Origin of the sequence: Trichocoleus sp. AS-A1 (assembly GCF_039962015.1) — a bacterium.
Lineage (GTDB): Bacteria > Cyanobacteriota > Cyanobacteriia > Cyanobacteriales > FACHB-T130 > FACHB-T130.
The window spans coordinates 1-57671 of the sequence record NZ_JAMPKG010000023.1 but is presented as its reverse complement, the minus strand read 5'-3'; the positions used below and the strand labels follow the sequence as shown (position 1 = coordinate 57671).

Here is a 57671-nt window from a genome sequence, read left to right as displayed (position 1 = left end):
CCTCCATATTTAGTGTTAAAAAGTCAAGAGGGATTAAATTTAGTTAACAAAACGCAACGATTAGCTCATTTAAAATCCGTGTCTTCTGGGTTGCCAGAGCCTGAAATTCACGGCATTGCGAGGGTGTAGTTGATGCTTTTGGGCTATAGTTCCCTATGGACAGGTCTTGATTTTTGATGTTGGTCGCGGAAGGAGTAGGAGTGCGTGTTGGGCATGAATCGCCGGTGGAACCCTCTAAGAACGATAGTTTCGTTACTGATGGCAACTGTTTTGGTAGGAAGTTTAGTCAGTTGTGGCGATCGCGCCCTGACGACCCCATCAGGTACCTCCAAACCCTCATCTTCTCTAAGCTCTGGGCAAATCTCAGAGGTATCTCCCCCCGAGGTCATTCAACAGCTGCGCCCAGCGTTGGAGAGTTATCAGCCTCAAGTCACCATCCTCAGTCCCCAAGCTGATGAAGTTCTTCAAGACACAACAGTGGCAGTGCGGCTCCAAGTTCGGGATCTACCCATCTTCAAAGACCCCCAACTCGGTCTTGGCCCCCATTTACATGTCATCCTGGACAACCAGCCTTACAAAGCCGTTTATGACTTAGAACAGCCTTTAGTCTTTGAAGATTTAGCTCCCGGAACTCACACCCTGCGAGTTTTTGCCTCCCGCCCCTGGCATGAGAGCTTCAAAAACGAAGGTGCTTACGCCCAAACAACCTTTCACCTTTTCACCAAGACAACGGACAACAACCCCGATCCAGGGCAGCCTCTGTTGACCTACAGCCGCCCCACGGGCAGTTATGGAGCCGAGCCAATTATGCTTGACTTCTACCTGACTAACGCCCCCCTGCACTTGGTCGCCCAGTCCAATCCCGACGACGAAATTGCCGACTGGCGAGTTCGCGTTACCGTAAACGGTCAAAGCTTTGTCATGGACAGATGGCAACCCCTTTATCTCAAAGGCTTTAACTCAGGGAAGAACTGGGTACAACTGGAATTTTTAGATGAACAGGGAAATCCAGTCACAAACGTCTTCAACAACACCGTGCGGCTGATTACCTACGAACCGAAAGGCAAAGATTCCCTTGCCAAATTGGTACGCGGGGAACTCTCGGCGACTGCTGCTCGCGGGATTGTAAACCCCAACTACAGTGGTAAGACGCCAGTGCCGACAGCAACCCCTGAGCCATCTTTCACGCCGACGCCGACGCCGACACCGGAACCGTTAGCGCCTCCTGCCGTTGAAGAAACACCAGCGCCGCAGCTGAGTAAAGAAGAACCGACGTCCTCTGAAGTTGAGCCAGCAAAGCCAGCCGAGGCACCCCCAGCGACAAAACAGTTAGAAAAACCCCAAGGCGGATTCTTTAATCGTTTTCGGCGTTCAGAGGCTCCAGTTAGCCCACCACCTGCACTGCCAGTGCCTGAGGCAATTGAGGAGCCTTCTTCCTTAGCCATACCCCCAGAGAAGATTCCTCAACCAGGGACTTTACCAGAGATAACGCCAAGTCCAGAAGCAAGTCCTGAAGTAGAAACGGTTCCATCTACGCCCCCAGCGTCCCCAGCGCCAAAGCAGGTAGAGAAACCCAAAGGCGGATTCTTCAATCGCTTCCGGCGTCCAGATGCAGGTGTTGATACTCCTACGCGCAATTTACCGCCAGCCTTACCGGAAATAGTCCCATCGCCAGCGCCAGAAGAGCTGCTTCAGGTAGTACCTGCTCAACCAGATTTGCTACAACCACCGTCCTCGCCTCAGCCAACAGATTCTGTACAGCAGAAGACTGAAGAGACAACCCAATCAGCTCAATCATCTCCAACCTTCGCTCAAGCAAAACCAAAAGCCGATATCAAGGACGTATTGATTCCTAAACCTGCTGCGGCTCCACCGTTGCGGATTATTCAAGCTCCATCTGAGCCAGATATCCCCAGCCGTTTCTTCCAAAAATCAAAACCAGCAACACCGGAACTAGAAGTCCCAACAGCGGAAAATCCAGAGGATGCTCAGCTAGGGGAAGCTGCAACGCCTTAGAGATTGCTCAGGAATCCATAAATCGGTCTCAACAACAGATGTAGGGGCACGGGCTTTGTCCTTGCCCCTAGGAGCATAGATGGATATTGATTCTCTGAAAGCCCCAGGCTTACCGTGCTGCTTCGCGAATGCGTCTCTAAATATCTAAAATTCCCACCGATTCATCTTTAACCGAACAGTATCGGCTTTACAACATCCTTCTTGAGGAGCGCTCTGTTCCCATCGCGGTTAGTGAAAAAGGAGACATGATGACGCCCCGTGTTAGAGCGCCAGAATTTCCCCAAAACCAAACCTGGTTCAATACAGATCGTCCCCTTTCCTTACGTGAATTAAAAGGGAGAGTGGTAATTCTTGACTTTTGGACGTATTGCTGCATCAACTGTCTGCACGTCCTGCCAAAGTTGAAGTACCTGGAGCAGAAATACAAAGACAGCCTCACGGTGATTGGCGTCCACTCCGCCAAATTTGACAACGAAAAAGAAGTTGAAAACATTCGTCAGGCAGTTCTGCGCTACGACATTGAGCATCCAGTCGTCGTCGATAGCAATTTTGCTATTTGGAGTCAGTATGCTGTCCGTGCATGGCCCACTTTGACGATGATTGACCCCCAAGGTTACGTCATCGGCTATGTATCTGGGGAAGGAAATCAGGATGTCGTAGAGAAGTTGATTTTGCAGCTGATTCAACAACACAAAGAAAGAGGAACGATTAATTTTCAAGAACTCAGCCTTACTTTAGAAAAACAGCGGCAACCGTTGGTAACACCCCTGGCTTTTCCCGGTAAAGTGTTAGCGGATGAAACACGCGATCGCCTGTTCATCGCCGACTCCGGACATCACCGGATTGCGATCGCTACCCTTGCCGGTAAACTGCTACAGATCGTTGGTACTGGCAAACAAGGTTTAACCGATGGTTCCTTTACAGATGCTCAATTTTTCGCTCCCCAAGGTATGGCACTCGACGCAGAAAATGACATTCTCTATGTTGCCGATACCGAAAATCATGCCCTGCGACAGATCAATCTAAAGAATCAAAAGGTTGAAACAATTGCCGGTACTGGCGAACAAAGCCATCACCTTCGCTCCTACACGGGTACGGCACGAGAAACTCCGCTCAATTCTCCTTGGGATTTAGAAAAAGTAGGAAATCGCTTATTTATTGCGATGGCAGGAGTCCACCAAATCTGGGAAATGCAGATGGAAAACGGCATCATTGATACCTACGCAGGAATTGGAGCCGAATCATGCGTTGATGGAAATTTAGACGAATCTGCCTTTTCTCAACCCAGCGGGATTACCACCGACGGACAAGAGTTATACGTTGCCGACAGCGAAATTAGCTCAATCCGTGGCATTGGATTGGGTGAAAAGGCTCAGGTGCGAACAATTTGTGGCAGTGGTGAGCTATTTGGGTTTGGGGATATTGATGGTAAAGGCTTTGAGGTTCGACTCCAGCATTGTTTAAGCGTTGAATACGCTCAGAATTACCTCTGGGTCGCTGATAGCTACAACCACAAAATTAAGCGAGTTGACCCGAAGACCGGCATTTGTAACACGGTTTTGGGGGATGGGACGGCAGGAAACCAAGATGGTCAAGGCACCAGCACCCAATTTTTTGAGCCTTCAGGAGTGAGTGCGATTGGCTCTCATTTATACATTGCCGATACTAATAACCATGCTATCCGTCGTGTCGATCTCGCCACGATGGAAGTGACAACCTTGAAGTTTCCGGGGTTGTGTGCGCCAGAGGTCTGTATTCCTACGGCTGATTAAAATAAGAGGCGAGACATGGAGAGTTTAGATTTTGGATTGTAGAAGACTTATAGCGATCGCATTTTGTTAGTAGCCGCTTCCAGCAATATATTTGTAGCGACCTTCAGGTGAAATAGTATTACACGGCACTCGTGTGCCTCTACTCAGTAATCTACAGCCCCAAGTACCTGCAAGACTCTCTCAATATTGTCTAAATCTCCCACAATCCGTCGCACAGGTTCAGGCCAAACTCTAACAAGGGTGGGTGTAGCAGAGATATGATTTGACTCCGCCTGTTCTGGATGTTTGAAGATGTCAATCACTTTCAAAGTGTAAGGATGACCCAGAGATTGCTCTAACAACTGATGCAGGCTTTGGAGAGTGTGTTCGGTCGAGCCATTATGACCGGAAACAAACAGGCGCAGAACATACCCAGGCGTCGAAACTGGGCGGAATGAAGGCTGGAAACCTGTGCGTTCTAAGCGCACAATCAAATCGTGATTTTCCCAAAGTTGGGGAAATTGGTGACGATAAGTTTCTAATACGATGGGATCCCCTAATTCTGAAGGCCAAGGAGCAACTTGCCAATTTTGCAAGTTGCTATTCTGGAAAATCCCATTCAGTAATGCCTGATGCCGTCGCACCGGCAAATAAACCTCAGCCGCAATTCGCAACTGCTGGGTGTAAGGATCGAGCCACCGATCGATCGTAGCGGTATACGCTGGCACTAAAAAATGGGGAGGTTCGGGTAATCCCAGCATTTCTTGAAGTCCAGCACACAGATGTAGGTGCCAGTGGCTCTGCTTATTGGGGTCGATGCAATAAATTAAGTCTCCCCCTGGCGTAAACAGAGCAATACCTTTAAAGAGCTGGGGAAGAGAGAGTGGATCTTGAGTCAAGAAAAAGCGCCAAAATAATAAAAATGAAAGAAGAAACCCTTCTTCCATTTTTAATTTTTAATTTTACATTTTTAATTGTTACACCCGACCTCGGAGGAACTGAGCCATCTCGTTTGGAGTGGGCGACATTTCCAGAGCAGTCTCTTCGGTGATTCGACCCTCATGGTAGAGGTCGAGGAGGGCTTTGTTCATTGTCATCATGCCGTCAAAGCTGGAGCCTAGCATGATTCCGGTAATATCTTCGTATTTACCCTCCTTAATGTAGTCCTTGATTGCTTCGGTATTAATCAGGATGTCGTGGAAAGCCGCACGCTTGCCATCGGTCGTTTTGCACAATCCTTGGGAAATGATCGCCACCAGAGATTCAGCGATCGCTATCTTCATCGAATGCTGTTCTTCTGCTGAGTAGAGGTTGAGAATCCGCTCAATCGTTTTCACAGCGCTATTGGTGTGCAGCGTCCCCATCACCAAGTGACCCGTTTGCGCCGCTTTGAGAGCAGTGTTAACCGTTTCTTTATCTCGCATTTCCCCAACCAGAATCAGATCGGGATCTTCCCGCAAAGCGGCTTTCAGCGCGTTGTCAAACTTCAAGGTGTTCAACCCTACTTCCCGGTGCTTAATCAGCGACTTGCGACTCGTATGAACAAACTCAATCGGGTCTTCAATCGTGATGATGTGCTTTGCCATCTCCTTATTGATGTAGTCAATCATGGCAGCCATCGTGGTGGATTTACCCGAACCCGTTGGGCCTGTGACCAAAATCAATCCCTTATGGTAATGGGAAATATCCTTAAACACCTCTGGCAACCGCAGTTGCTCCAAAGTCAGAATATTGTTTGGAATCAATCGCATCACCATCGCTGGACCGCGCATCGAACCAAACACGTTAATCCGGGCGCGAGAGAATTCATACTGGGTAACGCCGTCAAAGTCTAAGCGCTCTTCAAATTCCCGAATCTGAGCATCAGTCATCACCTCTCGCAACCAGCTCATAAATGTCGCTTCATCCGTCTGCGGATAATCGGTCATCTCCATATCGCCCCGTTTGCGGTAGCGAGGAATTTCACCGACACCTGCATGAATGTCGGAAATTCCGTTTTCATGAGCTTTGACGACGATTTCCTTTAAGGTGGGCTGTCCGGGACTAGGGCCTGGACCCCTTGCAGCCGTTCGAGCCACCACCGTTGCTGCTGTTGCTGATGCTGCTGAGGCAGCTGTGGCAGGGGATCGAACTCCTGCCCCCGCTGCTGGAGGAGCCGCTTTCGGTGGAGGAGATACAGAAGCTGCCCCTGCACTTGCCGCTGCATGGGGAGAGGGCGGCGCAGTCATCTGCATCGTTTGCATGGGCTGCTGCTGAGTGGAAACGGTGGCAGCTGTATCCCTAGCCGGAGGTCGCATTCCTGGCGGGGGTGGTGGGGGAACGCGGGGTGGAGGCGGTGGTGACATGGGCGGACGCTGCGGTTCTGTCATCTTTCAACTACCACTGATTGAAAATTTGTAGGAATCGTTACAAAAAAAGCTAAGGATAGCCCGCGAATACGTTCTTTTAAGACGTAAAGCGATTCGGTGGAACACGCCACAGCTTTTATTTGAGGAGCCTTAAAAACTCCTATTCCTAGTTTTCCCAAAACTTTTGGTTCGCTAACATTCAACGCCAAAAATTCTCTTACCAGCTCAAAACAGCAGCAGTGGCAACTTAGCCGTCTAGCGGCGGTTTACCCGTTAGCCCTAGATGAGCTGGTTTATGAGAATACCCGTTAAAAGTTATAAGATATGTTAAGCATAGTGAAAGCGGCTTTGGTCGTTTCCCTATGCCACTGCTTGGGCTACAAAATTGCTCGATTGGTGGAAAAGACTGAAACCTAGAACCTCCTCAAATTTCTATCTTTTGGATGATGGTCGTTTTATAAGGCAGTCTAATATAGAGCATTTGGAAAAGTTTCGCATCCATAAATCTTCTGGATTGACTGTAAATTTTGGTTAAGAACGGCTCATCTAAAGAAAAGGATTAACTATACTGATTTTCACTTAGTCGATACTAGGGGATCGATTAAAAGTCATTTTCCGCATATAAATTTGTTCTTTGACTATCAGGAGAAAAAATCGTGCAATTAAGTCACAATCAAGGTTTGGCAAAAGTGTATTCATTGTCTATGGTCAAGAGCTTTTTGATCTGGACTTTTACTTTAGGGGTTTGCTTGCTGGTGGTGGGTTTCCCCTTAGTTGTTTTGATGGTTACGGTTGGCGCTTTGTTAGCGATCGCTTTACAATCTGTACTGCCAGTTAGCGCAGTTTTGTTGGTCGCTGGAGCTTTAATTGGCGGGAATATTTTGGCAGTTGTCGCTGGTGCGGCATTGCTAACCCTAAAGGGTGTTAATCCTCAAGAAGTTCGTTGGTTGCACTGGCTGCATGGTGAAGCCAATCCGCTACATACCTCTGTCTATGCAGCATGCCCACTAACCTGCGATCTAGATTCTTGAATGGCCTGTGAACGCTTTTAAAAAGTTAGTCTATTGTCTGCAAGAGTTCTGCGACCCGGCACCTGCCGGGTCTTTTCGTAGGAAAATGGCAAGCGTAGGATGGGAAGAGAAGCGCGATCGCGCTTCTCTCCCGATTATTCCCAATTAAGCTAAATTTCCATGCCGCCATCTCCTATCAAAGTTTGCATCACACTGGGAACCCGTCCGGAAGCCATTAAGCTAGCACCCGTTATCCAACAGTTTCAGGAATCGCTAACTTTTCAAACTCACGTAATATTGACGGGTCAACATCGAGAGATGGTCGAGCAAGTCATGCAGCTATTTGGGCTGAATGCCGACCAAAATTTAGAAATTATGCAACATCAACAAACTCTGACAGATATTACTTGTCGTAGTTTGCGAGGATTGGAAACTGTATTTAAACAGTTACAGCCTCATTTGGTAGTAGTTCAAGGAGATACAACCACAGCCTTTGCAGCAGCTTTAGCAGCGTTTTATCAAAAAATTCCGGTCGGTCATGTAGAAGCAGGATTACGCACCGACGAGCTTTTTAATCCTTACCCAGAAGAAGCCAATCGGCGATTAATTTCTCAGCTAACTCAGCTGCATTTTGCCCCCACAACCCTAGCGGTAGAAAATCTGCAACGTTCTGGCGTCACTGGCGAAGTTCACCACACTGGGAATACCGTCATCGACGCTTTACTGACCGTGGCGAAAAGCCAGCCGGATTGCCCGATTCCCGGTTTGGACTGGAGTGGATATCGCACGCTACTGGCAACAGTCCACCGACGCGAGAACTGGGGAGAACCCCTGCGGGGAATTGCGGAGGGATTTCTCCAAATATTAGATAAATTTTCGGATACTGCATTACTGTTGCCGCTCCATCGCAACCCGACTGTGAGAGAACCGCTACAAGAACTTCTCGGTAATCATCCCAGAATCTTCTTAACAGAACCGTTAGATTACGCCGAACTGGTGGGGGCGATTCAACGCTGTTATTTGGTATTGACTGATTCTGGAGGATTGCAGGAGGAAGCACCGAGTTTGGGGAAGCCGGTACTGGTATTGAGGGAAACCACCGAACGACCAGAGGCGGTAGCCGCGGGAACTGCAAAATTAGTAGGAACAGAACCCAATCAAATTCTTGCAGCGGCAACAGAACTCCTCAGCGATCGCAGTGCTTATCAAGCAATGGCAACGGCAATTAATCCCTTTGGCGATGGTCGTTCTGCTGAGAGAATATTGCAAGTTGTTGAGAAACATTTCCAAAGCTGTTAACAAGTCGCGAATTCTTAAGGAAACAGAGCATCGCCCGTGGTGGGGTCAAAGACAAATAACTGGTTGAGGTCGAGCTGTACAGAAATGCGATCGCCGGAATGACCCCGCCAATCTGAAGCTGCCTGGATATTGATCGGTACCCCAGACGCCGGTAAATTCGCCCGAATCAGTGTCTCCCGTCCCAGCGGTTCTACAACCTTCACCTCAACCATCAGCAGTGAGTGCTGTAGAGGCAAGACCCCGTCCCGACCAAAGGCTTCGGGTTCTTGTTCGTTTTTAATCTTTAATTTTTCATTTTTACTTGTTATATGCTCTGGGCGAATCCCTAACTCTATGCCCTGTCCCTGTCTGAGTTGCAACTTGTCCTGAAGCGCTGGAGGACAAGATAAAGCCTGATCCCCCACCTGAAAAACTTCACCCGTATAAGTCGCGTGGAGAATATTCATCGGTGGATTGCCTAAGAATGTAGCAACCATCAAATTTGCCGGTCGCGCATAAATTGTTTGCGGGTCGCCAATTTGTTGAATCCGACCGCGATTGAGTACCACAATTCGATCTGCTAGGGTCATCGCCTCTACCTGATCGTGGGTGACGTAGATCGTGGTAATTCCCACTTGTTGGTGTAATTGCTTAAGTTCTGCTCTGGTATCGTCTCGCAGCTGGGCATCCAGGTTAGAGAGGGGTTCATCTAGTAAGAATACTTGGGGTTGACGAGCGATCGCTCTCCCTAATGCCACCCGTTGCTGTTGCCCCCCCGATAGCTGCTTGGGTTTGCGGTCGAGGAGATGGGCGATATCGAGCGATCGCGCGACCGTCTCTACTCGTTCCTGCATCGTTTTCGCGTCAGTTCCACGCATCCGTAGACCAAAAGCTAAATTTTTAGCAACGGTCATGTGCGGGTAGAGGGCGTAATTTTGGAACACCATCGCCACATCTCTTGCCCTAGCAGGAATCTCATTCATCAGGACATTCCCAATGTAGAGATTGCCGCTACTTTGCGTGTCCAAACCCGCAATTGTCCGCAAAATCGTGGATTTGCCACAACCGGAAGGTCCCACCATCACCCAGAACTGCCCATCCGGCACCTCGAAGGAAATATCCTCAATCGCAGTAGCATTATTAAATTTTCGGGTAATTCCTTCTAAGCGAACGTTTGCCATTGTTGTTAGAGATGAGTCAATTAGTCATTAGTTTATAGTTCAAAGCCCTAGTTTCTACTGCCCACGTTCCTCTAGCAATCTTCGTTCGCGTGGGGTACACCAAAACTCTTACTCATTAAGCATTTCAGCTTGTTATTTAGCAATTCTCATTTATTTATAAACTTCTTTCATTTTTCTTCCTTGGCGCTCTCTCCGCCAACGCGGTTCATCATAGAATGACCCAAAACCACTAATTATCACAAAGTAGGCGATCGCTTTCTCGGACTTTGGGATTGTTTTCTAAATAGTCCTGCACCCAACTACAACTGCGTGCCAGGAGATTATCGAGATCCAGATTCCACAACATCACGGTTTTGTCCTTACTGGCAGAAGCAAGAATCTTGCCATCTGGACTGAAACTCACACTGGTAACGCGATCGCTATGACCTGGGAGCGTTTTAATTAACGTGTCATCCAGTCGCCACAATTGCACCGTGTTTTCCCAGGTCGTCGTGGCTAGAATTTGACCATCTGGGCTAAAACTAACGTGAGCAACGCTATCCGTATGCCCTTTCAAAGTTCGATATAAAGAACCATCGCGCCGCCAAAGTTTAACCGTATTGTCATAACTCGCGGATGCGATTAGCTGACTATCCGGGCTAAAAGCGACATCCAAAACCCAACCACTATGTCCCGGTAAGGTTTGCAGATATTTTCCCTCGGCAGTCCAGACTTTGACCGTATGATCGTCGCTAGCAGTCGCCAGTAATTCCCCGTCGGGGCTAAAAGCCACTGCATTAACGCGATCGCGATGCCCAGTTAAAGTTTTAATCAAATTGCCCGAAGTATCCCAAAGTTTTACCGTCTTATCACGAGAAGCAGAAGCAATCATTTTGGCATTGGGACTAAACGCCACATCCAAAACCCAATCGCTATGCTTATTTGGCTCATTCAGGGGGTTGAGAAGCGTACCCGATCGATTCCAGAGTTTCAGCGTCTTGTCACGAGAAGCAGAAGCAATTAACTGAGAGTCTGGGCTAAAACTCACGCTATTTACCCGATCTTTATGACCGTTCAACGTAGCAATCAAAGAAGCACTTGTGTCCCATAATTTCACTGAATTATCTTGACTTGCAGAGGCAACCATCTGACCATCGGGACTGAAACTCACATCATATATCTGATCCGTATGCCCTCTTAAAACAGTGCGCGACATATCATTAAGTCGCCAGAATTTGACAGTTTTATCGTAACTACTAGAAGCAATCGTCTGACCATCGGAGCTAAAACTAACACTTGTCACCCCATCACTATGTCCCCGCAGGATTTTCAGCAGCTTCCCGTTGCGATGCCAGAGTCTCATTGTATTGTCATTACTGGCAGAGGCAATCATCTGGCTATTCGGACTAAAACTCGCTCCAAACACCCAGTCACTGTGTCCCTGAAGAACTCGGATCGTTTGTCCAGTTTGGTAGTTCCAAAGCCTGACTGTTTTGTCATCGCTTGCTGAAGCTAACAACTGCTTATCGGGACTGAAATTGAGGTTGGTTACTTTGCCAGTATGTCCCTTGAGGATTTTGTAGGGTTGCTCGACTGTCATGGAAGCCATGTTCCAGATTGTCACTGTTTTGTCGTCACTCGCCGATGCTAAAAATCGACCATCCGGGCTAAAAGTGGCGCTGGTAACTTTTCCGTTGTGTTTCAATGTTTTCAGCAACTTGCCGGTGCGATAGTTCCAAAGCTTTACCGTTTTGTCATCGCTTGCCGAAACTAATATTTGACCGTTTGGGCTAAAGCTGACGTGATTAACCAAACTACCGTGTGCTTTTTCAATCGTTCTTAGTAAAGTACCGTCTGTTTGCCAAAGTTTTATTGTCTTGTCAGAACCAGTCGAAGCTAAGAGGCGACCGTTAGGGCTAAAACTGACGCTGGTGACGCTCTCACGATGACCTGACAAGGTTTTCAGGATCTTGCCATCGCGCCGCCAAAGTTTTACCGTTTTATCGACGCTGGCAGAGGCAATTGTCTGACCATCGGGGCTAAAGCTGACGCTCCAAACGACATCACGATGTCCTTCCAAGCGATTGCGTTCTTGTACTCCGTAGATTGCCTGCTGCATCGCCGTAACGACGCGCATTTGGGTATCGGGTTCTACTCCAACTGCACTTTCGAGGCTTTTCCCTGCCCTCAAGGCTTCAATTAAGGCATCAAATTCTTTGTAGGAGACAAAGAGCGTTTCGGAAGAAGCACTTAGGGCGGTGAGTTGAGCATTGGTTTGCGCGATCGCTGCCAGCTTTCTTTGAGCTTCGGCTCGCAGCGCAAATCCTCCGGCAGAAACTGCCAGGATTGTCATCATAATGCCGACGCCGATCGTTCGCAATTGTTGTTTCCGTGCCTGATACAGCTTTTCCTCACTTTGTGCTAATTGGGCTTTCAAGTTCAGATCGGATTTTTGACGAATCCGATCGACTAGATAATCATGAACCAATTGGTAACGGGCTTCTGACCCTTCCCAAATCACGAAAACCAAACCAGATCCTACAAGAATTTCTAAAATTAAGTCTAGTAGAGGCATTTCGCCGCCCACTGCTCTTTCCGCCTCAAGCTGCAATACGGTTGCCAGCTCTTGCTTCGTCTTCAGGGGTCGCGTTCCTTTCTCGTTCGTCAATAAAAATAAAACGTTCCAAGCCAAAGCTTCATTTTCGATACCACAATCAGCAATGACTTTTTTCAGAAATCGCTCAACCAGTTCGGCTTTCGGATTCGCTCCCAATTGCTGATACTGTTGCATCGTGGTGATTTTGTCTTCTTCTTCCTGCAATTGGGCACCCACTAATTGCAATTCAATGGGGCGCACCTCTCCCAGTTCTTCAGCCAAATCTTCCACTAACCGATTAATTAACTGCGGCTCTAAATAAAAAAATGGAGAGCGTTCGGTTAAGCTTTTAACAATCTGCCGCGCATCCGGCTTAGAAAAATTCCCCAAATAGTAGCGAATATCTTGGTTTAAAATGTCGTTATTTATGACATCTAAATACTGGAGTCGTTCGCACTCTAGTAAATAATGCAGATAGTCTTCTCGCAGAGACAAAATAACTTTTACAAAGGGAATGTTGAGGCAGTCGCGCAAAAATTCATAAAACTGCCGCCGCATCGCTGGATTAGTACAGACGAAAAAGAATTCTTCAAACTGGTCAAAAATCAGAACGGTTAACAGATTGCGATCGCTATTGTGTCGCAACTGTTCTAGGAGGTTGGCAGCAAGTAGTGTCGGCGGAACCGCAGACATTGGCATTTCTTCAGCGCGATCGCTTTCTTCTAAGATTTCCTGTAAAGATAAAGTTTCTCCGCCCGTTCTCACTTCGCTGCTATCTTCTGACTCCTGTCCGGACGCGATCGGGACGGGAAGGTGTTGGGCGTCTTCCTCCTCTAAAGGGAGTTCTGATTCCTGGTTTCTGACTCTGAGTTCCTTCGATAATTGTCTTGCCAGCGTCCCTACCCAATCTTTATAAACTTCGATAACGACAGGTAAAACATCGCGTGCGCCGATGCTTTTGAGCTGGAGTGCTGGAACTAACCCAGCAGTGATAATTGAGCTTTTCCCAACTCCAGAAGGACCGTGAATCACAATCAATTTGTAGTCATTGCGGCCGATCCGGTCAATGAGGCGAGTGACATCCTGCTGCCGACCAGAAGCAGCAATTTCCTGGGGAATCGACCCTCCCAAGCGCATATCTCCTCCAGATGTGACGCCTGGGTTCAGAGCCTGCCGGTAAGGCTGTAGGCGTCCGGCACCTGTAAAAGAACGGAACCCGTATTGATGCTCCAGGGAACGCTGCTCTTGCTTCAGTTGAAAGGCTTGCAGATAATCACCCTGCTGAAAGTAGAGCGATCGCAGTGCCTTGAGAATCCGCAAACATAAATGGGGATCGTACTGATGGTTACACTTGTTGAGCGCCTGTTCCAAGTTTTGAATCGCGGCGGCAGCTTGCCGCTGTCCCAAATGTTTCTGAGACTGTGCCAGCAGCAACAAATATAAACTTTCATACTGAGATTGCGGGATTGAGGCAGAAGTTGTCTGGAACGTTTCTTCCGCCAGCGTTGAAAGTGCCAGAGTCGCTTGCTGATACGCTTCTATCCAATTGGACTGGTTAAGCGCCACCTCCGCCAGAAAGCCAAAATCTTGAGCCTGCTGGAGGTTTGCATCATAAGTTTGATGCAGGATCAAAGCTTTTTCTGCCAGCTCCTGCAAATCCGCCCACGCTTCCAAACGCCGCAGCACTTCACAAAGGAATGAAATAAACTTAGCAACCAGTTCTGGACGTTGAGCTTCCTCAAAAACTTCAATGCACTGCTGAAAATAATCTCTCGCTTGCTTCCAGTGCTGGCGGCTCATTTCCGGTCGCAAGTTAGCCAAACGGGTATAGCATTGCCCCAAATGAAACAGCAGCAAACCCACTTTTAGGACTGAGTGCTGAGGACTAACGACACACAAAGAATCGGAAATCGTGGTGCTTGCCTCTTGACCCTCATTTCTGATGTTTTCCCCAGTCCGTACTTCGTGGCGCTTTGCTAACAGTTCTGAGTCTTCAGTCCTAAAATAAGCCAGACTTCGTTGATAATGGGCGATGCTTGACTGGATTTGATCGGTGGCGTAGTCATTGCGCCCCCGCACAAATTCGAGACTTGCCTGTAGTTGAGGCTCCAATTGTTGCCCGCGACGCCGCAAATCTGTTAAGGCCGACTCCAGTTCTAGGCGATGCTGGGAACCAACAACTAAATCGAGAGCGGAATGGTGCAACAACTCAAAATTGCTAGAATCTAGCTCTCTGGCAAATAGAGAGTCCGCTTTCTGCCGCAATAATTCGATTAACTCATCCCCTGACATCACAAATCGGATCGAAGAAGCTGCCCAGCTTTTGAAATCTGGCGCAAACCGAATCAGCTTTTGTAGCACCGCATCGGAGAGCCACAACACGAGGGGGAAAGGAAACTGAGCGCGAAACTCATCGCGTACTTGATTGGTTGAGGTTAGCAGCTGATCGAGAGCAACTACCGACTCCAGCCCTAAGATCATCGCGGCGGACAATATTTCTGTTTGTCGAGACGTATTCCCTGGCTCTTCCAGCGCTTCCAAGATGGGGTTGTAAAGCGTCTTGACCGAATCTGCTAATATCACCTCGCGCACGGGAAACGGATTTTGTTCCCGTACCTGCTGCACCATCCGCTGTTGCAACAAGCTATAGTTGCAGCGCACCAAAATTAGCGAGAATTGCCCCTGAGAAAGGGCGATCGCTCTCAAGAGCGTCTTTAATGAGCGTTGGTTGTATGCATCTGCCTCTTCTGGTCGGCTCAGATCGGTCATTGCTTCTACGTTTGGCCTGCGCGTTCGATAGACAATATTCCTCTGCCAATGCTTTAGCAGTAGCGGTATTTTAAAAACGAATAGGCACAAATACTATTTTTAATCAGATGAACCGGCTTCGGAGCTGCTTAGGTTTTGCATTTGCAATTGACTGATAATTCGCCTGAATTATCGTCAGGCAGCTTTGTTATACGTGAGTTTTATAATTCCCAGAAATCGTTGATTAAAATGAGTTCCTCCACTCATTTCTGCCAAGATGTCTCTTTTCCTAGTGGCTTAAGCCAAGAGTCTTATAAAGAATCCAGATAGGGAACCATCTGGAACTGCCTACCCAGCAGGAATTTTCGGTATTGCTCCCAGCATTGGCATCCAGGAATGGTTTGCGAACCAACCAGGTTCGCAACTCCCCCTTTAGCAGAGGTTCTTGACGGCTGTTTCGGCAACTCACATCTTATTATGTAGTTATCAGAGAATAAACGATTTTTCTGATAAAAGAAAATAGTATCTGTCGTGAGCAAGAACTGAACTCTAACCGCTCCTGATACAATCGAGTTCCTCTAATCCGAGGTAGGCATCAGCTCATCCGGAGACTTTTGCGAATGTTTAGGACAAAGTTGTACTCAAGGGGATTCCTTGCCTACTCCGGGAAGGGAACCTCTAATCTCACGCTTCTATAGCTATGCCAGTCTTTGGCTACACAGGGCAAGTAGGAAGCCAGGGAATAACAGCGATTGGGTAGATTTCCTGGAAAGTCGTTTGGAATACCTTACTAAAAAAAGCTCCGAGCCAGACTCAGTAGACTGGAGACTCGGAGAAAATAAGCGCGAATAGAAAAGAAGAACAGATGATAAAAAGCGCGATCGCCGAGCGAGGAAAATTGATGCTTCTCTCTACTTCCCGCATCAGCAAGCTGAAAAATTCCCTTACCTCGATTAAAGCTTAGCTTCCAGAGACTTGAGAAACTCTGTGTTAACACCCGACTCGCGGGTAAGGGCAATTTTGCCGGTGCGAGCAATTTCACGCAAACCAAATTTATTCAGCACTTGAACAATCGCCACCAATTTGCCTGGATCTCCCACCACTTCTAAAGTGAGCGCATCCTCCGCAATGTCTACTACCCTAGCGCGGAAAACCTGAGCCAGTTCAATCACTTCCGAGCGATTGGAGCTGGTAGCATTCACCTTCAGCAACATCAGCTCTCGTTCTACACACGGAGTATCCGTTATATCCTGGACTTTTAGTACATTCACCAGCTTGTAGAGCTGCTTGGTGAGTTGCTCGATCACCCGGTCATCTCCCGGCACGACCATCGTAATCCGGGAGATTCCGAGCTGTTCAGCTGGTCCAACAGCAAGGCTTTCAATATTAAATCCCCGACGGGCAAACAAACCGGCAATCCGAGTCAGGACTCCAGCTTCATCTTCAACCAAAACTGAAAGGGTATGTTTCATTTTATACAAAACAGGCGGAGGCGCGATGTTGCTTTCAACACGCTAAGCAATATTTTGCTTCCCTACAAGAAGCTACGTGGGTTGTAAGCAGTACGTTAGCAAAGACTTACTACCTACACGGTATGCGAAGGCAATGTTAACAGAAATTACGTTAACGAAGCTACATCTTAATGTTACTGTATAGCACCCCTTGGCTACAAAAAACGGCTATCTCTGTATATTTAGGGATTTTTAGCCCCCGGAAAACCTTAAATCTTTTCATTGATAGATGTCTTGATTTAGCAATTTCATAATAATGGTGTAGTTCAGCTTAATTTGGAGCAAAAATACCTATGGGTTGGTTAAAAAGACTTTTTGGCATGGAAAAGCCGCAAAATGCACAAACTAATGCGGTACCAGCACCGACAGCTCAAGCTCCTGCCTCAACCGGCACTGCAAGTAGCAGCGAGACGATTCCGCCAGAGCGAGTGGGATTAACTGGAGAATATGACCAAAGCGGACTTGCCAAGCGGGTTGCTCTAGCTTTCGATCAAGATCCGGATCTGGATGATATTAATACGCTCTATGTAGCCCAAACCGGCGGCACAGTTGTGCTAAAAGGACAAGTTCCCAGCCAGCAAATTCTCAATCAAATGGTCTCGGTCGCCCGGAGTGTGGAGGGTGCCACGGGTGTCCAAACCGATCAAGTCACCATTGGCTAGAAGTTAGAGGCCTAGAAATTCGAGGCTAGAAGAAAAAATCGATAGGGTGGGAAGTGCCCACCCTACTTGGCGAAAAGCTAATCACTCACTGCTAACTGTTTTTGGGGTGTAGCAGAGCTATCTACCTGGTCTTCAGGCATCGTTTCAAGCCAGTTGAGGATAATCTGGTTAACTTCATCTGGACATTCGTCATGGGGACAGTGACCTGCATCCAGCTCAACCAACTGAAGCTTAGGGTTGATATCCCTAAATCGAGCCAGTACGCTAAAAGGAATCATTTTATCTTGCCGACCCCAAATCAAGAGCATGGGCGTGTTCAAGGTTGGCAGTAAGGTTTTGACACTGGGGCTAAATTTAGCACTGGTCATCGCTTTAAGGATGGCACCGAATGCTGCTGCCGAACCCCGATCTTGAGCGGGACCTGCCAGAATATCTACCAGTTCGTCGGTGACAGCATTTGGGTTAGCGTAAGCGATCGCTGCCCACTTGCGGACGAAGGAGGGACGCCTGACTAGATAAAAGACATTCTGGAGAATCACGGGTGAAGCCACAACACCTTTGACCCCTGCCACAACGGGTCGCAACCAGGCGGGAATTGCCTCTTCCTCCACGGAGGGATCGGGCAAACTCATCATCACAAAACCTTTCACCATTTCTGGATGCGCGGCTGCCACTGCCAGACACACCAGCGATCCTATGGAATTTCCGACTAAGACTACTGGCTGCTGAATAAAAGTCCGCCAGAAATCATAAACTTGCTCTACCCAAAGATCGACTTTGTAGTCTGCCTGCGCCTTTCGGGATGCCCCAAATCCCAGCATATCCAGCGCATAAACCGTGTGAGACTGACCGAGTACCGCTAGATTGTGTCGCCAGTGTCCAATGGAAGTCCCAAATCCATGCAGCAGCAATAAGGGGGTCGTCTTTTGTGTCGGTTGAGACGCCCGGATGTATGTATAGCGAGTCTGCCAACCCCGCCAAACCCAGTCTCTTTGACTGCCAATTCGATGCTGCCAATGCTGGGTCACGATCGCTTTTGCCTCAAATTAATAAGTTTTATAAACTTTATCTTTGTCTGTTGATTTCCATTTTAGTGGTTTGCTGCTAGAGCGTGTCTCATCAGGGTTTCTGAGAACTTAAGTTAACAAACCTAGACAAAACCCATGCTGTATGGCTGCACAGAAAAAGTCCCTACCTCGAACACCAGACTTACATCGTCTGCGTAAATTGCCAATCAACAGTCGTTGAGGGGGAGATGGGAGCGATCGCTTTTTGGAAGTTACGTGAACAACTATAGACAGAAACTCTCCCATACTCAGTAGAATGGCAGATACAAGGAAAGAAAAACTTGGTTTCTTTGGGAATGAAATTGAGAACGCCAGGAAGCAGCCTGTAGCCCTAGTGCGATCGCTCAAACATTCAACAACCCACTGCTATCAAAATTAACCTTATCAACTAACCGAGCAAACATAACCCTAATGCCTGTGATTGAGAAAAGACGCACTCGCGATCTACCCCAAATTAACGAACGTATTCGTTTTCCCCAAATTCGCGTCATTGACACCGATGGCACGCAGCTGGGAATTATGACGCCAAACGAGGCTATCCGCATCGCTGAAGAAAAAGAGCTGGATCTTGTCCTGCTCAGCGATAAGGCAGAACCCCCCGTTTGCCGGATTATGAACTATGGCAAATATAAATTTGAACAAGAGAAAAAAGCGCGGGAAGCTCGGAAAAATCAGCATACCGCTGATGTCAAGGAAGTGAAGATGCGCTACAAGATTGAAGAGCATGACTATCAGGTGCGAGTTAATCAAGCCGAGCGCTTTCTGAAAGCGGGAGATAAGGTCAAAGCCACGATTACGTTCCGAGGTCGCGAAATTCAACACAGCGATTTAGCCGAGGACTTGCTCAAGCGGATGGCGACGGATTTACAGGAACTAGCGGAAGTGCAGCAAGCTCCCAAAAAAGAAGGTCGCAACATGATGATGCTGCTGTCTCCGAAAAAATAGCTCAGTAGTCGGCGGTCAGTAGTCAGTGGTCAGTGGTGTGGGGAAGACCAGGCGTCGCCCGAACAGTGGTCAGTGGCAAAAAAGAAACACTGACCACTGACTACTGACAACGGACAAAATACCAATGAAACTGAACAATCGCGCTTGGTCTTGGTCCGATTGGGGTCGGGGATTACTCCAGTGGGTCAATCTTCGTCCAGAAGAAGGAGAGCGAACACTATTCATGTTCGCTTTCTATACCACAACTTCCATCGGCATCATCTGGGCAGAAGCTAGTACTGTAGCCCTTTTTCTGAAAGAGTATGGCGCAGAGCAATTGCCCCTGTTCTATATCCTCTCAGCGGGTATCGGTTCGAGCCTGGGCTTTGTCTACTCTTGGATGCAAAAGATTTTGCCTTTGCGCTGGGTAGTTGTCCTAGTAGCCTCCCTTGCAGTCATCCCCCTTGTCCTATTCCGCCTGGGATTAGATATTGTCTATTTGGCTGGCGTCACAGTCTTTCTGATGCGGCTGTGGGTGGAAGCGATTAACGTCCTCAATGACCTCAACACTTCCATTACTGCTAATCAACTCTTCAATATCCGGGAAATTAAGCGCACCTACCCCCTCATTAGTAGTGGCATCCTCGTTGCAGATGTTGTCAGTGGTTTTTCCCTCCCCCTAATCCTCGCCACCGTTGGACTGAATAACGTTTCCCTGGTTGCTGTCGTGATGATGGGGTTGGGAGCTTGTAGCCTTTTTTATCTCACCCAGCAGTACAAGCAAGCCTTTCCGGATTCTCCCGTCAGAGCCAACTTAAATCAAGAAAGCGACTTCACATCCAGGCGTCTGAGAGGCCCCTTACAGCGCTACGTCATCCCCTTATTTGGCTTCTTCATCGTCGGGCAGATTCTGTTTTTGTTAATTGATTTTCAGTATCTGAGTCAATTAGAGCTGAACTTTGACAGCAAGGAAATTGCCAGTTTCCTCGGTTTGTTTAGCGGCATCGTGGGTTTATGCGAACTAGCAACCCAGTGGTTTATCTCCAGTCGAGCCATCGAACGGCTGGGAGTATTTGTTGCCGCTATGTTGTTGCCTGTGGCAATTATTATTCTTAGCTTGGTTGCTCTCACCGGGGTTACAGGCTTTTTTCTAGGTCTGATCTTCCTCAAATTTATAGATGAACTGCTACGCTATACCCTCATGGCTGCCCTTGGGCCGGTTCTATTCCAACCGCTCCCCGATAACATTCGCAGCTCAATCATGGCTCAGGTGCGGGGCATCGCCGAATCCCTCTCAACAGGATTTACTGGAGCGGGGATTTTAGGCATCATCAGCTTGTTAGCCTTTACCTTTCACAACCTGTCGGAGAACTCGCTGCGATCGCTCCAAAGTTGGGTGTTTGTCGCCGTTATTATTATTTTTGCCCTCCTCTGGCTGTTAATTGTTTTCCTGCTTCGGTCGAGCTATGTCGGCTTGCTGGTTCAGAGCGCTCAAGGAGAACGGCTAAGCGTTTCAGATGTCGATCTGCGAGTCCTCAAGCGTGCTGTTGTCGAAACACTGGAGAAACCAGGTACGGAAGCAGATAAACGCTCTTGCATCGAACTCCTGTGCCAAATCGACTTGGAGGATGTGGGCGAAATCCTTGCTCCGCTGCTCACTCATCTCACTCCAGCCTTGCAGCGCCAGAGCCTAGAAGCAATGCTGCTGACGCCGAATCCCACTTATTTAGACCAAGTTCAGGGGCTGATTGCTCAAAAACTCAATCCAGAAGTTCTTGCTGTCGCTCTACGCTATATCTGGCTAACTCAGGAAACCCCTGATATTAGCCAGTTACAGCCCTACCTCCGCCCAAACGTAGACCCGGTGGTGCGGGGAACCGCCGCCGCTTTAATATTGCGCCGGGGCACCCCGACGGAGAAAGCCGAAGCGACCAATACCTTGCGCCGGATGCTGACTCATCAACGGGAACGGGAACGAGTCATGGGTTGTCGAGCGCTGGGAGAGGCAGATTATTTGCAGGCACTGCGACTTTATATTCCTAGTTTGTTACAAGATGAGTCTTTGCGCGTGCGCTGCGCCTTGCTAGAGGTAATTTCCTCAACCCGTTTACACGAATACTATCCGGCTCTGGTGCGAGGGCTTTACTACAAATCTACCCGCGAAGCGGCTCTCGGTGCGATTGTGCGTTTAGGAGATGAAGCGATTCCGATGCTGGTCGAGTTAGCACAAGATATCCACAAACCAGATTTGGTAAGGCTACAGGCTTGGAGTGCGATGGGTCAAATTGGCACGCCGGAAGCCCTCAATCAGTTGGTGGCTCATCTAAAAACCGGCTGGGGGACTACGCGACGCAACATCCTGCGGATTCTGCTCAAAATGTCCCACGAAACCGGAATCGAGGGGGTTCTCGACCGCTTAGGTCGCAGCGGCGTTGAAATGTTGATTGAGCAGGAAATGCTGTTTGTCGGACACTTGTATGCGGCTTTAGTAGATTTGTCGGCGGATGAGCCAATTGAGTCTTTTTTCGCCTCAACACGAGAAGCGAACCAGTCAGCGCTTTCATTGCTACAACGGGCACTTCTGGAAGAGCAGTCGGATGTGATTGAGCGGTGTTTTTTGCTGATGAAGTTTCTTTATCCGGCTAGCTCGATTCAAGCAGCAGCGTTTAATCTCCAATCTGATTCGCCATCGAATATCGCGCTGGGGTTGGAAATTTTGGATAATACTCTAGATATCGCTAAGAAGCGATCGCTCGTGGGAATTCTCGACCGGCGACCGGAGAAAGAAAAACTGCAAAACTTAGCAGAGATGTTTCCTTATCAACCGATGATTCAGAGCGATCGCCTGCGTCGGTTGCTGGATTTACGTCATTTTCTGTCAGACTGGCCTTTAGCATGTTGTTTTCATGCAGCACGTCAGGCGAAATGGAGTTTGACGCCGGAACAGACGCTGGTGTGTCTGCGCCATCCCACCGGCTTTGTGCGGGAAGCGGTTTTGGCTTATTTGAGAGCCGCTGCACCCCGCGCTTTGCAGGAAATGTTGCCCGTCCTGAAAAATGACCGCGATCGCCTTGTCGCCGCCCAAGTTCAGCAGATGATGGCAGAACTGGGACAATAGAGGGACTAGAGACTCTGGACTCTGGATGATTACCCTAATGACGATGGGCTGTTCTCAAGTCTAAAGTCTAAAGTCCAAGGTCTAAAAGTCTAAAGTCTAAAAGTCCAAAGTCTAGAGTCTAGATTCCGATGTTAACCAGCGTTGAGCGCCTATTATTTGTCAGAGGCGTCCCGATTTTCCAGGAACTGCGGGATGATTTTCTGGTGCGGCTGGCTTCTGTGATGGATGAGCTATCCTTTCCAGCGCATCATACGATTTTTACTGAAGGACAAGAAGGGCGATCGCTCTACATTGTCGTTTCCGGCAGGGTACGGGTTCATTTTGGCGGTCGAGATTTGGCGCACTTAGAGCAGGGAGCCACCTTTGGGGAGATGTCGTTGTTTGATGCTGAGCCGCGTTCGGCTTCGATTACGACTTTGGAATCTTGCGAGTGTCTGATGCTGACGCAGTTGCAACTGTATGATGCGATTGATGAGACGCCAGGAATTGCGGTGAACATCATTCGTTTGCTGTCCCGTCGCATCCGCGAACTGAACAACAAGATCAACGTTTATAAGGCGGAAAGTCAGGAAGCAGATTTAAGTAAGGCGGGGAATTTGGGAGGATGAACTGCGAAGCAAGGAGAAAAAGCCAGGAAGAGACGCGATCGCATCCATTAGCCAAATTCTTTAATAGCTTAGTTAATTATCTGTACTGGCTTCCAACTATCCAACGATTTCCGAATCAAAGTTAATTCATCCATATATTCATTCAGTTGAGCTTTCCGTTCCTTTAAACTTGTCACAATTCGAGGGGGTATTACTTCCTTTTTTCGGGGTTCGGTTGCCAAATGCTCTAGCTCGTTCCCTAATGATTGAATTAGCTTATTAGTTAGCGTCTCTGTATTTTGCGAAACTGCCTTTTCTTGAATATTTTCAGTTTCTACTTCCCCGCTTACAAGACGGGTATTCAGGGAATCTTCTATTGCTTTAGCAGCTTTATTGAGTTCTGCCAAAACTCCACTCAGAAGATTCCAACCTAAATTTTCAATAATTGTTTGAAGCACTATTTCTTGAATAACAGGAATTCCGCTATCTCTTAGAACTTTTGGCGCAATTTCTATAGGCTGGGGAACTCTAAATTCACCTTCCTCAGTTTCTTCTATATAGTTCCCTAAAAATACTTGGACGAACTCTTTTGTATGACTGCTAGTTGCTGTGCTGTTTTGAATCAGTTTTGCTAAAAGTCCTTTTCTAGAATTTGCCGAATAGATAATCGGACTTGAAAAACCTAAGCCGATTAACGTTTGTTTGCAGATTTCAATAACTTCAGAAACGTCTATATGTGTGTTTTTCGGCTCAACCTCATTAATAATAAAGAAAACCTTACCTTGATTGATTGCTAAAATTTGGCGATATTTCTCTATTATTTTTTTTAAAAAAACGGATACAGAATCATTTTTAAAATTATTCTCATTTAAAATAAATAAGATTACATCGGTATTTTCTAAAGTTTCTAAGATTATCTGTTCTTGCTCTGTTGTCGGGGTGAATTTTATAGATGTTTGCTCATTTTCAACAGACAGATCGCTTAGAGTAAAGCCAGCTAGAGATGAAAGCGTGCTAATTGCTTCAATCGGATGTTCTATTTCAAAGCGGATAGTCCGATCGGGATTATGTTGATTCCGAATAGATTCAGTATGCTCTAGAAATTTTTGGGCAATTTCGACCGCATCACCAGAAGCGATCGCAACAGGTTGCCAATGTCCTTCTCGATACTCCAGAAATCTATGCACTTGTCCAGAATCAATATGTCGGATATCGGTACGGCAGGCAGTAATCGCTTCAGCTTCACTCGGTAAAATATCTGCACCTATTAAGGCATTTAGGAACGTGTTTTTACCTGCATTCAGAGGAGCAATCACCGCAACTTGATACTTCTGCTCTTTTAAAGCATATAACGCTTTAGTAATATCATTTTCGATGCGTTGTAACGCCTTGGTATCGTCTCTCTCCCCTTCGCGTGTTGCTCGAATTTCTTGAAGGGACTGTAAGAGTAGCCTACCTGTGATGTAAATGCTGTCGTGTGCTGCTTGAAACTGTTCAGAAGACATAGCAATCGTCCGCCGAAAGGGGCTAGCGTAAGTTAGCTAAAGCTTACATCAGCTGAACGCAGAAGAAACAAACAAGAGTGACAGTTGCGATCGCAGGCTACTACACGCTCAAGCATTGCAGACACAAGTCGCGATCGCGTACAGCCCTTTGGGCATGAAAACAGCGAAGTGAGGCGTCAGCCTAGCGCCAACCTGTCGGTTCCATCCGTCCACCCATCTTTATTTACGTCTCGCTTGACTCCTTCCCCGCTTGGGAAAAATCAAAACAATACCTTAGAAATCGAGCCGGAATCTCCGGACAGCCGCCAAAATGAAGATGGACGTAGGAAGCATGAACGTGATGCACTGCCCACCCCTCACTGGTAACGGGACTGTTGGGATCGTACCCCCGATTTTGAAAAAGTGGCGCTTCCGGTTCCTCAGTTAAGTGAGAACGGTGAAACTCATGCCCCCAAACGGTTCCCCCAGCCGGCAGGAGGGGACTTTCTTGCAGGGCGATCGCTTGCCGATACCCTAAACGCAGGCGCGAACTCATGGCGGCTGTGGTGGGTAAAACTCCTACCATCTGGAAAGAATTTCCCTCAAAATCTACAATTCTTTCGGACAAATACATTAAACCGCCACACTCGGCATAAGTAGGCATTCCCGCCAAAATTGCCTTCCGCACTGCATCACGAGTCGCGGTATTTTCAGCCAAGTTTTGGGCAAAAACTTCCGGGAAACCACCCCCAAAATATAATCCTTGAATGCCTTCTGGTAAGCTGTTGTCCGTCAGCGGACTCCAAAACACCAATTCTGCTCCCAGGGATGCCAGTATATCTAGATTGTCTTGATAATAGAAGCTAAAAGCGCGATCGCGGGCAACCGCAATTTTTAACGAATCGAGGATATACCCGGATGGCTGGGGTGAGGGATGAATCAATTCTAGCTGTTGCCTTGGTTCCACCTTGAGAAGCGGCAAAAGCTGTTCCCACTCAAAGCAACTGTCTCCCAAATCCGCAAGCCGATCGATTAAAGCATCCATCTGAGACAGCTCTGCGGTGGGCACCAAGCCCAGATGTCGGTCGGGAATAGTGATATTATCTTGTCGCCGCAAAATGCCTAGAACGGGCAAATGCAAGGGTTCTAGAGCATCTTTGAGCAGTTGCAGGTGGCGATCGCTTCCCACCCGATTTAACACCACTCCAGCAATCTTGATTCTAGAGTCAAAAGAACGATAGCCATGAGCGATCGCTGCCACCGAACCAGATAACCGGCTGCAATCTAACACCAACAGCACGGGTAAATCCAAAAGCCGCGCAATATGAGCCGTACTTCCAACGTCAGTGCTAAGTGCAAAATTTTCCGTTTCTTGCTCAAGATTTAACTTTTCATTCTGAATTCTCTTGACTCCGTCAAATAGCCCCATGACCCCTTCCACGAGGGCATAGTCGCTTCCATAACGATGAGCAAGAAAAGACTGCTGCACGTAAGTTTCAGAGGTCAGTACCGGGTCTAAATTCCGGCAAGCACGACCAGTCACGTACGTGTGAAACATCGGGTCGATGTAATCTGGCCCTACTTTAAAAGATTGAACCTGGTAACTCCGACGACATAAAGACGACAGCAGGGCGAGCGTAACTGTCGTTTTGCCCACCCCGCTGCGTTCTCCGGCGATCGCTAATGCCATATTTACTCATTGCTTGTTGTTCATCGTTCATCTATGTTGCGATGAACAGTTGCTATGAACAATGAACAATTCGCGATTAACCATTCGCGATCGCTAATTTGAGAATTGCCGCCGTGATCGCCATACTTTCTACGTAAAGCATATCCCGGCTCCAACGCCGCAACTGCTGACTTAACAAGAACTCAGCTTTTTGGTCAGACATCGGCGTTACCTGTTGAATCCGGCAAGCTTGGGCACCACCACCTGCCTCCATCCGCATACAACCCGTCGTTTCGGAACACAAAACCGTACAACAGTCTGCATCCAGGTTCGTCGAACTCAGACGTAGCGCAATCAAGTCACCCGGTATATCGCCCCAGTCAGCAGTAGGAATCCCTGCCAACTCCGCTTCTATTGTCCGCTGATCGGGAGCAACAAATTCAATCCGCTTGATGTCATAATCACCGCCTTCTTGGGTATATGAAACGGGGTGCCACTGCAACCGGCTCGCCAGCCAACCAATAAACATCAATGCTTGGTCAGGATTGCCCTTTTCATAATTAATCGTCACCTTATCCACTTCCTTAAGAGCCTCGCGGCGCTCTGGTGGATCGAAAGCTTCGGCGGTTAATTCTTGCCACGGAGCCAGCCGACGCCAATTGAGGTCGGCAACCGGAATGCCTTGTTCCAGAAGGGTTTGTACCCGCAGTAAATCATCCTGTGGTTCGTTGAAAACACAAGAGTCAACGATCACAGAATTGCAGACTGCTGCCAGCCGCTTAAACAGAGCATCATTGGGATCGGGCGTACCCTTCCACCAGAGAAACTTAGGCAGACCGCCGATTAGCAACCCACTCACAATCCCACCGATACGTTCCAAAGCTTCGGCGGTGCCTTGCAGAGTAATGTATTCGCAGCAGATCAGGGTATTGTGACTTTGCTTTTGGATGGGGCAATAGGCTGAGACTTGAGCCGTCACGCCTTCATCTTCCCCAGAGACGGGGCATAAAGCAATGATCCGGCAGGGGTTCGCGGCTGCGATCGCATCCGCAATTCTAAAGCTATCTGAGGAAGACTGCTGACCATTACTGGCATCTGCCTCTTTTGTATTCCCATCGGAGCGCTTCTTTGCTTGCTCTACTCGCAGTCGGTCGAGGATTCCGGCATCCGTCTTGCCCGTTACTGGCAGTCCATAAGCTTTCTGAGCCGTCTTGATCGCCGCCTCTGTCAGCGGGCCATCAATTCCATCGATCGGGCCTTTGTAAAATCCTAAAGCTGCCAACAGCTGCTGAGTTTCCTCCGGTTCGTAAACCACAAAAGTAAATGTGGTTGCCCGCGTAGCCATCGGAGACTCGCCATTATCATTGTCGCTATTGTAGCTTTGCCAAATTTGATGCAGTTCCGCCTCAATTTCTGTCATTGAGACATCTTTGGGCGGTTGTATTGAAACAATCGGAAGAGATTGTGTTGCCATATTCAGTGATTGAAGAAAAGGTAATTGGTAAAAAGGTAATTGGTAATTGGTAAAAAGGTAATTGGTAAAAAGTTTTAAGTTGTAGAGACACGATTGATTGCGTCTGAGTTTTGAATGAAAGGGTTTCTCCTAACTTCAAACTCAATACTTACAACTCTAATTACCCATTACCGATTACCCATAACCCAACTACAATCTGCGCCAGCGGCGTCCATCTTGATTAATCAAGAATTCTGCCTCCTCTGGCTCCCAGGTTCCCGCTTCATACTGGGGAACCGATGCTGGGTCAGTGTTCGCTTCCCAAGCGTTTAATGCCGGTGTTACAACACGCCACGCTTCTTCTACTTCATCAGCTCTCGTGAACAAAGTTTGGTCGCCTAACATACAGTCGATTAACAGCCGGTCATAAGCATCGGACGTTGCCATCCCAAACGAGGAACCATAGCTAAAGTCCATATCTACCGAGCGCGTCCGCAGTTCTGTTCCCGGCATTTTGGCTTCAAAACGCAGAGAAATTCCTTCATTCGGCTGAATCCGCATCGTCAGCACATTCGGACTTGCTTGCTGGGCGGCAGATTGAAAGATTAAGAAAGGAACTTCGCGGAAGTGGATGGAAATCTCGCTGACCTTCTTGGGTAGACGCTTGCCGGTTCGCATATAGAAAGGAACTCCTTGCCAGCGCCAGTTATCAATTAGCAGCTTCATCGCTACATAAGTTGGCGTCGTGGAGTTGGGGTTGACCCCCGGTTCTTCTCGATATCCAGGCACCGGCTTACCCTTCATCCATCCAGCAGAGTATTGACCCCTAACCGCTGATAATTCCAGGTTATGCACGTCTGCCAGGTGAGTTGCTTGCAGAACCTTCATTTTTTCGGTGCGGATACTATCGGCATCTAGGGAATTGGGGGGTTCCATTGCCGTGAGACAGAAAGTCTGCATCAGGTGGTTCTGCATCATATCCCGCAAGGCTCCGGAGCTTTCGTAGTATCCGGCACGGTCTTCGACGCCTACGGTTTCTGCCACCGTAATTTGAACGTGATCGACAAACTGTCGGTTCCAAATCGGCTCAAAAATTGCGTTAGCGAAACGGAAAACCAGGAGATTCTGAACCGTTTCTTTACCCAGATAGTGGTCGATGCGGTAAACCTGTTTTTCTTGGCAAACCTGCTGCACTACGCGGTTTAGGGCTTGGGCGGAGTTGAGATCCCGTCCAAAAGGTTTTTCAATCACCAGACGGGTTTTCAGTGGGTCATCGAGCATGCCCGCCGTACCCAATTGGCGAAGCGCTTCTGGGAAGAAATTTGGAGAAACGGAGAGGTAAAATACGCGGTTTCCTCGCGTTCCGCGCTGACCATCCAATTCTGCTAAGAAGGCTTTCAGTTTCTGGTAACTTTCGGGCTTGTCAATATCACCAGGGCAGTAGTATAGACCTTGGGCGAAGTCGTGCCAGAGTTCTTCTGAGCCAATCCCATCGCTAAATTCTTCGATTCCCTCGCGCATCTGCTCCCGGAAGTAGTCGTGGCTCCACTCCCGACGCGCCACGCCGACAATGGTCATTTCCGCTGGCAGGCGTCGTTGCAGCTTCATCTGATAGAGAGCTGGCACGAGCTTCCGTTGCGTCAAGTCTCCGGATGCCCCGAAGATTACCAATATCTGCGGCTCTGGTATCCGTTCCTGCCGCAACCCAACACGTAAAGGATTTTCTAGCAGTGTGACCATAGAAGGATAGTTTTGAATTTTGAATCTTGAATTTTGAATTTTGAGTTTTGAGCTTTGAGTTTTAAATTCCTAGCTGAATTGATAACTTTGAATTATCAGACCCCTTTCTTAACTTAAAACTCAGCACTCAAAACTCAAAACTTTCTTACACGGGTTGCAGATGTTTGATTTTCTCTTCCAAGGATGCGGTTAGAGATTCAAAGGGCTTCACAAATTTCTCAATTCCTTCGACTAGCAATTCGTCCATCACTTCGTCTAGATTGATGTCGATGTCGGGGTCTTTGAGACTTTCAATCAGCTGATAGGCTTCTTCCACCCCAGTTTCAATGCGAGAAGCAACGTCGCAGTGGTCGGCGCAGGCTTCGATGGTATTCGGTGGCAAGGTGTTTACTGTGTCTGGGCCAACCAGCTCATCCACATACATGACATCGCTGTAGCTGGGGTCTTTGGTGCTGGTACTTGCCCACAACAACCGCTGGACATTTGCACCTTTTGCTGATAGGGCTTTCCAGCGATCGCTCTTAACGATCTCTTTGTACTTCTGGTAGGCAATTTTGGCGTTAGCGATCGCGATTTTGCCCTTAATTGCCGTCAGTTCTGCCTTTTTCTCGATTCTATCCACGCCTGCTTTCAGCATGGCATCAATACGAGCATCAATATTAATATCGATGCGGCTAAGGAAGAAACTCGCTACCGAGGAGATTCTGCTGATGTCTTTGCCTTCCGCTGCCCGCTTTTCTAAGCCGCGAATGTAAGCCCAAGCGGTCTCAACATAGCTCTCAACGGAGAATAGCAGCGTCACGTTGACGTTGATCCCCTCTGAGATGACTTGCTCGACGGCTGGCAAACCTGCCGTAGTGCCGGGAATCTTGATCATGACGTTATCTTTACCGATTTCTTGGTAATAACGCCGAGCTTCCTCAATCGTGCCTTGGGTGTCGTGGGCGATGTTTGGCGGTACTTCAATACTGACGTACCCATCCAGACCTTCAGAGGAGTCATAGACAGGGCGGAGGATGTCGCAGGCATTGCGGATATCCTCAAACACCAAGGATTCGTAAATCTTTTCAACGGGCAATCCAGCTTTGATCCCGGCTTCAATATCGGCGTCGTAGATGGCATTTCCAGCGATCGCTTTTTCAAAGATGGCTGGATTAGAGGTGATCCCGCAGATCCCTTTATTCTCAACCATATCTTTGAGTTCGCCGCTTTGAATCAAATCACGGGTCAAGTTATCCATCCAGATACTCTGACCGTATTGTTTGATCTCTAATAGATGATTGTTTGGCATATCTGTCATTTTTTGGCTCCTAACAATTGTCTTTGTAACGCTAGATCGAGAATGTTCCCGTTGAGCAGCTTGAAAGGTCAATGCGGGAATTTTTCAAGAAAGCAAAACCTTATTGAGGCACGCGCGATCGCGCGATCGCGTTTTTATCCTCATCCCATGCCCGTTTCTGAATAAAAGATTCCACCAAGGTGACATCTTCTTTGCTACCGATCAGCAATGGCGATCGCGCATGAAGGGCATTTGGCACTACGTCCAAGATCTCTTGCGTACCCGTACTTGCTCGACCCCCGGCTTGCTCTATTAAAAAGGCTAAGGGAGCCGATTCATACAGCAACCGCAATTTTCCTTCTGGTTTTTTCACAGTACCAGGGTAAAGGAAAACACCTCCTTGGAAGAGAATCCGGTGAATATCTCCCACCAGCGCCCCGCCGTAGCGAGCCGTATAGCCTTCCTGTCGATGAACATAGCGGATATAGTCTCGCAAGGGTTCTTCCCACTGCCAGAAATTTCCCTCATTGACACTATAAATAGAGCCGTGATTGGGAATCTGAATGTTTTCACTCGAAAGGATAAACTCGCCTAAGCTGGGATCGAGGGTGAAAGCATGAACCCCAGTGCCAATCGAATACACCAGCATCGTGCTAGGCCCGTATAGCACATAACCTGCGGCGATTTGTTTGCGCCCATTTTGCAATAAATCGCCGCCGGTTTGATTTTCATCGGTTCCTTCTTGTTGGCGAATTGCGAAGATGGAACCCACGTTGATATTGATATCTACATTCGAGGAGCCATCAATCGGGTCATAGAGCAGGGTATAGCGCCCGATTGGGCAATTTTCGGGAATATAGTAAGGCTTCTCCATTTCCTCGGATGCCAAACGGCAGACTAAACCGCTTTGCTTAAATACCGAGATAAATACGTCATTGGCATAGACATCCATCTTTTTGACGGATTCCCCTTGCACATTCACATCACCCGTAAATCCCAGCACGCCTTCGAGTAATCCTGCCCTGCTGAGTCGTCGCGCAATCAACTTTGCCGCGAGGGCAATGCGATTCATAATCGCGCTCAAGTCCTGGGCATCTGCCGAAAAGCTGTGGAGTTGCTGCAAAACGTGACGAGATAGCGTTGTGCAGTCGCGATCTAGGGCTTGTTCCTGAACGACGAAAGGCTGTTCCACGTTGGACATAGTTTTCGTCCTCCCTTTCAATAAATGCTTTGTGAATAGGGCAGCTCTCATTGAGCTACTGCCCCAACATATCAAGACCTGGTCGCTCTACCTTCTATCTTAGGGAGCCATTTCTCAGGATGGTGTTTAACTTTATATCAACTAAAGAAATAAAATCTTTAGACGCGCTTTATTGTCTAAAAGGCAACAAGGCTGAAATTAGATAATTACCGCTCGCAATCCAAAAAAACAAGATGGGAGAATACAAACGGATCGGAATCCTGACCAGTGGGGGTGACTGTGCGGGGCTAAATGCTGTGATTCGGGCAGTTGTCCGCTGTGCAAATGGTAAGTACGGCTGGGAAGTGTGGGGGATTTGCCGGTCTACGCTGGGCTTAATGAGCAGTCCGCCAGAAGCAATCAAGCTGGAGTTTGATAAGGTAGACCACTTGCTCACGATGGGCGGTACAGTGCTGGGAACGACGAACAAAGGAAATCCCTTTGCGTTTCCAATGGCGGATGGAAGTTTGCGCGATCGCTCAGAAGACATTATTGCGGGCTACCATCAACTAGGCTTGTCAGCTTTAATTGGAGTTGGCGGGGACGGCAGTTTAGCGATTCTCCGAAAACTCGCGCAACAAGGCGGGATCAACTTAGTCGGGATTCCCAAAACCATTGATAACGATGTCGGTAGCACTGAGCGTTCTATCGGATTTGATACCGCCGTCAACATCGCCACCGAAGCCCTCGACCGATTGCACTTTACTGCGGCTAGCCACAATCGAGTCATGATCCTGGAAGTGATGGGGCGCGATGCCGGTCATATTGCCCTGAATGCGGGGATCGCCGGTGGAGCTAATGTGATCTTGATCCCGGAAATTCCTTACACCATTGAAAATGTCTGTCGCAAAATTCGGAATCGTCAAGCGATGGGAAAGAATTTCTCGATCGTCATTGTCTCAGAGGCGGTTTGCACGGCTGAAGGCAATCCAGTTAAGAGTATGGATCGATTCGGGGAATGTCGATTAGGCGGAATCGGACAGTATTTGGCAGAGGAAATTTCGATTGCTAGTGGTGCAGAAACCCGCGTGACTGTTTTAGGTCACGTTCAGCGAGGGGGACTGCCTTCGCCCCTGGATCGGTTACTGGCAACTGCCTTTGGGGTGGCAGCGGTCGATCTGATTGCTGAGGAAAAGTACGATCGCGTTGTTACCTGGCAAAACCGCGAGATTGTCAGCGTGCCAATTGCTGAAGCGATTGGACAATACAGAGCCGTCGATCCCGACGATACTTTGGTCAAGACTGCCAGAGGTTTGGGGATTTGCCTTGGAGATTAAAAGACTAAAAACTAAAGTTCTGCGATCGCGGTGTAGAAATATTTAACAGAGCAATCTGCGATCGCGAAGCTTTCTGTTTCGCTCTACCAGCTTAGAGATTTAACTTAGAAACTTAACGAGCCGCCGGATTCTCCACCGCCACGACTCGTCTCTTGTGTGAGCCATCAGCATCAATTCTGCTCGGTGTTGAGAACCGGTGGCAATGCGCGACAAAACCAGCACAGTTGTCCTTTTTTAGGAGTGTTTTTCAAACAACCGTGCTGATTTCGCCCTATCTTTCCTTAAAATCTGCTTCGCCTCGCGCCGCCGCGATCGTCCTCCTTGGGTCGTGCTTTATTCACTCTAAGCTGACGGCCCATCCATTCAGCCCCATCTAATTCGGTGATGGCTGCGTCTTCTTGGGCATCATCTGTCATTTCAACAAAAGCAAATCCGCGCATACGTCCCGTTTCGCGGTCTGTCGGTAAGACAACTCGCTTCACCGCGCCGTACTCTGCAAAGACTGCTGTCAAATCTTCTTCGGTCGCTTGGTAAGACAGGTTTCCAACGTAAATGGTCATGTGGATCGATAAAGCTGAACGAGGAACTAAAGTTCAGAACCCCTAGATGGCTAGATGTGACCCATAATGCCAGGTCAAGACTTATTTACCAATGGTGAATTTTCATCAACCCAGCCCACAAATGTGGCTGCACGAGTCCCAAATCCGACCATTAATAGGACTGAACTTTTAGGTTTCGTCCTATCATAGCCTACTAATTTCATTGTGGGAGAGGATCTAGGGTACACGCTGAGGGGTTCTCTAATTATTAAAATTCCCTGACTTTTAGCAGTGGCTCAGAAGGCATTGCCCAAGGGAGAATTTCAAAGATTAGGGAGGCTAAATTTCCCAGAAAAATCGACCGATCCGCTGCCAGCTTTCCAGCCGTCTTTATCTTTAGCCTCCTTCAGCTTTCGATGCCAAGTTAGTCAATAGAAATTGACTGTGGGCCACTACCTTTGCCGTTACCACTGCCGTTGGAAGAAGCCGTAGGGGAAGGAGCTACACCTGCCTGTCCGTCAAGCCAGGTTTTCACGGGGTCATCATTCAGGTTGATGCGGAGTAAACCAGAAACCAATCCGCCTAAGAAAGCGCCTGGGTGCTGAGTGAATTCTTTAAAGAGCGGGGTTAGTTCATCGAGAAACATTGAGAGTCTCCTGTTGCTGCCTGATAGTAACTGATGTCTATCCGTCGATCGTAGCGTGTCCGATTGCGGGTATTGGTATGGGAAGATGCGATCGCTTCTTCCCAAAAACAAGGTTTACGCCTCTAGCCAGACTTTTGGTCGGAGAATAAGCACTTATCCGAGTCGCACCCAGCGGGACCGACTTCCATCAAATAGCCTGAATCGTAGCGACTTAAGGCAGCATGAAAATTTTCGGTCTGGCGTCGCTTTTCGACTTCCTGAACTATCTGCTCATACTGCTCTTTGGCGATTGGCTCAAACGGCAAGCGCGGAAACGTCTGATGATCGTCGAAGCGAGCTAGAAGTGCTGCTGAGATGTAACCCTCATCGTCTCGGATTGCTTCGTAAATCCGAGTGCCTAACGCTTCGATCTCGCTCTCGCGCAACTCGATGGTCGCGGAGGTGTTGTGACGCACAAAGAATTTTTGAACTTGCATATAAAAATCCATTTGCGCGAGAGCGTTAAACTTGCCAATCTCGATTTGATCGGCTCCCGGTAAATCCGCCCAAGCGACAGCAACGGGGATTTCTACTAGCCATTCCGAGCATCTGGGATCGAAGGGATCGTTCAGGAGATTGCCGTTTTCATCTTTATCAGACTGAGACGGAATCACGTTGTACCCGTAGTCAATACACGCCAGAGCAACTGGGTCATTCTTTCTGAAGGTGATCCGGCGCAGAAAACGTTGAGCTTTTGGCGGATGCCAGCCCGGTGAAGCGCCTGTCAGCAAGGATTTTGTCCCGGAAGGCTGAACTGTGGTGCAGCGGTTGGGGCGTTTGATGCCGTGGCGATCGCAATAATCCCAAACCACTTGATGCACTGTTTCCCGCCAGCGCGTCAGATATTCCTGCTCCCGCTTCTTAAAGCTTAGTCCCGCCTCTGTTTCCGGTCTCCCTTCTTCCCACCAGCGCAACCAATCCACACCAAAGGCATTCACAAAGAAATCAAATAATCCTGTGAAAGAAACTCCCACAATTGGATCGAGTTCTCGTGACTTTCGATAGCGTTCTTCGACAAATTCGTGATTGAGCAGCGAGGCGACTGATAATGCTCCAGCCGTGAAAGCTTCCTCTTGTTCTTTATAGTTATGTGGGTCAATTTGATTGAGATGAACCTCCGAAAGGTTGCAGTGGAAGTTTGAGCCGATGATTTCCGGTTTTGTTATCCACTATTTCTAGTGGTCTCGGACTATATCTTCACCTGGTCTAGGTGGAGGGCGCTATCTGACCATTATTGGTTTCCCGCAGGTCTAGTCTCTGAACCTTCTCCAGCTCTGGGGCTACCTGCCTTACATCTGGAGCTTGGCTGCTGATTACCTTGCACCTTTTTGGGTGTTTAGGCTTCCAGCAATTCACCCTCTGACTATCTAACCTGTTCCCAGGTTAGGCGGCAAAATCTAAGCTACCGCAGGGATTCAAACCAACACGAGCTAATCGATGCTCTATCTCATCAGGAGATAGGTCGGGGTAGTGTTCTCCTAACCACTGTTCAGCCTTAGCTTGACTATAAGCTTGCAGAAAATCAGTTTTCAGCTCAGGGGTTTCTAATAGATCGCAGTTGGCTCTTGCTACTGCTTCTCCTGCCCATTGAATTGCGCCTTCCCCGGAATAATGCTGCTGACGAACAGAGGCAAGGCATTCTTCTAGAGTGGGTTTGTGGTGGAAAACTCTAGTGTGATTTGCCATGCGAAGCGCATCCCGTTCTGGATCGATGCGCCAGTTACCATTTTCATCCTGCTGCCAAAGATTGCCTTTCGCGTCGGCAAATTTTTCATCATCGCTAGAACCTTGCCTCATTCCAGCTGAGCGCCTGACGTTGCCAGCAACCACGACAACCGCGGCTTCATCTATTAATAAACAGCATTCAACCGAATTCAGACGCCTTCCTAGAGCTTTATTTAAAATTGACGCGCAACGTTCGTAAAGACCTGACAACTTCACCGGATTGGCAACGCCACCAAAGCCTTTGAGGGGTTCTCCAGCTGCTCGGACATCGCTGAGGTCGATGGATACCTGTACTTCTGCTGTGAAGCGCTCATCGCTCGATAATTCCAGCAAAGTTTGATAAGACTTAACCCAGCCTTGGCGACTGTCTCCGACGTAAATTTTGACTTTTTCGCCCTCTATTTTCACTCCTGTCAGTTCGCGGCGCTGCAACGCAGGAGTAGAGCCAATCTCGCCTTGTACCGTCACCACAAGGCGATTGCGAATTCGTGGCAGTTGATTAATGTATTTTGGTTCGAGAACGGCTCCAGTGCCACATCCCATCATTGCCAAATCCATCATCAGCCCGAAGGCACGCCAGTCTACTACATTGGTGCTGGTGCAGTTGTAGGCTCCTGAGAAGTTTTCGGGTCTTTCAATCCACTCGCTGCCGCCCACCCACAGCCAACGTCCGGAGGCAAGAGCTTTCATCTGGCGCTGCATGCGATCGATCGTGTCAGCTTCTTCAGGGGTGAGCTTGCCAAGCTTCGTCAACGCCCTAATCGTGCGATCGCACACTTCATCCCAAGTCTCGCGCCCCGATTGGGTGCGACGGCTGTACGTCCTAAAAAATACAGGATTCGCAGCCGGTGCCGTTTCAGGAAACCGGCTCGTCTGGATTACTCGCTCAAGCTCTCGAACCATAGGTCAAGTCTGATTGGTTTTGGGAAAATTCACAGATCACTTACTATACGCGATCGCAGATATGGGGTCAAAGCTTGAAAAATCGAGGAAATTGCGCTATCCGTGTGGCTTTCTAGATAAAATTGGTACAGTAAAATATCCCATTGAGCGGCTCAATTGGTCACAGTCGTAATAGTTACAAGAGCGTCAAAAGGCAAAAATTAAGGGCGATTGTCAGCCGCCCTTTCCCATCGTTTGAGATTACTGTCTTGCTTTCAATTGCCTTTTTGAGAGGCGGTGCAAACGTTCAACAGCAAACTTATTTCACGAGCGCAACAGACAGGATCTTCCCAGTTACAAATACTCCCTGTCGCAGTCATTTGGCTCATCAAATTCGGAGGGCAGCAAGTCGCAAAGTTACCAGATTGCGATCGCGTTAATTTTTCCAAATCCGTTAAAGGAGCGCTAGGAAACGGCAATTAAACAACTCAAGATACTAAACTGATATTTTGGAAAATGGGTAATTGGTAATGGGGATGAACTCTTGACGATGATGCTTGCTCCCTGGCGATCGCTTCTTTCGGGTGCCCTACACCGTAACCGTAGCGAACCCCATTCTCGCTACTTACAGCTAGCCACCATCCAGGCTGATGGGCGTCCTGCTAACCGCACGCTCGTCTTTCGGGGATTTTTAGACAATACCAACCAATTAAAATTTGTCACCGATTCTCGCAGCCAGAAAGCCGATCAAATCGAGCATCACCCTTGGGCAGAAGCTTGCTGGTACTTTACCACCACTCGCGAACAATTTCGCCTCGCTGGGACGCTGACGCTGGTAGGAGCCAATTATCCTGATTCTCTGCTCCAGCAAGCGCGTCAGGTGTCTTGGCAAGACCTTTCCGACGCCGCTCGCCTGCAATTTGGTTGGCCCCATCCCAGAGAAAGGAGAGCCGATGTCAGCACTTTTTCTCCGCCGCCACCCGACCCCCAAAAGCCGCTAGAGAGTTTTTGTCTCCTACTACTAGAACCCGTACAGGTCGATCATTTGGAGTTGCGAGGCGATCCCCAAAACCGAAGTCTTTATCGCCTCGAAAGTTCTCAAGCTTGGTCTATTCAAGCCGTAAATCCGTAAGAATTAAAAACGCAAAATTAAAAATTGAGAAATTCCATTTTTAATTTCTAATTTTTAATTACTCAAATCCCAGAACCATCTAAGAATTGCCGGATCAATCCATCTTGCACACGACAACTGGGTGCGGCGGCGGCTGGGATATCCGATACATGATGTCCGGCTCCTAAGGGAACAGGCATTGAGGCATGAGCCGGTTGTTGTAACTCTTGTACCTGTTGTTCTAGTGCTTCCAGACGGTCAACCAAAGCCCGAATTACCGCAGCCTCAGAATCGGGAAGGCTTCCATGTTCTAAGGGATTCACGCGGACGCCGGAACGATAAAGAATCCGACCCGGAACGCCTACTACCGTACAATCCGAAGGAACATCGCGCAATACAACCGAGCCAGCACCAATGCGGACATTATTGCCGATTTGAAGATTGCCGAGAACTTTGGCACCAGCACCGACTACGACATTTTCCCCCAAGGTAGGGTGACGCTTGCCACTTTCTTTCCCAGTACCGCCTAGCGTAACGCCCTGATAGATCAGAGCATAATCTCCCACAATGGCGGTTTCACCAATTACCACACCCATGCCGTGGTCAATAAAAACGCCCCGCCCGATTACGGCACCAGGGTGGATTTCAATGCCGGTAAAAAAGCGAGCTAAGTGGGAAATCAACCGGGGGATGAAGGGGATTCCCAGTAGTCTTAGCCAGTGTGCAAGGCGATGAAATAGCAGCGCTTGCAAACCGGGATAGCAAAATAAAACCTCCAGCCAGTTACGGGCTGCTGGATCGCGCTCGAAGATGATGCGAAAGTCAGCTAGAAGCGTAGATAGCACGAGTGGATATCCATTTTGGCACTACAGACCACTCACTATCATATCGTTCCGAGTGAGTTTCTAAGGTAGGGGAACCGCACCGAAGTTTTAAATTTTGGATGGCGGTGTGAGAATGATGACAGGTCAAGACTTAGACTCTAAATCATCTAAAAAATCTGGGGTTCTATTCTGGTTGCACAGAAAGCGTATAATCCCATCTTTGCCGCTCTTTGATGGAACCTACCCAAATACTATAGTTGCCTGATTTCCAGTCTGAGTCTGTGATACTCGCATCTTTGTTGGAACCCGTGTCATCGCCACAGCGAATGGTACCATCAGGCCCCTTGATGACTAGAGTGGTGTCCTTGCCTCCAGTATTTACTTTTACTGTCAGATTGGGGAAACCTTTCTTCACCACCATGATATGGTCGGGAGTTTCGTCGCCCCCATAACCAATACAGGGATTGTTTTGGCGATCGCGATTAGCGATCGCTGACAGGGAGAATGCTCCGCTGGTATAACCAGTCACAGATGCCTTGCCACTTCCATCAACAATCAAACGGTCAAAATTTGCTTCTTTTGCTAAAACGGCTGTAGCGCTGAAAACGGTCAGTAAAGCTAGAATTCCAAAACGCCTAAATTGCATGGCAAGTACCTCTTCTCAACTACGGTATTTATTTTCTCTCCGTAGATGAGTACGGAATATAGATAAGCCTACTTATAGTTGTAATCAAAACGGTTCTCTCTATTGGCAGTATAGGTGCCAGATGTATGTCTGCCACATGAATCACAATTTTTTGTTGCAGTATTTTGTTGCCCTATTTTGTAGGAGGTTGTGTGCCCCTCGTTATCTTGATGATGCTGCTGTTTGTCACCAGCTGGTTCTTCTCGGAAGTTTTAGTGTTATTTCCTTTGAGCATTTTGAATTTAGTATCAATCCCCCAATGGTTGATGATGGTAGGGATCTTGATCTTGTTTGCCTGGTGTTTTGGGGAATAATGCTCAACTGTGTGCGTGTTGGCTCAAAAAATCGAGAGCATCTTCAGCCTTTTAAAAAATGCAAATTAAAGAACTCCACCCCAGCGGGAAGGTTTGGGGCGGGGTTCTTTAAAATTCCGCTACCTATTCTCTAGCACCGGCTAACCAGCAAGAGAATAGACCATTAACTACTCTTAAAAGGGAGAATCAGCTAACTCGCGCTCAAGCTCAGCGTCTGTCACTAGAGGCAGTACAACCTGCTGTTCCGAATAAGGGAGAGAGTGGGGACTCTTAAAGGTTTTCTGAGCATCCGCTTTTTGACACGCCATCATGGTTTTGACGTGTTCGCCTTCGTCATCCCGGATGTTGACGAAAACGTCATAGAGGTTATCAACCGCAGGGCGGCGAGATTCGGGGACTACGCCGGTTTGAAATTCATCAAATAGGTAGAGATCGCCGTCCCGGTAGTAGTTGATCGCAACTTGGGGCGCGGGTTTGGTTTTCAATTCGGCTTCATGCTCGCGCAAGAAGGCGTCGTAGGTATGATGGGCGTGTTCTTCCACCATTTCCATGAAGTTGTAGGCGGTGCGGGGCGACGCGATGTAAAGTCCTACAACTACCCAGTAGTAGAACAGGGCTGTGGTTTGGGCAAGGAAGCGATCGCTCCAATGTTGGTTTCCCCCTAACGATTCCATAATCAGCAGGTGGTGCATTTCATTCCAAGATTCAGCGAAGTGAACCTTGAGCCAGTCAGCTTTTCGCCACCAACCGAGGGTTTCGTAAAGGTGTAAAACTGATAGGAAGGAAAAATAGGGGACGCGAGCCACTGTTTCTAGCACGTAGAAGCGCTGATAAGGGCGATCGCGATAAAGCGTGTCGATCACGAACACAAGCACGCTAACCAGAAATCGAATCATTAAGTCCTCCCTTAGGAGTGAGAAGAATGGCTGAAAATTCAGCCTGGAGGAAGATGCTGTTGGGTTTTTCTTTCCTCTTACTTTGATCGTAGCGTTCCCCGGAGCGATGGGTATCGCCTGAGTGGGTGAACTAGGGTGAGAAGTCCGAACATTAGGGTTCGGGTTGCACTTACCTAACCCTCCAGCCATCTTCAAAGCCCCGCTCCGCTTCGGAGAGGCGTTTGGAGAGAGTTCTGCCAACTTCTACACCGTAGGGAACGCGATTAGGGGGCTAAGTTCCTACAGCACCAAGCTCAAGTGAGAACCGCTGGGGGTTTTATACACTTCAATCCGAGTCTGGAAGGCTTCTTTGAATTGCGGCATATGGGTGACGGTGAGGATGCAGGCGAAGTCAGGCGCGATCGCATTAATTGCGGCAATCAAGCGATCGCATCCTTCCGCATCTTGGGTGCCAAATCCCTCATCGATAATCAGCATTTGCAATGCCGTTCCCGCACGCTGCGCCAACAATTTCGCTAAAGCTAGACGAATCGCAAAGTTAATCCGAAACGCTTCCCCGCCCGAATAGGTTTCGTAAGGGCGGGTGCCGCGAGCATCGGCAATTAAAATATCTAAAGTGTCAATCATTTTGCTGGCTTTTTTTGCAGAGCGTCCACTCCGCCCTGCTTTCTGAGTAACAAACTGCACGTGTAACTGGTTGCCACTAAGCCGAGATAAGAGAGTATTGGTTTCTGCTTCCAATTGAGGCAGAATGTTCTCAATCATCAGCGTCTGGATGCCATTCTTGCCAAAAGCTTGCCCCAATTCCTGGTAAACGCGATATTGCTGTCGCACCTTGGCGTGCTGAGCAGTGAGTGCGTCATGCTGAGTTTGGAGAGTTTCTAGATAATGTTGTTGTTGTTGCAAGCTTCCTAACTGGCGTTGCTTCTCGTCGAGTTGCAGACGCCGTTGCTGTATCTGCTGTTCAATCGTTGTAATTTCGGCTTTCGTATCCGGTGTTTGTTGCAACTGGCGAACGATGGTGTCTATCTGAGTCGTCATTTGTTGCAAATCTTGCGATCGCATTTGCAACGATTGCTCCAAATCTTGCGATCGCTTTAATAAGGAAGGATATTGCTGTTGTGCGGACGCAAGTTCCTGATAACGGACTTGCCACGACTGAGACTTGCGTAAAGCGGTTCTGAGGGCGTCGTGCTGCGATCGCTCGTAACCAATTTCCGCCATTTCTCGATCGAGTGCTTCAATCTGCCGCGATAAGTCGGAATTCACTTGCAGTTGTTGCATTTGCGATTGCAGATTCGCAATTTTTGCCACCAATTCTGGCATTTGAGCGTCTATCTGAGCCTGACGCCGCTGCGCTTGTTTAACTTCTGCTTGCTTAATTTCTGCCCAGCGCCAGCGCTCTACCTCACCTCTGGCGAGGGCATGGTCTTGCTCATTGTAGTTAAGTTGTTGCAACTGTTGCTCAAGGTGGTGCAGTTCTTCTTGTCGATCCGGTGCATAGTTACCAGAGGCAAGCGATCGCTCAATTTGTTGTTTTTCTACCTCAATTTGTTGCAGGCGCGTCTGGATTTCAGCCATAGCGGTACTTTCTGCGGCTAACTGTCCCCGTTGTTCGCGCAAGGAATCGTAGTTTGCCAATGCTTGGGCAATTTCGGTAATTTCCTTCCGCAACCCCTGTAGCTGGTACTCACAAACCGCGAGTAGCCCCTCTACATCCCAGAATTGATCCTGAATTCCCTGTTGCTGATCGTGGGTTTTTTGCACCACTAGCTGCCAGTGGTGTTCGTCAAGAGGGCGATCGCATAAAGGGCAACTGGCATTTGGCGTCTGGATCAGTTGCAGCTTTTGGTCGATTTCTGCCAGTTTAGTTTCGCATTCTTTTTGAGCCGCTTGGAGGCGATCGCGAGAACTCCGCTGTTGCAGTTCTTTCTCCTGCACCCGTTCCTGATAGACGCGCTTTTTGTCAAGTTGCTGTATTTGACTTTGAACTTGTTGTAATTGCTGTTGCAATTGAGGTAGGCGTTTTTGCCTGTCTTGCAACTGGGCAGCGGATTTGCGAAGTTCTTCTAATCTGGCAGATAGTCGCGCTTGAGAGCGATCGAGTTCCATCTGCACCTGTCCGCGACGTTGCACCAAAGGGGCGACTTGTAACTGCAACCGATCGAGATGACTCACGTAACCCCGCGCCTCTTGGAGTTGTTTAACTCCGGCTTCTACTTCTTCGGTGCGGCTGAGGATTTGCTGAATATCTGCCCTAGATTGCCGTACCGCTTCTAGTTGTCCTTGAGCTTGTCGGAGTTGCAGGTTAAGTTCGTTAATTTGCCGCTCAAGCTGTCGTTGGAGTTGTTGCCGTTGCTGTTGAGCATCTTGGTAAGCTTGTGACTTCGCGGTGAGCGTTTCTTCCTGGGTTTGCAAATCTTGGTAGTGAGCATACCCAGCGGTAATTTGGTCTTTTTGATTCAGTAAAGCTTCTAATTGTTGCTGTTGCAGTTGAGTTGTGGCAATTTCTTGGCGATAGCGATCGCAATCTTTGGTGAGATTTTGATATTGCTGGCGAACAAAGCTCAGTTGTTGTTCCCAAGTTTGCCGCTGATGCTGGATTGCGAGCAAACTTTGGACTTTTTCATTGTCAACAGCTTGGGCTTGCTGTAATTCTGCCAGTTGAGTTTCTAGAATTGGTTGTTGTTGAGCGATCGCATCTTTTTGTTGCAGTTGTTGCTTGATCGTCTGCAAATTCTGATCCAATTGCTCCGCCTGTCCTTTTAATTGGCGGGATAAATCCTTTGCCTGTTCTGCCAATTCTTCATATTGAGACAGTTTCAGCAAATCCGCGAGAATTTCTTTCCGTTCGCTGGGACGCTTGAGCATAAACTCATCCGCCCGTCCTTGACGCAGATAAGCCGAATTCACAAAAGTGTCGTAATCCAGCTTTAGGTGATGCACGATCGCTTCCTGCGTCGCCCGGATTCCGCGCCCGGTTAAAGAGCGAAAATCGCCGGATGATTGAACTTGAAATTCCAGCGATCCACCTTGTCCGCGGATGCGAGTGCGAATGATGCGATAGGTTTGGCGATCGCATTGAAAGGTGAAATCAACGCGAACTTCTTTCGCCCCGGCGTGGATGACATCATCTTCTGTTGCAGCGCGGCTTTCACCCCAAATCGTCCAGGTGATTGCTTCTAGGAGGGAAGATTTACCCGCACCATTAGAACCGCAAATACACGCAGTATGTAGACCGCTAAACTCTAAGGTAGCGTCGCGGTAGCTGAGGAAATTTTTGAGAACCAGTTGCTGTGGGATCATTCAGGCTATAGCGCCATACCTTTTATGAGAAGTAGCAGTACATCTGCACTATTGTTTAGTTTAACGGTTGAAAAATCAGGTTTTTGGCAATTAAGACCGAATTTGATGTAAAAATTTCTGCTGAATCAAAATAATCGTGGCGAATGGAATTCGCGGCTATACAAACGAAACCCGCCTGCGCGGGTTTTAGAAATGCTGCTAGCCATTGCTCTATCTCAGCTTTGCGTCTAGCCTTCTGTTCTATTTCTTCCCGCATCATCCGAGAAGCCACTGCAATAATTTCCAAGCCTTCTTTATATGTAGGGGAGATGCGATCGCGAAGTGCGGACTTATCAATTTGCGCTTTTAAGGCTAGGTTACGCGATCGCATCACACCTATGCTCAATACTTACGTTCCAAGGAATCCTCATTTGAACAATAATCTTCAGAATCGTAATCTACCCCTTGCCGCCACCCAAGATTCTCATCTTGCAAGCGCTCATTCTCAGCATGTAGACCATACTCCAGGTAAGTCATTCTGTTCTTAATTTCTTGATGGTCAGCCTGAAGCGATGCAAATTGGCGAACTAGACTGTGACAGACGCCTCGCAACTCAGTGAGAACCTCCCGACAGTCCTCGCTGAGTTGCTTAAACTGCTTATCACTCATTTTTTGACTCCAAATTTTTGTATGAGTATTGTATGCAAGCAAATTGTGTGTCGTTTGAGAGTATAACTTAAAATAGATAACAGTCAAGTTTCGCGGTCTGGCTAATGGCAAGGCAATTACTACTGGCATCTCAACAAGGCATCACAAAGGCAAAAATGGCGCTTACCCTCAAGGGATGGTCGCAGGAAGGGCTGGCAACAGAGGCGGATGTATCTCGCCAGCCAGTTTGGAAATTCCTCACAGGTAAGCCTGTGGAGCAGTCTATATTTATCAAGATTTGCTCTGCACTTGGTCTGAATTGGGAGGAAATTGCAGATATACATCAGGATGCTGAATCTAAGCCATCTGAGCAGCAACAGGGATCTAGCACTGATATTGATGCCCTCGTGCAAGAGGTACGCGAAAAGATAAAACCTAGCATTGAAGAGCGTTGCGGTACGATGCGGGTGCTAGATATGTCTCAACCCATCGGATTGAATGACATCTACACTAACGTCAACATCTTGGAGAAAATCACTGGGCGCAGACGAATAGAAATTGCTGATCTGATGCAGGGCTGCGACCCAGAGAACTTTGATCGTTTTGGCCTGAGCAGAGTTACTCAGAAACGAGTGCCGGGACTAGAGGTTGTAAATCGTCACTCTAAGTTGATGGTCTTGGGTAAACCAGGAGCAGGAAAAACGACTTTTTTGAAATATTTAGCAATGCAGTGCATTAGCGGTAAGTTTCAAGCAAATCAACTGCCTGTTTTTATCACCCTCAAAGATTTTGCTGAAACTCGCGAACAGCCTGATTTACTAGAATTCATCAAATATTTGTTTGCTGATTGCGGAGTAGCAGATACTGAAATAGGCGAAATTTTACAGCAAGGTAGGGCGTTGATTTTACTTGATGGTTTAGATGAGGTCAGAGAAAAGGATAGTAAGCAAATATTAAAACAGATTAAGAATTTTTCTTGTCAATACCCTAACAATCCTTTTGTCATAACCTGTAGGATTGCAGCGCAGGAATACACCTTTGAAAAGTTTACTGATGTTGAAATTGCAGATGTAGAAGTTGCGGATTTTGATGATGAGCAGATTCAGACGTTTGTAAATAGGTGGTTTCAGGCGAAAGAATCCGAGTTAGCTGAACGATTTATACAACAGCTCAATTCAAATCTCCCAATCAAAGAATTAGCCGCCAGTCCTCTGCTGCTAACATTGCTGTGTTTGGCATTTGAAGAATCAGGAAATTTTTCCGCTAATCGTTCTGAGCTATATAAAGAAGGACTGGATACGCTGCTAAAAAAATGGGATGCCAAGCGCGGGATTGAACGAGATAAAGTTTACAAAAATCTATCAATTCAGCGGAAGGAAGACCTACTCAGCAAAATTGCTCTAATTACCTTTGAGAAAGGTGACTATTTTTTCAAGCAAAAAGCAGCCGAGCAATACATTATAGATTACATCTACAATTTGCCTGATGCTAATCCTGATGTGGAAGCATTACAACTAGACAGTGAGACAGTCTTGCGCTCAATTGAAGCTCAACACGGGTTGTTGGTGGAACGCGCTAAAGGGATTTACTCGTTTTCCCATCTAACATTTCACGAGTATTTCACTGCTAGAGAAATTGTTTTTGGGACACAGCCGTTAGAAAAGAGGTTGCAGAATCTGGTTAATCATATCGCCGAGAAACGCTGGCGAGAAGTTTTTTTACTAGCGGTTGGGATGTCACCAAGTGCAGACCTTTTGTTGCAGCTGATGAAAAAGCAGATTGATGTGCTTATAGCTGACGATGAGAAGTTACAGCAGTTTTTAATGTGGGTAAGTCAGAAATCTGTTTCAGCAGAGGTTCTCTATAAGCCAGCAGCTGTTCGAGCTTTTTATCTTGCTTTTGCTCTTGACTGTAATATTTACGAAATGACTCTTGACACTAGGCTTGCTCATTGCTTAAGCCGTGACTTAACTAGCGATTTTGGCGATTTTCTTAACAGTAATAGTGATCGCAATCCTTTCAGCGATCTTGCCCTCGACTATCTCCTTCTTTGTGAGCTTAGATTGGCTCGGAACCATGCCCTCAGTGGTAGCGGTGCCAGCAAATATGCTCTTGAGCCTGAACTCAAGCGTTCGCTCAAACAACTCCAAGAAACCTTGAAAGACCAACAACCTAATCCGATTAAAGATACAAAACGATATAGGCTTTGGTGGGAATATGACGGTCAGGCGTGGACTGAGCAATTTACAGACTTAATGATTAAGTATCGCAATATTGGTCACGATTGGCAGTTGAATAAACAGCAGGAGGAAATACTAGAGCAGTATTACAATGCAAATTTATTACTCGTTGAGTGCCTGAATAGCGATTGTTATGTAAGTCGTGAGGTGCGACAGGAGATAGAGGATACCTTGTTATTACCCATAGCAGAGATCGAGCAACGAAAAATAGGATTAATGTAGCGCGATCGCATTTATTCCCCACTTGACTACAAAGCGCGATCGCATTTCTTGTAATTCTTCCCGAATAGCGCGATCGCACGTTGAAGATAGATTGTTTTATCTGTTGCGTAAATTGATACGGGTAAAAAACGCGATCGCTAATTTTTTTCTACTAAAGCAACTAATTTAGAGAAACCGCGTCACTACTCATAGGGGATATTCAACTTTAATTAACCTTTTAAAAGCAAATTAAGCTTTAATACTTAATAAAATAATTTTCTAGTTCTCAGAAACATTTTTTAGCCCACAACCTTCTAAGAAGGTATCAGTGAAAATACACAAAGTTCGTGGGTTCCCTATTTATGACACGCTTAAATAACTTAAAGTCTGGCGTTTTGGTATTGATGGCTCTGGGCACATTTGCCGGTTCTGTTGGCGCTGTACCCATCAATGTTCCTGTCCCTACAGTCCCTCGTGCCAGCAACCCATCTCAGACCAAGACTGTAATCTCTTCTGGAGCTTCTATTCCTGTTAGATATGACGGAACGGCTGAAAAAATCTTGCTATCTCGAACCGAAAAAGTGCCTTTAACTTTAACAGTTTCATCAACTGTTAAAAGCAGTTACGGGACAACTTTGATTCCAGCAGGAACAAAGATTCTCGGTCAATTGGAACCCGCAGGTCAAGGCTCCCGATTTGTTGCTACACAAATTGTTCTCCCCTTAGATGGAACTCGGACAATCAATGCCACTTCTCAAATTGTGACGAGAACTGAACAAATCAAAAAAGGTTCTAGAACCAACACAATCTTGAAAGGTGCCGCCTTGGGTGGAGCTGCTGCCTCCGCCATCGCAGCACTGGTTGGCGACAAAGCGATCGCGACTGAAGAAGTCTTGGGTGGCTCAGGCTTGGGCGCTTTAGCTGGCTTATTCTGGGGACGCAAATCTGTTGATGTTATCTCCGTAAATCCCAGCCTTGATTTGAGGACTATCACCCTGGCTTCTCAGCTGCCAGTTACCGTCGCTCTACGCTAAACAGGGAATTCCTAATTTCCCTTAGTGATGCTACACATCAGAATCCGTCTGTTACAGACCTAAAGTGAAATGGTATAAGAACGCTCCAGCTCCCTCCCCGAATCGGGGAGGGTTGGGGAGAGGTTCTTTCCCCATCACTCTGCATTTTTCCTCGGATATGCACTAAATCAGTTCAATTGTCAAGAAACAAATCCAGCAACGAAGCGTCTTGACCCTTATCCGTATAATTGCTGAGAGTGTTCCCTATGTCTCGCTTCAATCGCTGGAAATCAGGAACCGCTGCACTCATGGCATTGACAATCACCGCCGGTGCAGCTGCCCCCTTCGTCACGTCTGCACCGGCTGCTGCCCAATATTACGAATTTCCGCCGCCACCCGTCTCCCAAGTCAGCATTCCTTCAGGCACAACCCTCCCCTTGCGCTATAACAAGGCAAATAAAATCGTTGTGTCTCCGAAGGAAACGATGCCGTTAACGCTGACGGTTGCAACAAATGTCAGAAATACTCGCGGAACTATCTTAATTCCGGCAGGAACTCAGGTGATTGGTCAACTGCAACCCGCAACTAGAAGCGGTTCCCAGTTTGTTGCTAGAGAATTAGTTTTCAACAACGGGAAACGGCAGTATATCAATGCCTCTTCCAGAGTGATTACTCGCACCGAACAAGTTAGCCGGGGAACGAATACCAGTTCCATTTTGAAAGGTGCAGCCGTGGGTGGAGCCGCCGCCGCCGCAATCGGTGCTTTAGTTGGAGACAGAGCGATCGCAACTGAAGAAATTTTGGGAGGTGCTGGTTTGGGTGCCTTAGGCGGACTGCTGTTAGGCAAAAAACGAGTTGATGTTGTTGTCGTTAACCCCAACACCGATTTAAATGTCACCCTGCGCTCGGCTCTAGCACTGCGCTAGCCTTTTTTCGAGCCGCTGCGCTAGCCTTTTTTCGAGCCAAGGTGTTTTATCTCGTTGTCTCCAAAAATAACGCTGTAGGGCAGGGTATACCCCTGCCCTACGTTTGTATAAGCGGTAAAGACGTTGAACGCAATGTCTCTACAATCTTTATAGGTTTTCTAAAAATTTTCCTGTTAGAGAGTTACGCGCTAGGCTTGCCTACACCAGGATTTGCCTCTTTCTTGACTTCAGGTACGATATCCGGGCGCTCCTTATCTTCCCAACCCACAGGGCGCTTAGAGTTATACCACGCAACGGAACCGATACTTACAGCGGCAATAAAACCTACCGCGTACACAGCAGTGGCAGAGACTGGAAAATGGGGCGTATTCGTAGCAACTTCCATCAATAAATGCATTCTTTGTAACCCTCTTATCGATTTTTGGTTATCGTACCAAAACTCAGGGGATCGTCTATCACCCCTGAGTTTGATCCCCATTGTTTTCGCGATCGCGCTTGAGAGTTAGGAAGTTGTTCTAATCGTTCCTAATTTTCCTTCCGCGCTGCTGGCGGAGCAGGAGGTGGGGCGGCATCCGCTGTTCTCCTCGGTGCCCGTGGAGCGGTTGGCGCAGAATTGTAAGTTCGTCTTCTCCTTGGCTGTGCAGTGCTAGAAGTAGAATCTGATGATGCCCTTCTGCGAACAGAACGCCGAACGGGTGCCGACTCCTGAGAGCTTGTGCTGGTTTGGCGACGAGAACGGCGGTAGCGACGGCTGCTATTGCTTGAACTCTCTTGGCTTTGAGAATTGGTACTTACTTGGCGGCGAGAACGACGGTAGCGAGGTCTAGATTCTTCTTGAGGCTGGACTTCTTGGCTGCGACGCCGTCTCCGCCGAGGCGCGCTCTCGGAGCTTTGGACGCTGCTAGTACGGTAGCGTCTGCGCCGGGGAGTTTCTTCGCTAGAGCTATCATCGCTATCCGTAGCCCGACGAGACCGGCTACGCCGGGGGGTATCATCGTCGTCGCTGTTTTTGGAGATGATGCTTCCAGAGAAGATGCTTTTAGGCTTGATGGGCTTGATCGTGAGCTGGGCTTTACGTCCTTCTAGCTCGGTGGGTCGATCTGGGAACTTCTCGACCGGGATATCTTTGACCACTTCCGCCATGAATTTATTCCAGGTGTAGGCGGCTGTACTACTCGCGCCCCAAGTCGGTTTGTTGTTATCGTTGCCCAGCCAGACACCCGCAACCATTTGGGGGATGTAGCCAATAAACCACAGATCGCGTGCCTCGTCCGAGGTGCCCGTCTTCCCAGCAACAGGTCGATCGTCTAGAGCGGCGGCGCGACCCGTCCCCTCATTCACGACACCCCGCAGCAACCAGGTCATAATCGCAGATGTATCTTCTTGGAGGACACGGTCGGGCTTAAACTTCGCTTCATAGATAACGTTCCCACGCCGGTCAAGAACGCGACGAATGCCGTAATTTTTGGTATGCATCCCTTTTGTCGCAAAGGTGCCATACGCACTGGTGAGTTCCAGCAGGTTCACTTCAGAGGCACCGAGGGCGGTGGAATAGGTCGGCTTCAGTTCTGATTCAATGCCCATTTTGTGGGCGACATCGATCACCGTATCCCATCCCACATCGACCAAAACTTTGACAGCAACGGTATTGATTGAGCCAATCAGAGCATCTCGCATGGAGATCCAGCCCCGGTACTCTTCGCTGTAGTTTTTGGGGGTATAGCCGTCTACTTTGTAGGGAGCGTCCAGGTAGCCGCGATAGGGAGTGAAACCGGCAGCCATTGCTGTCGTGTATACAAACGCTTTAAATGTCGAACCGGGCTGGCGCTGTGCCTGAGTAACGCGATTAAACTGTTGCTTATAAAAATCTTTTCCCCCGACCATTGCCCGAATCTCGCCGGTACGCGGATCGAGCGCCACAAGGGCGGCTTGCTCGAAGTTTTGACCGCGACCGCTGTTTTCAACGGTTTCGATAACGGCTTTTTCCGCCGCTTCCTGCCATTCTGGCTTCAGGGTGGTTTCTACTGTTAATCCTCCAGCCTTAATCGCTGCTGGCGAGACGTGCTTGGGCAGTTCTTGTTGGATGTATTCGGTGAAATAAGGGGCAAACCTTTCGAGCCGCTTAGGACGGCTGGGTTTTGTTATCAGGGTGTCAGCGATCGCTTTCTCGGCTTCGGCGGCTGTAATGAACCCCGCCAGATGCATCTGTTGCAATACCAGATTGCGGCGCTCTTTAATCACTTGTGGATTTTTAATAGGCGAGTATTGATTGGGTGCTGGTGGGATGGCGGCAAGTGTCGCCATTTCCGATAGGGTTAGTTCGTACACTGGCTTAGAAAAGTAAACCCAAGCCGCATCTGCCACGCCATAAGCACCTTCTCCCAAGTAAACCAAATTCAAGTAACGTTCTAGGATTTGATCTTTGGTGTTTTCATTTTCGATTTTTTGAGCGGTTCGGACTTCCTTCAGCTTGCGCCAGACGCTACGCTCCTGATCGAGAAAAACCATCCTCGCCAGCTGTTGGGTGATGGTGCTACCGCCTTCTACAACATCTCTTGCTATCAAGTTAGAAAAGGCTGCCCTTAAAACTCCCTGGTAATCAACTCCCTGGTGTTTGTAAAAGCGTCTGTCTTCTATCGCAATGAAAGCTTGAATTAGCTGCTTGGGAATTTTGTCAATTTTGAGGGTTTCGCGAGTCGCTGGGCCGATTTGTTGAAGTATTTTGTTGTTTGAGGCTTTGATCGTCAAAGTCTCTGGTCGCATCAAGGTTAAGGCATCGCTGGTATCGGGTAAGCTACTCTCCAGCGACCACGCAGCAGTCAAAAGCGCGATCGCTCCTCCTCCCACACCTAAACCAATCCAAAATCGACGCTGATGATGGAGTGGGTTTTCTCCAGTGAATGGCTTCTTGACAATTTTAGGAAGCTCCTGAGTGGAGAAGCGCTTCAGCCGCAAGAGATTTCGCTTCAATTCCCGACGATGTCGTGATGCGTCTGCGTGTCCTTCGTCTTGTTCCTTGCCATCAATCGGAGTATCGACTGGTTCTTCTTTATTACCTACAGGAGTCTCGACTGGTTCATTTGACACCCCCGCATTGAACTTGCCTGATAAATCCTTCAGTCTTGAGATGAACTTGGTCACGTCAACTCCTCAATCACCAAAAACTTCTGGCGCAAAATTCCCTGCTTATTGTTGCCTATTTTATGGCTTGAATCCGGGATCTGTGCCTACACAATGTGAACTTATTCGCTTTTTGTCAAATTGTTATTTTTTTATTCCGTCAAAGAATACACCTAAAGTCATCCAGTTCCAAGCTTTGTTCCAGACCTTGTTGGTTGATAGCTTAAGTAACTTCAAGAAATGGGGCAAATCTCAAGGTATTTTCTACCAAACTCCTAATTATCAGCTTCTTGCTCTCTGGCTGAGCTTATTAGAGGAGCGGACGTGGTATTTGATAAAAATCTAGCTTTGAGAGGAGCGGGTTAGCGCTGAAGTCGGCGATCCCCCCTGAAAAATGTTTGCCAAGAACATTTCTCAGGGGGATCGCTTTTTGGGAACTTATCTGGAAAACAGTAACTTCGGTTTGTAGCTCAAAATATCCTTCCTAAGACAGATGCACCCGCTGGGATTAGTATAAGCGATCGCCCTTCTGGTGCCAATCCATCATCGACAATTTGCTTAACGTTTGTGCGTAATCTTCAGCCACCAAGCAGATAAATACATAAGTTATGAAGATTGCGACCAAAACTACTGGGTGCAGTAAGTTCTGTCAGTCAATTGATTGTTGATTTTATTTCGTTTTGGGTTGCTGTATTACCGCCTTATCGAGGTCAAGCGATGTTAATTGGGAGGTGTTATCAAGCTGTGGATATGCTAGCTTCTAATTGGAGGAAGAATAAGATCATCTCGCTCTTGAAGACTCATGATTACACAAGTGCTACATTGCCCTAATTGTCATGGCACAGATATTGTGAAACATGGCAGGTCCCCCGAAGGTAAGCAGAGATATAAATGTCGAGAGTTGGACTGTAATGGGCGGACGTTTATTTTAGACTATGCTTACCCTGGTCAATCTAAAAGAGTGAAACGACAAATTGTAGATATGGCACTTAATAAAGCCCGCCAATAATTAAATTTAACAGTGGAGTGGCTGATGATAGTTGTAAATATGCCATACTTTCAGGGTTTGACGATTCTAGCCGATTTACCACCAAGCCCAGGTTATACGCGCGGTTTTAGTTACTGTGTGAAAATTACTAACCAAGAAAAGTATCCAGACTATTGGCTATTCTTACAAATTAGTTCAGTAAATCCTCATGCACGCCCCAGCCCTTATATATTAATTCAACCAGGAGAATGCGTCCCAGTTATAGGTTATAGACCCATTGCAACAATCTCAGCAATCGCTAAAAATAAAGTCCAGCCTAAAGACTTAGAAAATAGTAGCGAAGTTTGGTCACTATTTTCTAAGTCAACGATACTTCAAAACATTAACCTCCAAAATGCGCTGATTAAAGGTACTCCAACAATTCAGCCACCAAGCCAGCTACCCGTGATATACAGTAAGGTAGAAGATAATTTTCAAGTCAAGTCGCTTAATTTGGACGGTTTACAGCTATCTCTAGTTAAGCAAGACAGGCAACTACTACCCCTCACCTGGCTCGTTTTTCCGGTAATGGGAATAGCAATACTAGGATGGATAATTATTTTCAGAAGAAGAAAAAAGTAAATGGTAAGCCGCAAATGACTAAAATTATGGGGAGCGGGCTAATTATTTTAGTTAGTGCATTGAGTGCAATTGCTTTTCCCTTTACTACTTATGCCACCACACTATTCACGTTCGGCATTGCTCACATTGCTATTGAATTACGCTATATCGATAGCCGTTTTCATCAGAATTTAAATAAAACACTTGAGTGGCGTTTGCTGCAATTAGTACTATTAATTGCTTTAGTACGCTGTTGCGCTATCTTTGGGCTAATTAGCATTCAGTTAGCTCCTTTGTTGGAACTATTCGGCGGATTAGGATTAGTTTTAGTCGCTACTCACCACGTTTACCGACAGAATTGGCAATTGGGGATACTTGGTTTAGCTGTTAGCTGTTTAGGCGGTATTGGGATTATCAAAGACCCGATTTCTACCTTAGTTATACTGGCGCTTGTTCACAATTTAACACCAGTAGCATTTATTTTAGAACGACAACGTACTAAAAGATTTCGCACGTTATTAATCTGCGGACTTGTGTTTGGAGCAATACCAATAGGAATTATTAGTTTAAAACTTTTAGGGATAATAAATTTTCCCCTTGAAACAAACACCCATTATTTAAATGCTTTTGTTGCACCATCATGGCAACATTTATCAATTGCTTATCCATTGTTTTCGGCTGCTACTTTTCTCCAATGTATGCACTATGCAGCGGTCATCAGCTTATTTTCGCGGTGGACGAAAGAGGACGCAGAAACATTCTTATCCTGGCTTCCATCTAAAAAATTCTACTGGTTGGTGGCTGGGATATCGGTTTATTTTTTAGTAGCTTTTCAGCATTCGTTTGCACTTACTCGCGCTTTCTATGGCATTGCAGCAGCTATTCATGCTTGGTTAGAAATTCCATTATTATTGCTATTACCCCTGCCAATAATAAAACAGAAGTCCGCAGCTATAGGAAGCGAGATTAGCACCGAAAGATAAGCCGATGTTCCATCGCCATGAATAACCAATTGCCCATCGGTACATTAAACCTTCAACAAGCGCGACACCAGTTTCGATCAACAGGGAACGCATCGGGAAACTTAAATACGGTGATAGTTCGATAAACAGCTTCCATGCTATAGGATGAGTGATTGATGTGGCAGCACCAGCAATTATTGCTAGCTTTCGCCAGTCTTTTTTTCTAACTTGAGCGCAGATGGCGACAAATAAGCTCTCGATCGCAATCGAAACAATCAGTGCAATTAGTTCCTCTGAAGCGAAAAACATAGCGAAATAACTGAATTAGTTCTGGAAAGGATAGCACAAGCTGCGAAGCGATCGTTTTTGCGAGAGTTATATCAGAAGGGAAAAGCACAAAAACAAGGGTTTGAGCAATTTAGGAGAAGTAAAACTGGCATCTTTTCAATTTAGGAAAAAAGAAAAATTTCTTAACCCGCTAATTGAAATTTGTTAGCTGTGATAAATGAGTTTTAATGTTTATCGCAACTGCTATTAGAAATGCTCGTAAAAGGCATCAATGTGCTGTCTTTGAGTCTCTATATTAGGAAGGATGTTACTTCAGGAGCCACATCTTTAAAGTAAAAAAAGTAACGCTCTTTCACACTCATGCCAGAAGGACCAGAAGTCAGACGGTTTGCCGATGCCTTAGATCGGGCACTTGGGGGCAAACCCATCGTGTCCTTCAAAGCACGGACAAAGACAGCTTTATCTTGGGAAAAAGAGCATCCCGGTGTTTTACTCAACAAGCGTATCGAACGAGTCCTCTCGCACGGCAAGCACCTAGTTGGCTTAATTGAAGATGGTTACTACTTCCACTCTCACCTGATGATGTGAGGAAGCTGGGCAGTTTTAGATAATCCACCCCAAGAAATAGATCGCCGCGAGCGATCGCGTATTGTCGTACCCGATGCCTGCGCCATTCTCTACTCTGCACCAATTTTCGATTTAGGCGCGGGTAATCCCTTTGAAATCGTCGAAAACTTACGCAGTCTCGGTACAGATATCCTACCCTATCCAGACGAAAAGCCCTTCAATACGCCTGTGTTCCTACAAAAGCTGCTGACATCTGAAAATAGCGATCGCACCATTGGTGCAGCCTTACTCGATTAACAGATTGTCGCCGGAATTGGTAACTACCTGAGAGCCGAAATTCTATTTGATTGTCGCCTCGATCCGTGGCGAAAATTGCCGATTTGACAGGCGAGGAACTAGAACGCCTAATTCATTCAATTCCCCTAATGGCTCAACGCGCCTATGCTACAGGCGGCTTCACCGTATCAGATGAAGTGCGTACACGTCTTATTAATGACCCCTCCCTCGTCTACACACCTGGAAGCGAGTACGGTACAAAGCACTACGTTTTTCGCCGCACCAACCTGCCTTGCTTAGAATGTAAACACACAATCCGCCAACTTCGTCAAGTTACCCAATCCGATGAAGAAGGAGAGAAAACCCGAATTATTTACTTTTGTCCTATCACTCTTCTGTCACTCTAGGCAGCAGAAAATAGGGAATCTTGCATTTGTAGGGGGATAGGAACTGCACCGTGAAAGTAATTCATAAGCGCAATCAAGCGTGAAAATCCCAAAGATAGAGCCGGGATTGGAAAGACTTTGAGCCAAGGTCGAATCAGGTTAAATAGGGCAAAGGGTTGCAGGATTAAACGAAGATTATTTAACAAATTCTTCCAACCCGTTTCTTCATTCCACCAAGGATGCAGGGAAAACTTTTTAACTACAACTGAAGGGGGATTATCCTCCTGAAAATTGGGTTGAGGATAGAGTGAATCTGAGTGTAGGCTCACTAACAGATAAGCACTCATTACTATCTCCCACCATTTCTGAATCTGAGCATAACTCGTCACCCGAAAATCCGCCCAACCCAGTTCATTCTTACTTTGCTTTAAGCCATATTCTACCCAATTTCGTAACCCGTAGAGATTACCTACTTGATGATATGTTATTTCGGCAACATGCGTCATTACATACCAAGTTGAGTTTTTTGGTAACGTTTTGGGGTCAGTTGTAATTTCCCAAAACTGAGTGGCACGACGCTTGCCAAAAATAATCTCACGGATATATCTCTGCTGGGTCGTTCCGTCTGAAAATATTCGCTCAAATTCCCGCCAGCGATTGCAGCGCACCCTTTGCTCTTTAGGCAGCAAGACGGCGTGATTGCTGCGAATAGCGACAACAAATGGCAGCTTTAACTCGTACAACACATCAATGAAGTTACTGCCACTTTCCCCATATAAGCTATCGGCAAGCACGAGTTTAAACCGGAAACCTAACGCTTGTAATTCTCTTATTATCTGAGCTGCAATCTCTGGCTTACTTAAATATTTATCTCCGTCTTGAAGGCGTTCTTTTGGCTTGTAGACTTCAAAGGTTAGCGGGAAGGTAATTTTGTCAATTACTCCATAAGCTGTGACCGCTACAATTCCATTCTCAATTTTGCCTAAGTTGCCGATGTACTGTCGTTTCACATAATCCGTATCATTCCCTTTCTTTCGGTCACCTGTTTCATCAATAATTAGACTAATTTCCCTTCCTCCTAGAATTTGTAAAATTAGCTTTAATCTTTGCTGTCTCAACTGTTCTACTTTCCAGGGTGAGGTAGTGAGAAAGTGATGCAGCGACTGCTCCTGATCTAGTCCCACCACTTTGGCTATCGCTGGTAATGATTTCCTCTTGATGTCCGAAATCATCCCAATATGCAAATGTTTAAAAGCTTCAAAGCTTCTCACTTCTGGAAATAGGGATTGATACCATTGGCAGTAATCATCCACAAATTTCACGGTGGCTTGGGCTGGACGTGGTTCTGTCATAGGTAAATTCTGGCTTTGAACCGTTTTAGCCTATTATCCTCTCCCTAAAGTGACAAAAGAGCGCTATAGCATTACACAGATGCGTTAGGACGTTATTCTAGGGAGAGAAGAGGACTCAGGAGTCACCATGCCTGCTCCCTACAGCTATGACCTGCGCCAAAAAGCAATCGAAGCGGTTAAACGAGGAGAAAGCAAAACAAACGTAGCGAAGATGTTTAACATCAGTCGTAATACCCTAGA

At 47.5% G+C, this 57671-nt stretch carries 43 protein-coding genes and 2 pseudogenes; 20 read left to right on the top strand and 25 right to left on the bottom strand.

Annotated elements, in window-relative coordinates:
* Positions 1-213 precede the first annotated feature (213 nt).
* Positions 214-2016, top strand: a complete 1803-nt coding sequence (locus tag NC994_RS17855) for a hypothetical protein (RefSeq protein WP_190437786.1) — start codon at positions 214-216, stop codon at positions 2014-2016.
* A 248-nt stretch (positions 2017-2264) separates the two neighbouring features.
* Entirely contained in the window at positions 2265-3788 is a 1524-nt protein-coding gene (locus tag NC994_RS17850; protein ID WP_190437849.1) for a thioredoxin-like domain-containing protein, read from the top strand.
* 143 nt (positions 3789-3931) lie between these two features.
* Here the strand turns inward: NC994_RS17850 and NC994_RS17845 are convergent, their stop codons facing one another.
* Both NC994_RS17845 and NC994_RS17840 read right to left on the bottom strand, forming a co-directional pair.
* Positions 3932-4714 carry a circadian clock KaiB family protein gene (locus tag NC994_RS17845; protein WP_190437783.1) on the bottom strand — a complete coding sequence of 261 codons (783 nt, stop codon included), beginning with the start codon at positions 4712-4714 and terminating at the stop codon, positions 3932-3934.
* A 30-nt stretch (positions 4715-4744) separates the two neighbouring features.
* A complete protein-coding gene (locus tag NC994_RS17840; protein WP_190437780.1) occupies positions 4745-6136 on the bottom strand; it encodes a type IV pilus twitching motility protein PilT in 1392 nt (463 codons plus the stop codon).
* Positions 6137-6771: 635 nt separating this feature from the next.
* On the opposite strand from NC994_RS17840, the gene NC994_RS17835 reads away from it, so the two are divergent.
* The 3 genes from NC994_RS17835 to wecB are packed head-to-tail and all read left to right on the top strand — an operon-like array spanning position 6772 to position 8424.
* A complete protein-coding gene (locus NC994_RS17835; RefSeq protein ID WP_190410337.1) occupies positions 6772-7146 on the top strand; it encodes a hypothetical protein in 375 nt (124 codons plus the stop codon).
* A 7-nt stretch (positions 7147-7153) separates the two neighbouring features.
* Positions 7154-7294 (top strand): hypothetical protein, encoded by a 141-nt coding sequence (locus tag NC994_RS17830; protein WP_190437777.1) that lies wholly within the window; start codon positions 7154-7156, stop codon positions 7292-7294.
* 11 nt (positions 7295-7305) lie between these two features.
* Positions 7306-8424 (top strand): UDP-N-acetylglucosamine 2-epimerase (non-hydrolyzing), encoded by a 1119-nt coding sequence (gene wecB / locus NC994_RS17825; protein ID WP_190410339.1) that lies wholly within the window; start codon positions 7306-7308, stop codon positions 8422-8424.
* 14 nt (positions 8425-8438) lie between these two features.
* Here wecB and NC994_RS17820 read toward each other — a convergent pair whose 3' ends face one another.
* The 3 genes from NC994_RS17820 to ilvN form a co-directional block, all read right to left on the bottom strand.
* The gene (locus NC994_RS17820) at positions 8439-9584 is read right to left on the bottom strand and encodes an ABC transporter ATP-binding protein (protein ID WP_190437774.1); all 1146 of its coding nucleotides are present in this window, start codon (positions 9582-9584) and stop codon (positions 8439-8441) included.
* A 229-nt stretch (positions 9585-9813) separates the two neighbouring features.
* Positions 9814-14928, bottom strand: a complete 5115-nt coding sequence (locus tag NC994_RS17815) for a hypothetical protein (protein ID WP_190437771.1) — start codon at positions 14926-14928, stop codon at positions 9814-9816.
* 932 nt (positions 14929-15860) lie between these two features.
* A complete protein-coding gene (ilvN, locus tag NC994_RS17810) occupies positions 15861-16379 on the bottom strand; it encodes an acetolactate synthase small subunit (protein WP_190410342.1) in 519 nt (172 codons plus the stop codon).
* 332 nt (positions 16380-16711) lie between these two features.
* Between ilvN and NC994_RS17805 the strand changes: the two genes are divergently transcribed.
* Complete coding sequence (locus tag NC994_RS17805; protein WP_190410343.1) at positions 16712-17080, top strand: BON domain-containing protein; 369 nt, start codon at positions 16712-16714, stop codon at positions 17078-17080.
* Between the two features lie 77 nt (positions 17081-17157).
* Here NC994_RS17805 and NC994_RS17800 read toward each other — a convergent pair whose 3' ends face one another.
* The gene (locus NC994_RS17800; RefSeq protein WP_190429292.1) at positions 17158-18108 is read right to left on the bottom strand and encodes an alpha/beta fold hydrolase; all 951 of its coding nucleotides are present in this window, start codon (positions 18106-18108) and stop codon (positions 17158-17160) included.
* 450 nt (positions 18109-18558) lie between these two features.
* Between NC994_RS17800 and infC the strand changes: the two genes are divergently transcribed.
* The 3 genes from infC (at position 18559) to NC994_RS17785 (ending at position 22797) form a co-directional block, all read left to right on the top strand.
* Positions 18559-19092 (top strand): translation initiation factor IF-3, encoded by a 534-nt coding sequence (infC, locus tag NC994_RS17795; protein WP_190410345.1) that lies wholly within the window; start codon positions 18559-18561, stop codon positions 19090-19092.
* A 124-nt stretch (positions 19093-19216) separates the two neighbouring features.
* Complete coding sequence (locus NC994_RS17790; protein WP_190437768.1) at positions 19217-22189, top strand: HEAT repeat domain-containing protein; 2973 nt, start codon at positions 19217-19219, stop codon at positions 22187-22189.
* 128 nt (positions 22190-22317) lie between these two features.
* Positions 22318-22797 (top strand): Crp/Fnr family transcriptional regulator, encoded by a 480-nt coding sequence (locus NC994_RS17785; protein ID WP_190429295.1) that lies wholly within the window; start codon positions 22318-22320, stop codon positions 22795-22797.
* A 68-nt stretch (positions 22798-22865) separates the two neighbouring features.
* Here the strand turns inward: NC994_RS17785 and NC994_RS17780 are convergent, their stop codons facing one another.
* The 6 genes from NC994_RS17780 to fbp form a co-directional block, all read right to left on the bottom strand.
* Positions 22866-24281, bottom strand: a complete 1416-nt coding sequence (locus NC994_RS17780) for a dynamin family protein (RefSeq protein WP_190437765.1) — start codon at positions 24279-24281, stop codon at positions 22866-22868.
* A gap of 223 nt (positions 24282-24504) precedes the next feature.
* Positions 24505-25950 carry a cobyrinate a,c-diamide synthase gene (locus NC994_RS17775; RefSeq protein WP_190437760.1) on the bottom strand — a complete coding sequence of 482 codons (1446 nt, stop codon included), beginning with the start codon at positions 25948-25950 and terminating at the stop codon, positions 24505-24507.
* A gap of 76 nt (positions 25951-26026) precedes the next feature.
* A complete protein-coding gene (gene opcA, locus NC994_RS17770) occupies positions 26027-27403 on the bottom strand; it encodes a glucose-6-phosphate dehydrogenase assembly protein OpcA (RefSeq protein WP_190437757.1) in 1377 nt (458 codons plus the stop codon).
* 189 nt (positions 27404-27592) lie between these two features.
* Positions 27593-29122 (bottom strand): glucose-6-phosphate dehydrogenase, encoded by a 1530-nt coding sequence (gene zwf, locus NC994_RS17765; protein WP_190437753.1) that lies wholly within the window; start codon positions 29120-29122, stop codon positions 27593-27595.
* A gap of 145 nt (positions 29123-29267) precedes the next feature.
* Positions 29268-30413, bottom strand: a complete 1146-nt coding sequence (gene tal, locus NC994_RS17760) for a transaldolase (protein ID WP_190410432.1) — start codon at positions 30411-30413, stop codon at positions 29268-29270.
* A 109-nt stretch (positions 30414-30522) separates the two neighbouring features.
* Complete coding sequence (gene fbp / locus NC994_RS17755) at positions 30523-31602, bottom strand: class 1 fructose-bisphosphatase (protein WP_190410352.1); 1080 nt, start codon at positions 31600-31602, stop codon at positions 30523-30525.
* A 233-nt stretch (positions 31603-31835) separates the two neighbouring features.
* Here fbp and NC994_RS17750 point away from each other — a divergent pair, with 233 nt between their 5' ends.
* Positions 31836-32918: an ATP-dependent 6-phosphofructokinase gene (locus tag NC994_RS17750; protein ID WP_190429299.1), complete on the top strand. Its 1083-nt coding sequence runs from the start codon at positions 31836-31838 to the stop codon at positions 32916-32918.
* Between the two features lie 281 nt (positions 32919-33199).
* Here NC994_RS17750 and NC994_RS17745 read toward each other — a convergent pair whose 3' ends face one another.
* From NC994_RS17745 to nrdJ (NC994_RS17730), 4 genes and pseudogenes are all read right to left on the bottom strand, one after another.
* Complete coding sequence (locus NC994_RS17745) at positions 33200-33478, bottom strand: RNA-binding protein (RefSeq protein WP_190410354.1); 279 nt, start codon at positions 33476-33478, stop codon at positions 33200-33202.
* 403 nt (positions 33479-33881) lie between these two features.
* Positions 33882-34103 (bottom strand): hypothetical protein, encoded by a 222-nt coding sequence (locus NC994_RS17740; RefSeq protein WP_190410355.1) that lies wholly within the window; start codon positions 34101-34103, stop codon positions 33882-33884.
* A gap of 122 nt (positions 34104-34225) precedes the next feature.
* Positions 34226-35296 (bottom strand): annotated as a pseudogene (nrdJ, locus tag NC994_RS17735) (ribonucleoside-triphosphate reductase, adenosylcobalamin-dependent); the annotation flags it as partial.
* A gap of 244 nt (positions 35297-35540) precedes the next feature.
* A pseudogene (gene nrdJ / locus NC994_RS17730) lies at positions 35541-36770 on the bottom strand (ribonucleoside-triphosphate reductase, adenosylcobalamin-dependent); the annotation flags it as partial.
* 529 nt (positions 36771-37299) lie between these two features.
* On the opposite strand from nrdJ (NC994_RS17730), the gene NC994_RS17725 reads away from it, so the two are divergent.
* On the top strand, positions 37300-37881 hold the full coding sequence (locus NC994_RS17725) for an Npun_F5749 family FMN-dependent PPOX-type flavoprotein (protein WP_190429301.1): 582 nt from the start codon (positions 37300-37302) through the stop codon (positions 37879-37881).
* 62 nt (positions 37882-37943) lie between these two features.
* Here NC994_RS17725 and cysE read toward each other — a convergent pair whose 3' ends face one another.
* Both cysE and NC994_RS17715 read right to left on the bottom strand, forming a co-directional pair.
* Entirely contained in the window at positions 37944-38705 is a 762-nt protein-coding gene (gene cysE, locus NC994_RS17720) for a serine O-acetyltransferase (protein WP_190410358.1), read from the bottom strand.
* A 163-nt stretch (positions 38706-38868) separates the two neighbouring features.
* Positions 38869-39330 (bottom strand): hypothetical protein, encoded by a 462-nt coding sequence (locus NC994_RS17715; RefSeq protein ID WP_190437743.1) that lies wholly within the window; start codon positions 39328-39330, stop codon positions 38869-38871.
* Between the two features lie 191 nt (positions 39331-39521).
* On the opposite strand from NC994_RS17715, the gene NC994_RS17710 reads away from it, so the two are divergent.
* Positions 39522-39683, top strand: a complete 162-nt coding sequence (locus NC994_RS17710; RefSeq protein ID WP_190437740.1) for a hypothetical protein — start codon at positions 39522-39524, stop codon at positions 39681-39683.
* A 173-nt stretch (positions 39684-39856) separates the two neighbouring features.
* Here the strand turns inward: NC994_RS17710 and NC994_RS17705 are convergent, their stop codons facing one another.
* The 4 genes from NC994_RS17705 to NC994_RS17690 all read right to left on the bottom strand — a co-directional run bounded on the left by NC994_RS17705 (position 39857) and on the right by NC994_RS17690 (position 44533).
* Positions 39857-40579: an alternative oxidase gene (locus NC994_RS17705; protein WP_190437738.1), complete on the bottom strand. Its 723-nt coding sequence runs from the start codon at positions 40577-40579 to the stop codon at positions 39857-39859.
* A 279-nt stretch (positions 40580-40858) separates the two neighbouring features.
* Positions 40859-43885, bottom strand: coding sequence for an exonuclease subunit SbcC (sbcC, locus tag NC994_RS17700; RefSeq protein WP_190437735.1), 3027 nt, complete (start codon positions 43883-43885; stop codon positions 40859-40861).
* A 55-nt stretch (positions 43886-43940) separates the two neighbouring features.
* Entirely contained in the window at positions 43941-44255 is a 315-nt protein-coding gene (locus NC994_RS17695) for a hypothetical protein (protein WP_190437732.1), read from the bottom strand.
* 11 nt (positions 44256-44266) lie between these two features.
* Positions 44267-44533 (bottom strand): hypothetical protein, encoded by a 267-nt coding sequence (locus tag NC994_RS17690; protein ID WP_190437729.1) that lies wholly within the window; start codon positions 44531-44533, stop codon positions 44267-44269.
* A gap of 503 nt (positions 44534-45036) precedes the next feature.
* Here NC994_RS17690 and NC994_RS17685 point away from each other — a divergent pair.
* The 3 genes from NC994_RS17685 to NC994_RS17675 all read left to right on the top strand — a co-directional run bounded on the left by NC994_RS17685 (position 45037) and on the right by NC994_RS17675 (position 48892).
* Positions 45037-46974: an NACHT domain-containing NTPase gene (locus NC994_RS17685; RefSeq protein ID WP_242030600.1), complete on the top strand. Its 1938-nt coding sequence runs from the start codon at positions 45037-45039 to the stop codon at positions 46972-46974.
* Between the two features lie 341 nt (positions 46975-47315).
* Positions 47316-47987, top strand: a complete 672-nt coding sequence (locus NC994_RS17680) for a hypothetical protein (RefSeq protein ID WP_190410365.1) — start codon at positions 47316-47318, stop codon at positions 47985-47987.
* Between the two features lie 245 nt (positions 47988-48232).
* On the top strand, positions 48233-48892 hold the full coding sequence (locus NC994_RS17675; RefSeq protein WP_190437724.1) for a hypothetical protein: 660 nt from the start codon (positions 48233-48235) through the stop codon (positions 48890-48892).
* A gap of 181 nt (positions 48893-49073) precedes the next feature.
* Here the strand turns inward: NC994_RS17675 and NC994_RS17670 are convergent, their stop codons facing one another.
* Positions 49074-49289 carry a hypothetical protein gene (locus tag NC994_RS17670; RefSeq protein WP_190410367.1) on the bottom strand — a complete coding sequence of 72 codons (216 nt, stop codon included), beginning with the start codon at positions 49287-49289 and terminating at the stop codon, positions 49074-49076.
* 128 nt (positions 49290-49417) lie between these two features.
* Entirely contained in the window at positions 49418-52033 is a 2616-nt protein-coding gene (locus tag NC994_RS17665; RefSeq protein ID WP_190437722.1) for a PBP1A family penicillin-binding protein, read from the bottom strand.
* A 1012-nt stretch (positions 52034-53045) separates the two neighbouring features.
* Between NC994_RS17665 and NC994_RS17660 the strand changes: the two genes are divergently transcribed.
* From NC994_RS17660 to NC994_RS17645, 4 genes are all read left to right on the top strand, one after another.
* On the top strand, positions 53046-53621 hold the full coding sequence (locus NC994_RS17660; RefSeq protein ID WP_206753534.1) for a hypothetical protein: 576 nt from the start codon (positions 53046-53048) through the stop codon (positions 53619-53621).
* A complete protein-coding gene (locus tag NC994_RS17655) occupies positions 53588-54583 on the top strand; it encodes a hypothetical protein (protein WP_190437711.1) in 996 nt (331 codons plus the stop codon). Before NC994_RS17660 ends, NC994_RS17655 begins: the two co-directional genes overlap by 34 nt.
* 627 nt (positions 54584-55210) lie before the next feature.
* A complete protein-coding gene (locus tag NC994_RS17650; RefSeq protein WP_190437709.1) occupies positions 55211-55438 on the top strand; it encodes a DNA-formamidopyrimidine glycosylase family protein in 228 nt (75 codons plus the stop codon).
* Between the two features lie 341 nt (positions 55439-55779).
* Positions 55780-56100, top strand: coding sequence for a hypothetical protein (locus NC994_RS17645; protein WP_190437705.1), 321 nt, complete (start codon positions 55780-55782; stop codon positions 56098-56100).
* Here NC994_RS17645 and NC994_RS17640 read toward each other — a convergent pair.
* Complete coding sequence (locus NC994_RS17640; RefSeq protein ID WP_190437701.1) at positions 56097-57431, bottom strand: IS701 family transposase; 1335 nt, start codon at positions 57429-57431, stop codon at positions 56097-56099. The genes NC994_RS17645 and NC994_RS17640 overlap by 4 nt on opposite strands.
* 127 nt (positions 57432-57558) lie before the next feature.
* Here NC994_RS17640 and NC994_RS17635 point away from each other — a divergent pair.
* Positions 57559-57671 (top strand): IS630 transposase-related protein (locus NC994_RS17635; protein WP_190437698.1); only part of this gene is annotated, 113 nt, incomplete at its 3' end.

Coding starts and splice junctions, on each gene's coding strand:
- infC (WP_190410345.1), top strand. CDS start 18,559: ATGCCTGTGATTGAGAAAAGACGCACTCGCGATCTACCCCAAATTAAC.
- NC994_RS17655 (WP_190437711.1), top strand. CDS start 53,588: ATGGATAATTATTTTCAGAAGAAGAAAAAAGTAAATGGTAAGCCGCAA.
- NC994_RS17840 (WP_190437780.1), bottom strand. CDS start 6,136: ATGACAGAACCGCAGCGTCCGCCCATGTCACCACCGCCTCCACCCCGC.
- NC994_RS17715 (WP_190437743.1), bottom strand. CDS start 39,330: ATGCAATTTAGGCGTTTTGGAATTCTAGCTTTACTGACCGTTTTCAGC.
- NC994_RS17805 (WP_190410343.1), top strand. CDS start 16,712: ATGGGTTGGTTAAAAAGACTTTTTGGCATGGAAAAGCCGCAAAATGCA.
- NC994_RS17850 (WP_190437849.1), top strand. CDS start 2,265: ATGACGCCCCGTGTTAGAGCGCCAGAATTTCCCCAAAACCAAACCTGG.
- NC994_RS17705 (WP_190437738.1), bottom strand. CDS start 40,579: ATGATTCGATTTCTGGTTAGCGTGCTTGTGTTCGTGATCGACACGCTT.
- zwf (WP_190437753.1), bottom strand. CDS start 29,122: ATGGTCACACTGCTAGAAAATCCTTTACGTGTTGGGTTGCGGCAGGAA.
- NC994_RS17745 (WP_190410354.1), bottom strand. CDS start 33,478: ATGACCATTTACGTTGGAAACCTGTCTTACCAAGCGACCGAAGAAGAT.
- tal (WP_190410432.1), bottom strand. CDS start 30,413: ATGCCAAACAATCATCTATTAGAGATCAAACAATACGGTCAGAGTATC.
- NC994_RS17695 (WP_190437732.1), bottom strand. CDS start 44,255: ATGCGATCGCGTAACCTAGCCTTAAAAGCGCAAATTGATAAGTCCGCA.
- NC994_RS17855 (WP_190437786.1), top strand. CDS start 214: ATGAATCGCCGGTGGAACCCTCTAAGAACGATAGTTTCGTTACTGATG.
- NC994_RS17820 (WP_190437774.1), bottom strand. CDS start 9,584: ATGGCAAACGTTCGCTTAGAAGGAATTACCCGAAAATTTAATAATGCT.
- NC994_RS17640 (WP_190437701.1), bottom strand. CDS start 57,431: ATGACAGAACCACGTCCAGCCCAAGCCACCGTGAAATTTGTGGATGAT.
- NC994_RS17650 (WP_190437709.1), top strand. CDS start 55,211: ATGCCAGAAGGACCAGAAGTCAGACGGTTTGCCGATGCCTTAGATCGG.
- NC994_RS17780 (WP_190437765.1), bottom strand. CDS start 24,281: ATGTCTTCTGAACAGTTTCAAGCAGCACACGACAGCATTTACATCACA.
- sbcC (WP_190437735.1), bottom strand. CDS start 43,885: ATGATCCCACAGCAACTGGTTCTCAAAAATTTCCTCAGCTACCGCGAC.
- fbp (WP_190410352.1), bottom strand. CDS start 31,602: ATGTCCAACGTGGAACAGCCTTTCGTCGTTCAGGAACAAGCCCTAGAT.
- NC994_RS17785 (WP_190429295.1), top strand. CDS start 22,318: ATGTTAACCAGCGTTGAGCGCCTATTATTTGTCAGAGGCGTCCCGATT.
- NC994_RS17790 (WP_190437768.1), top strand. CDS start 19,217: ATGAAACTGAACAATCGCGCTTGGTCTTGGTCCGATTGGGGTCGGGGA.
- NC994_RS17660 (WP_206753534.1), top strand. CDS start 53,046: ATGATAGTTGTAAATATGCCATACTTTCAGGGTTTGACGATTCTAGCC.
- wecB (WP_190410339.1), top strand. CDS start 7,306: ATGCCGCCATCTCCTATCAAAGTTTGCATCACACTGGGAACCCGTCCG.
- NC994_RS17675 (WP_190437724.1), top strand. CDS start 48,233: ATGTCTCGCTTCAATCGCTGGAAATCAGGAACCGCTGCACTCATGGCA.
- opcA (WP_190437757.1), bottom strand. CDS start 27,403: ATGGCAACACAATCTCTTCCGATTGTTTCAATACAACCGCCCAAAGAT.
- NC994_RS17775 (WP_190437760.1), bottom strand. CDS start 25,950: ATGGCATTAGCGATCGCCGGAGAACGCAGCGGGGTGGGCAAAACGACA.
- NC994_RS17680 (WP_190410365.1), top strand. CDS start 47,316: ATGACACGCTTAAATAACTTAAAGTCTGGCGTTTTGGTATTGATGGCT.
- ilvN (WP_190410342.1), bottom strand. CDS start 16,379: ATGAAACATACCCTTTCAGTTTTGGTTGAAGATGAAGCTGGAGTCCTG.
- NC994_RS17690 (WP_190437729.1), bottom strand. CDS start 44,533: ATGAGTGATAAGCAGTTTAAGCAACTCAGCGAGGACTGTCGGGAGGTT.
- NC994_RS17750 (WP_190429299.1), top strand. CDS start 31,836: ATGGGAGAATACAAACGGATCGGAATCCTGACCAGTGGGGGTGACTGT.
- NC994_RS17740 (WP_190410355.1), bottom strand. CDS start 34,103: ATGTTTCTCGATGAACTAACCCCGCTCTTTAAAGAATTCACTCAGCAC.
- NC994_RS17670 (WP_190410367.1), bottom strand. CDS start 49,289: ATGCATTTATTGATGGAAGTTGCTACGAATACGCCCCATTTTCCAGTC.
- NC994_RS17725 (WP_190429301.1), top strand. CDS start 37,300: ATGATGCTTGCTCCCTGGCGATCGCTTCTTTCGGGTGCCCTACACCGT.
- NC994_RS17815 (WP_190437771.1), bottom strand. CDS start 14,928: ATGACCGATCTGAGCCGACCAGAAGAGGCAGATGCATACAACCAACGC.
- NC994_RS17845 (WP_190437783.1), bottom strand. CDS start 4,714: ATGGAAGAAGGGTTTCTTCTTTCATTTTTATTATTTTGGCGCTTTTTC.